The organism is Streptomyces sp. NPDC006711, from assembly GCF_042869775.1.
Classification (GTDB): Bacteria; Actinomycetota; Actinomycetes; order Streptomycetales; family Streptomycetaceae; genus Streptomyces.
This window is the reverse complement of record NZ_JBIAGO010000010.1, coordinates 112555-163461: the sequence shown is the minus strand read 5'-3', so window position 1 is coordinate 163461 and position 50907 is coordinate 112555. Positions and strand designations below refer to the sequence as shown.

At 69.2% G+C, this 50907-nt stretch carries 90 protein-coding genes (1 of these 90 only partly in view); 82 read left to right on the top strand and 8 right to left on the bottom strand.

All coding sequences use genetic code 11. The annotated features are described in order from the left end of the window. Positions 1-21: 21 nt before the first annotated feature. The 3 genes from ACFYM2_RS21490 to ACFYM2_RS21480 form a co-directional block, all read right to left on the bottom strand. Positions 22-198, bottom strand: a complete 177-nt coding sequence (locus ACFYM2_RS21490) for an HGGxSTG domain-containing protein (protein ID WP_388838275.1) — start codon at positions 196-198, stop codon at positions 22-24. 218 nt (positions 199-416) lie between these two features. Next, on the bottom strand, positions 417-1259 hold the full coding sequence (locus ACFYM2_RS21485; RefSeq protein ID WP_388838273.1) for a DUF5753 domain-containing protein: 843 nt from the start codon (positions 1257-1259) through the stop codon (positions 417-419). A 13-nt stretch (positions 1260-1272) separates the two neighbouring features. Continuing rightward, positions 1273-2025 carry a DUF6879 family protein gene (locus ACFYM2_RS21480; protein ID WP_388838380.1) on the bottom strand — a complete coding sequence of 251 codons (753 nt, stop codon included), beginning with the start codon at positions 2023-2025 and terminating at the stop codon, positions 1273-1275. A 172-nt stretch (positions 2026-2197) separates the two neighbouring features. Between ACFYM2_RS21480 and ACFYM2_RS21475 the strand changes: the two genes are divergently transcribed. The 3 genes from ACFYM2_RS21475 to ACFYM2_RS21465 are packed head-to-tail and all read left to right on the top strand — an operon-like array spanning position 2198 to position 3191. After that, positions 2198-2419 carry a hypothetical protein gene (locus ACFYM2_RS21475; RefSeq protein ID WP_388838270.1) on the top strand — a complete coding sequence of 74 codons (222 nt, stop codon included), beginning with the start codon at positions 2198-2200 and terminating at the stop codon, positions 2417-2419. Between the two features lie 41 nt (positions 2420-2460). After that, on the top strand, positions 2461-2955 hold the full coding sequence (locus ACFYM2_RS21470; protein ID WP_388838267.1) for a hypothetical protein: 495 nt from the start codon (positions 2461-2463) through the stop codon (positions 2953-2955). Further along, a complete protein-coding gene (locus ACFYM2_RS21465) occupies positions 2952-3191 on the top strand; it encodes a hypothetical protein (RefSeq protein WP_388838264.1) in 240 nt (79 codons plus the stop codon). The genes ACFYM2_RS21470 and ACFYM2_RS21465 overlap by 4 nt, the downstream gene beginning before the upstream one ends. 322 nt (positions 3192-3513) lie before the next feature. On the opposite strand, the gene ACFYM2_RS21460 is transcribed toward ACFYM2_RS21465, so the two are convergent. Further along, positions 3514-4734, bottom strand: coding sequence for a tyrosine-type recombinase/integrase (locus ACFYM2_RS21460; protein ID WP_388838261.1), 1221 nt, complete (start codon positions 4732-4734; stop codon positions 3514-3516). A gap of 490 nt (positions 4735-5224) precedes the next feature. Continuing rightward, positions 5225-5587 carry a helix-turn-helix domain-containing protein gene (locus tag ACFYM2_RS21455; protein WP_388838258.1) on the bottom strand — a complete coding sequence of 121 codons (363 nt, stop codon included), beginning with the start codon at positions 5585-5587 and terminating at the stop codon, positions 5225-5227. 270 nt (positions 5588-5857) lie between these two features. Here ACFYM2_RS21455 and ACFYM2_RS21450 point away from each other — a divergent pair, with 270 nt between their 5' ends. From ACFYM2_RS21450 to ACFYM2_RS21240, 43 genes are all read left to right on the top strand, one after another. Next, positions 5858-6157: an XRE family transcriptional regulator gene (locus ACFYM2_RS21450; RefSeq protein WP_388838255.1), complete on the top strand. Its 300-nt coding sequence runs from the start codon at positions 5858-5860 to the stop codon at positions 6155-6157. Next, entirely contained in the window at positions 6141-6368 is a 228-nt protein-coding gene (locus ACFYM2_RS21445; RefSeq protein WP_388838253.1) for a hypothetical protein, read from the top strand. Before ACFYM2_RS21450 ends, ACFYM2_RS21445 begins: the two co-directional genes overlap by 17 nt. A gap of 82 nt (positions 6369-6450) precedes the next feature. Continuing rightward, a complete protein-coding gene (locus ACFYM2_RS21440) occupies positions 6451-6900 on the top strand; it encodes a hypothetical protein (RefSeq protein WP_388838250.1) in 450 nt (149 codons plus the stop codon). Next, a complete protein-coding gene (locus ACFYM2_RS21435) occupies positions 6897-7232 on the top strand; it encodes a hypothetical protein (RefSeq protein WP_388838247.1) in 336 nt (111 codons plus the stop codon). Before ACFYM2_RS21440 ends, ACFYM2_RS21435 begins: the two co-directional genes overlap by 4 nt. Then, positions 7229-7603, top strand: a complete 375-nt coding sequence (locus tag ACFYM2_RS21430; protein WP_388838244.1) for a hypothetical protein — start codon at positions 7229-7231, stop codon at positions 7601-7603. Before ACFYM2_RS21435 ends, ACFYM2_RS21430 begins: the two co-directional genes overlap by 4 nt. Before the next feature lie 4 nt (positions 7604-7607). Next, positions 7608-7877 carry a hypothetical protein gene (locus ACFYM2_RS21425; protein WP_388838241.1) on the top strand — a complete coding sequence of 90 codons (270 nt, stop codon included), beginning with the start codon at positions 7608-7610 and terminating at the stop codon, positions 7875-7877. Then, the gene (locus ACFYM2_RS21420) at positions 7874-8272 is read left to right on the top strand and encodes a hypothetical protein (RefSeq protein WP_388838238.1); all 399 of its coding nucleotides are present in this window, start codon (positions 7874-7876) and stop codon (positions 8270-8272) included. The genes ACFYM2_RS21425 and ACFYM2_RS21420 overlap by 4 nt, the downstream gene beginning before the upstream one ends. Further along, on the top strand, positions 8269-8451 hold the full coding sequence (locus tag ACFYM2_RS21415) for a hypothetical protein (RefSeq protein ID WP_388838235.1): 183 nt from the start codon (positions 8269-8271) through the stop codon (positions 8449-8451). The genes ACFYM2_RS21420 and ACFYM2_RS21415 overlap by 4 nt, the downstream gene beginning before the upstream one ends. Further along, entirely contained in the window at positions 8448-8690 is a 243-nt protein-coding gene (locus ACFYM2_RS21410) for a hypothetical protein (RefSeq protein WP_388838232.1), read from the top strand. The genes ACFYM2_RS21415 and ACFYM2_RS21410 overlap by 4 nt, the downstream gene beginning before the upstream one ends. Further along, positions 8687-8920 carry a hypothetical protein gene (locus tag ACFYM2_RS21405; protein ID WP_388838230.1) on the top strand — a complete coding sequence of 78 codons (234 nt, stop codon included), beginning with the start codon at positions 8687-8689 and terminating at the stop codon, positions 8918-8920. The genes ACFYM2_RS21410 and ACFYM2_RS21405 overlap by 4 nt, the downstream gene beginning before the upstream one ends. 91 nt (positions 8921-9011) lie before the next feature. Then, on the top strand, positions 9012-9257 hold the full coding sequence (locus tag ACFYM2_RS21400; protein ID WP_388838227.1) for a hypothetical protein: 246 nt from the start codon (positions 9012-9014) through the stop codon (positions 9255-9257). Next, complete coding sequence (locus ACFYM2_RS21395; RefSeq protein ID WP_388838225.1) at positions 9247-9759, top strand: hypothetical protein; 513 nt, start codon at positions 9247-9249, stop codon at positions 9757-9759. The genes ACFYM2_RS21400 and ACFYM2_RS21395 overlap by 11 nt, the downstream gene beginning before the upstream one ends. Beyond that, entirely contained in the window at positions 9756-9917 is a 162-nt protein-coding gene (locus tag ACFYM2_RS21390; RefSeq protein ID WP_388838222.1) for a hypothetical protein, read from the top strand. Before ACFYM2_RS21395 ends, ACFYM2_RS21390 begins: the two co-directional genes overlap by 4 nt. Then, complete coding sequence (locus ACFYM2_RS21385; RefSeq protein ID WP_388838219.1) at positions 9914-10156, top strand: hypothetical protein; 243 nt, start codon at positions 9914-9916, stop codon at positions 10154-10156. Before ACFYM2_RS21390 ends, ACFYM2_RS21385 begins: the two co-directional genes overlap by 4 nt. After that, positions 10153-10608 carry a hypothetical protein gene (locus tag ACFYM2_RS21380; RefSeq protein WP_388838216.1) on the top strand — a complete coding sequence of 152 codons (456 nt, stop codon included), beginning with the start codon at positions 10153-10155 and terminating at the stop codon, positions 10606-10608. The genes ACFYM2_RS21385 and ACFYM2_RS21380 overlap by 4 nt, the downstream gene beginning before the upstream one ends. 151 nt (positions 10609-10759) lie before the next feature. Beyond that, the gene (locus tag ACFYM2_RS21375) at positions 10760-10999 is read left to right on the top strand and encodes a hypothetical protein (RefSeq protein ID WP_388838213.1); all 240 of its coding nucleotides are present in this window, start codon (positions 10760-10762) and stop codon (positions 10997-10999) included. Next, entirely contained in the window at positions 10999-11841 is an 843-nt protein-coding gene (locus tag ACFYM2_RS21370; RefSeq protein ID WP_388838210.1) for a hypothetical protein, read from the top strand. Before ACFYM2_RS21375 ends, ACFYM2_RS21370 begins: the two co-directional genes overlap by 1 nt. After that, positions 11841-12797, top strand: coding sequence for a hypothetical protein (locus ACFYM2_RS21365; RefSeq protein WP_388838208.1), 957 nt, complete (start codon positions 11841-11843; stop codon positions 12795-12797). The genes ACFYM2_RS21370 and ACFYM2_RS21365 overlap by 1 nt, the downstream gene beginning before the upstream one ends. 67 nt (positions 12798-12864) lie before the next feature. Then, positions 12865-13317 carry a hypothetical protein gene (locus tag ACFYM2_RS21360; protein WP_388838205.1) on the top strand — a complete coding sequence of 151 codons (453 nt, stop codon included), beginning with the start codon at positions 12865-12867 and terminating at the stop codon, positions 13315-13317. Then, positions 13314-13871: an HNH endonuclease gene (locus ACFYM2_RS21355; protein ID WP_388838202.1), complete on the top strand. Its 558-nt coding sequence runs from the start codon at positions 13314-13316 to the stop codon at positions 13869-13871. Before ACFYM2_RS21360 ends, ACFYM2_RS21355 begins: the two co-directional genes overlap by 4 nt. Beyond that, the gene (locus ACFYM2_RS21350) at positions 13871-14224 is read left to right on the top strand and encodes a hypothetical protein (RefSeq protein WP_388838199.1); all 354 of its coding nucleotides are present in this window, start codon (positions 13871-13873) and stop codon (positions 14222-14224) included. Before ACFYM2_RS21355 ends, ACFYM2_RS21350 begins: the two co-directional genes overlap by 1 nt. Next, positions 14221-15300: a hypothetical protein gene (locus ACFYM2_RS21345; RefSeq protein WP_388838196.1), complete on the top strand. Its 1080-nt coding sequence runs from the start codon at positions 14221-14223 to the stop codon at positions 15298-15300. Before ACFYM2_RS21350 ends, ACFYM2_RS21345 begins: the two co-directional genes overlap by 4 nt. Then, a complete protein-coding gene (locus ACFYM2_RS21340; protein WP_388838193.1) occupies positions 15297-15551 on the top strand; it encodes a hypothetical protein in 255 nt (84 codons plus the stop codon). Before ACFYM2_RS21345 ends, ACFYM2_RS21340 begins: the two co-directional genes overlap by 4 nt. Next, positions 15548-16369: a hypothetical protein gene (locus ACFYM2_RS21335; protein ID WP_388838190.1), complete on the top strand. Its 822-nt coding sequence runs from the start codon at positions 15548-15550 to the stop codon at positions 16367-16369. The genes ACFYM2_RS21340 and ACFYM2_RS21335 overlap by 4 nt, the downstream gene beginning before the upstream one ends. After that, entirely contained in the window at positions 16366-17208 is an 843-nt protein-coding gene (locus ACFYM2_RS21330; protein ID WP_388838188.1) for a hypothetical protein, read from the top strand. Before ACFYM2_RS21335 ends, ACFYM2_RS21330 begins: the two co-directional genes overlap by 4 nt. A gap of 81 nt (positions 17209-17289) precedes the next feature. After that, entirely contained in the window at positions 17290-18270 is a 981-nt protein-coding gene (locus tag ACFYM2_RS21325) for a hypothetical protein (protein ID WP_388838185.1), read from the top strand. Then, the gene (locus ACFYM2_RS21320) at positions 18267-18929 is read left to right on the top strand and encodes a hypothetical protein (RefSeq protein ID WP_388838182.1); all 663 of its coding nucleotides are present in this window, start codon (positions 18267-18269) and stop codon (positions 18927-18929) included. Before ACFYM2_RS21325 ends, ACFYM2_RS21320 begins: the two co-directional genes overlap by 4 nt. Continuing rightward, complete coding sequence (locus ACFYM2_RS21315; RefSeq protein ID WP_388838180.1) at positions 18926-19156, top strand: hypothetical protein; 231 nt, start codon at positions 18926-18928, stop codon at positions 19154-19156. The genes ACFYM2_RS21320 and ACFYM2_RS21315 overlap by 4 nt, the downstream gene beginning before the upstream one ends. Beyond that, positions 19149-19484, top strand: coding sequence for a hypothetical protein (locus tag ACFYM2_RS21310; RefSeq protein WP_388838177.1), 336 nt, complete (start codon positions 19149-19151; stop codon positions 19482-19484). Before ACFYM2_RS21315 ends, ACFYM2_RS21310 begins: the two co-directional genes overlap by 8 nt. After that, positions 19481-19783, top strand: coding sequence for a hypothetical protein (locus ACFYM2_RS21305; protein ID WP_388838174.1), 303 nt, complete (start codon positions 19481-19483; stop codon positions 19781-19783). The genes ACFYM2_RS21310 and ACFYM2_RS21305 overlap by 4 nt, the downstream gene beginning before the upstream one ends. After that, positions 19780-20055: a helix-turn-helix domain-containing protein gene (locus ACFYM2_RS21300; RefSeq protein WP_388838171.1), complete on the top strand. Its 276-nt coding sequence runs from the start codon at positions 19780-19782 to the stop codon at positions 20053-20055. Before ACFYM2_RS21305 ends, ACFYM2_RS21300 begins: the two co-directional genes overlap by 4 nt. A gap of 64 nt (positions 20056-20119) precedes the next feature. Next, the gene (locus ACFYM2_RS21295; protein ID WP_388838168.1) at positions 20120-20620 is read left to right on the top strand and encodes a hypothetical protein; all 501 of its coding nucleotides are present in this window, start codon (positions 20120-20122) and stop codon (positions 20618-20620) included. Between the two features lie 28 nt (positions 20621-20648). Then, positions 20649-20813 carry a hypothetical protein gene (locus ACFYM2_RS21290; protein ID WP_388838165.1) on the top strand — a complete coding sequence of 55 codons (165 nt, stop codon included), beginning with the start codon at positions 20649-20651 and terminating at the stop codon, positions 20811-20813. Between the two features lie 79 nt (positions 20814-20892). Next, a complete protein-coding gene (locus ACFYM2_RS21285; RefSeq protein WP_388838161.1) occupies positions 20893-21255 on the top strand; it encodes a hypothetical protein in 363 nt (120 codons plus the stop codon). Further along, positions 21252-21443 (top strand): hypothetical protein, encoded by a 192-nt coding sequence (locus tag ACFYM2_RS21280; protein ID WP_388838158.1) that lies wholly within the window; start codon positions 21252-21254, stop codon positions 21441-21443. Before ACFYM2_RS21285 ends, ACFYM2_RS21280 begins: the two co-directional genes overlap by 4 nt. 14 nt (positions 21444-21457) lie before the next feature. Then, positions 21458-21622 carry a hypothetical protein gene (locus tag ACFYM2_RS21275; RefSeq protein WP_388838156.1) on the top strand — a complete coding sequence of 55 codons (165 nt, stop codon included), beginning with the start codon at positions 21458-21460 and terminating at the stop codon, positions 21620-21622. Further along, the gene (locus ACFYM2_RS21270; protein WP_388838153.1) at positions 21619-22017 is read left to right on the top strand and encodes a hypothetical protein; all 399 of its coding nucleotides are present in this window, start codon (positions 21619-21621) and stop codon (positions 22015-22017) included. Before ACFYM2_RS21275 ends, ACFYM2_RS21270 begins: the two co-directional genes overlap by 4 nt. Positions 22018-22090: 73 nt before the next feature. Beyond that, positions 22091-22360: a hypothetical protein gene (locus ACFYM2_RS21265; protein WP_388838151.1), complete on the top strand. Its 270-nt coding sequence runs from the start codon at positions 22091-22093 to the stop codon at positions 22358-22360. Then, a complete protein-coding gene (locus tag ACFYM2_RS21260; RefSeq protein WP_388838148.1) occupies positions 22357-22563 on the top strand; it encodes a hypothetical protein in 207 nt (68 codons plus the stop codon). Before ACFYM2_RS21265 ends, ACFYM2_RS21260 begins: the two co-directional genes overlap by 4 nt. After that, complete coding sequence (locus tag ACFYM2_RS21255) at positions 22560-22808, top strand: hypothetical protein (RefSeq protein ID WP_388838145.1); 249 nt, start codon at positions 22560-22562, stop codon at positions 22806-22808. Before ACFYM2_RS21260 ends, ACFYM2_RS21255 begins: the two co-directional genes overlap by 4 nt. Continuing rightward, positions 22805-23020 (top strand): hypothetical protein, encoded by a 216-nt coding sequence (locus ACFYM2_RS21250; protein ID WP_388838142.1) that lies wholly within the window; start codon positions 22805-22807, stop codon positions 23018-23020. Before ACFYM2_RS21255 ends, ACFYM2_RS21250 begins: the two co-directional genes overlap by 4 nt. Before the next feature lie 17 nt (positions 23021-23037). Then, on the top strand, positions 23038-23376 hold the full coding sequence (locus tag ACFYM2_RS21245; RefSeq protein ID WP_388838140.1) for a hypothetical protein: 339 nt from the start codon (positions 23038-23040) through the stop codon (positions 23374-23376). A gap of 33 nt (positions 23377-23409) precedes the next feature. Next, positions 23410-24075 carry a hypothetical protein gene (locus ACFYM2_RS21240; protein WP_388838137.1) on the top strand — a complete coding sequence of 222 codons (666 nt, stop codon included), beginning with the start codon at positions 23410-23412 and terminating at the stop codon, positions 24073-24075. Between the two features lie 38 nt (positions 24076-24113). Here the strand turns inward: ACFYM2_RS21240 and ACFYM2_RS21235 are convergent, their stop codons facing one another. Continuing rightward, a complete protein-coding gene (locus tag ACFYM2_RS21235; protein WP_388838134.1) occupies positions 24114-24380 on the bottom strand; it encodes a hypothetical protein in 267 nt (88 codons plus the stop codon). 209 nt (positions 24381-24589) lie between these two features. Between ACFYM2_RS21235 and ACFYM2_RS21230 the strand changes: the two genes are divergently transcribed. The 13 genes from ACFYM2_RS21230 (at position 24590) to ACFYM2_RS21170 (ending at position 30871) form a co-directional block, all read left to right on the top strand. Then, positions 24590-24940: a hypothetical protein gene (locus ACFYM2_RS21230; RefSeq protein ID WP_388838131.1), complete on the top strand. Its 351-nt coding sequence runs from the start codon at positions 24590-24592 to the stop codon at positions 24938-24940. Continuing rightward, positions 24937-25113: a hypothetical protein gene (locus tag ACFYM2_RS21225; protein ID WP_388838129.1), complete on the top strand. Its 177-nt coding sequence runs from the start codon at positions 24937-24939 to the stop codon at positions 25111-25113. Before ACFYM2_RS21230 ends, ACFYM2_RS21225 begins: the two co-directional genes overlap by 4 nt. 64 nt (positions 25114-25177) lie before the next feature. Beyond that, positions 25178-26197 carry a hypothetical protein gene (locus ACFYM2_RS21220; protein ID WP_388838127.1) on the top strand — a complete coding sequence of 340 codons (1020 nt, stop codon included), beginning with the start codon at positions 25178-25180 and terminating at the stop codon, positions 26195-26197. After that, positions 26197-26379 (top strand): hypothetical protein, encoded by a 183-nt coding sequence (locus tag ACFYM2_RS21215; protein ID WP_388838124.1) that lies wholly within the window; start codon positions 26197-26199, stop codon positions 26377-26379. The genes ACFYM2_RS21220 and ACFYM2_RS21215 overlap by 1 nt, the downstream gene beginning before the upstream one ends. Continuing rightward, complete coding sequence (locus ACFYM2_RS21210) at positions 26373-26588, top strand: hypothetical protein (protein WP_388838121.1); 216 nt, start codon at positions 26373-26375, stop codon at positions 26586-26588. The genes ACFYM2_RS21215 and ACFYM2_RS21210 overlap by 7 nt, the downstream gene beginning before the upstream one ends. 8 nt (positions 26589-26596) lie before the next feature. Continuing rightward, positions 26597-27109, top strand: coding sequence for a hypothetical protein (locus ACFYM2_RS21205; protein WP_388838118.1), 513 nt, complete (start codon positions 26597-26599; stop codon positions 27107-27109). Positions 27110-27132: 23 nt separating this feature from the next. Beyond that, positions 27133-27615 (top strand): hypothetical protein, encoded by a 483-nt coding sequence (locus ACFYM2_RS21200; protein ID WP_388838115.1) that lies wholly within the window; start codon positions 27133-27135, stop codon positions 27613-27615. Further along, a complete protein-coding gene (locus tag ACFYM2_RS21195; RefSeq protein ID WP_388838112.1) occupies positions 27612-28394 on the top strand; it encodes a hypothetical protein in 783 nt (260 codons plus the stop codon). Before ACFYM2_RS21200 ends, ACFYM2_RS21195 begins: the two co-directional genes overlap by 4 nt. A gap of 75 nt (positions 28395-28469) precedes the next feature. Beyond that, positions 28470-28607, top strand: a complete 138-nt coding sequence (locus ACFYM2_RS21190; RefSeq protein WP_388838109.1) for a hypothetical protein — start codon at positions 28470-28472, stop codon at positions 28605-28607. 121 nt (positions 28608-28728) lie between these two features. Next, positions 28729-28959, top strand: a complete 231-nt coding sequence (locus tag ACFYM2_RS21185) for a MerR family transcriptional regulator (protein ID WP_388838106.1) — start codon at positions 28729-28731, stop codon at positions 28957-28959. 141 nt (positions 28960-29100) lie between these two features. Next, positions 29101-30159, top strand: coding sequence for a hypothetical protein (locus ACFYM2_RS21180; protein ID WP_388838103.1), 1059 nt, complete (start codon positions 29101-29103; stop codon positions 30157-30159). 12 nt (positions 30160-30171) lie between these two features. Continuing rightward, positions 30172-30555, top strand: a complete 384-nt coding sequence (locus tag ACFYM2_RS21175; protein WP_388838100.1) for a hypothetical protein — start codon at positions 30172-30174, stop codon at positions 30553-30555. Next, positions 30548-30871: an HNH endonuclease signature motif containing protein gene (locus tag ACFYM2_RS21170; protein ID WP_388838097.1), complete on the top strand. Its 324-nt coding sequence runs from the start codon at positions 30548-30550 to the stop codon at positions 30869-30871. Before ACFYM2_RS21175 ends, ACFYM2_RS21170 begins: the two co-directional genes overlap by 8 nt. A 68-nt stretch (positions 30872-30939) precedes the next feature. Here the strand turns inward: ACFYM2_RS21170 and ACFYM2_RS21165 are convergent, their stop codons facing one another. Beyond that, the gene (locus ACFYM2_RS21165) at positions 30940-31137 is read right to left on the bottom strand and encodes a hypothetical protein (RefSeq protein WP_388838094.1); all 198 of its coding nucleotides are present in this window, start codon (positions 31135-31137) and stop codon (positions 30940-30942) included. A gap of 421 nt (positions 31138-31558) precedes the next feature. On the opposite strand from ACFYM2_RS21165, the gene ACFYM2_RS21160 reads away from it, so the two are divergent. From ACFYM2_RS21160 to ACFYM2_RS21050, 23 genes are all read left to right on the top strand, one after another. Next, a complete protein-coding gene (locus ACFYM2_RS21160) occupies positions 31559-31957 on the top strand; it encodes a phage terminase small subunit P27 family (RefSeq protein WP_388838091.1) in 399 nt (132 codons plus the stop codon). Beyond that, complete coding sequence (locus tag ACFYM2_RS21155) at positions 31905-33467, top strand: terminase large subunit domain-containing protein (RefSeq protein ID WP_388838088.1); 1563 nt, start codon at positions 31905-31907, stop codon at positions 33465-33467. Before ACFYM2_RS21160 ends, ACFYM2_RS21155 begins: the two co-directional genes overlap by 53 nt. 8 nt (positions 33468-33475) lie before the next feature. After that, entirely contained in the window at positions 33476-33661 is a 186-nt protein-coding gene (locus tag ACFYM2_RS21150; protein ID WP_388838085.1) for a hypothetical protein, read from the top strand. Further along, positions 33645-34913 (top strand): phage portal protein, encoded by a 1269-nt coding sequence (locus ACFYM2_RS21145; protein ID WP_388838082.1) that lies wholly within the window; start codon positions 33645-33647, stop codon positions 34911-34913. The genes ACFYM2_RS21150 and ACFYM2_RS21145 overlap by 17 nt, the downstream gene beginning before the upstream one ends. Next, entirely contained in the window at positions 34913-35635 is a 723-nt protein-coding gene (locus ACFYM2_RS21140) for an HK97 family phage prohead protease (protein ID WP_388838079.1), read from the top strand. The genes ACFYM2_RS21145 and ACFYM2_RS21140 overlap by 1 nt, the downstream gene beginning before the upstream one ends. Before the next feature lie 153 nt (positions 35636-35788). Then, on the top strand, positions 35789-37159 hold the full coding sequence (locus ACFYM2_RS21135) for a phage major capsid protein (protein WP_388838076.1): 1371 nt from the start codon (positions 35789-35791) through the stop codon (positions 37157-37159). A 66-nt stretch (positions 37160-37225) separates the two neighbouring features. Then, positions 37226-37528, top strand: coding sequence for a hypothetical protein (locus tag ACFYM2_RS21130; protein ID WP_388838073.1), 303 nt, complete (start codon positions 37226-37228; stop codon positions 37526-37528). Between the two features lie 13 nt (positions 37529-37541). Next, positions 37542-38147 carry a hypothetical protein gene (locus ACFYM2_RS21125; protein ID WP_388838069.1) on the top strand — a complete coding sequence of 202 codons (606 nt, stop codon included), beginning with the start codon at positions 37542-37544 and terminating at the stop codon, positions 38145-38147. Beyond that, positions 38147-38614: a hypothetical protein gene (locus ACFYM2_RS21120; RefSeq protein ID WP_388838066.1), complete on the top strand. Its 468-nt coding sequence runs from the start codon at positions 38147-38149 to the stop codon at positions 38612-38614. Before ACFYM2_RS21125 ends, ACFYM2_RS21120 begins: the two co-directional genes overlap by 1 nt. A gap of 9 nt (positions 38615-38623) precedes the next feature. Further along, positions 38624-38791, top strand: coding sequence for a hypothetical protein (locus ACFYM2_RS21115; protein WP_388838063.1), 168 nt, complete (start codon positions 38624-38626; stop codon positions 38789-38791). Beyond that, positions 38791-39756 carry a phage tail tube protein gene (locus ACFYM2_RS21110; protein ID WP_388838060.1) on the top strand — a complete coding sequence of 322 codons (966 nt, stop codon included), beginning with the start codon at positions 38791-38793 and terminating at the stop codon, positions 39754-39756. Before ACFYM2_RS21115 ends, ACFYM2_RS21110 begins: the two co-directional genes overlap by 1 nt. Then, on the top strand, positions 39753-40211 hold the full coding sequence (locus tag ACFYM2_RS21105; RefSeq protein ID WP_388838057.1) for a hypothetical protein: 459 nt from the start codon (positions 39753-39755) through the stop codon (positions 40209-40211). Before ACFYM2_RS21110 ends, ACFYM2_RS21105 begins: the two co-directional genes overlap by 4 nt. Further along, entirely contained in the window at positions 40208-40417 is a 210-nt protein-coding gene (locus ACFYM2_RS21100) for a hypothetical protein (protein ID WP_388838054.1), read from the top strand. Before ACFYM2_RS21105 ends, ACFYM2_RS21100 begins: the two co-directional genes overlap by 4 nt. 58 nt (positions 40418-40475) lie before the next feature. Continuing rightward, positions 40476-40889: a hypothetical protein gene (locus ACFYM2_RS21095; protein WP_388838051.1), complete on the top strand. Its 414-nt coding sequence runs from the start codon at positions 40476-40478 to the stop codon at positions 40887-40889. 37 nt (positions 40890-40926) lie between these two features. After that, positions 40927-43518 carry a phage tail tape measure protein gene (locus ACFYM2_RS21090; protein WP_388838048.1) on the top strand — a complete coding sequence of 864 codons (2592 nt, stop codon included), beginning with the start codon at positions 40927-40929 and terminating at the stop codon, positions 43516-43518. Positions 43519-43520: 2 nt separating this feature from the next. Further along, positions 43521-46367, top strand: coding sequence for a hypothetical protein (locus ACFYM2_RS21085; protein ID WP_388838045.1), 2847 nt, complete (start codon positions 43521-43523; stop codon positions 46365-46367). 12 nt (positions 46368-46379) lie between these two features. Further along, positions 46380-46916, top strand: coding sequence for a hypothetical protein (locus ACFYM2_RS21080; RefSeq protein ID WP_388838042.1), 537 nt, complete (start codon positions 46380-46382; stop codon positions 46914-46916). A 13-nt stretch (positions 46917-46929) separates the two neighbouring features. Beyond that, positions 46930-47184, top strand: a complete 255-nt coding sequence (locus tag ACFYM2_RS21075; protein ID WP_388838039.1) for a hypothetical protein — start codon at positions 46930-46932, stop codon at positions 47182-47184. 65 nt (positions 47185-47249) lie between these two features. Further along, on the top strand, positions 47250-48023 hold the full coding sequence (locus ACFYM2_RS21070) for a C1 family peptidase (protein WP_388838036.1): 774 nt from the start codon (positions 47250-47252) through the stop codon (positions 48021-48023). Next, positions 48023-48904: a glycoside hydrolase family 25 protein gene (locus ACFYM2_RS21065; RefSeq protein WP_388838033.1), complete on the top strand. Its 882-nt coding sequence runs from the start codon at positions 48023-48025 to the stop codon at positions 48902-48904. Before ACFYM2_RS21070 ends, ACFYM2_RS21065 begins: the two co-directional genes overlap by 1 nt. A 10-nt stretch (positions 48905-48914) precedes the next feature. Further along, positions 48915-49271, top strand: a complete 357-nt coding sequence (locus ACFYM2_RS21060) for a hypothetical protein (RefSeq protein ID WP_388838030.1) — start codon at positions 48915-48917, stop codon at positions 49269-49271. Between the two features lie 12 nt (positions 49272-49283). Further along, positions 49284-49598: a hypothetical protein gene (locus ACFYM2_RS21055; RefSeq protein ID WP_388838027.1), complete on the top strand. Its 315-nt coding sequence runs from the start codon at positions 49284-49286 to the stop codon at positions 49596-49598. Positions 49599-50276: 678 nt separating this feature from the next. Continuing rightward, positions 50277-50453: a hypothetical protein gene (locus ACFYM2_RS21050; RefSeq protein ID WP_388838024.1), complete on the top strand. Its 177-nt coding sequence runs from the start codon at positions 50277-50279 to the stop codon at positions 50451-50453. A gap of 430 nt (positions 50454-50883) precedes the next feature. Here ACFYM2_RS21050 and ACFYM2_RS21045 read toward each other — a convergent pair whose 3' ends face one another. Further along, positions 50884-50907, bottom strand: the final stretch of a protein-coding gene (locus tag ACFYM2_RS21045) for a hypothetical protein (protein WP_388838021.1). Its footprint extends 330 nt past the window's final position; 24 of the gene's 354 nt are visible here — the last part of the coding sequence; the start codon falls outside the window, past its right edge; the stop codon is at positions 50884-50886.

Genomic DNA, 50907 nt, shown 5'->3' with positions numbered 1-50907 from the left:
CCCGGCGCCCCGCGCCCCGCCTCACCGCTTCTTGCGGATCTTCTTCATCTTCGCCTCGGCTTCCTTCTTCTTCCGCTGCTCGACCGCGTATGGGGACCACGACCCCTGATGCCTGGAGCACCGGGAAGTGCCGATGACCGCCTTGTTCTGACACCGCTTCCCACTCTTGGTGGGCGCTCCACACAACGGTTGCGTCACGTGCCCCTCCTGCGTACGAATCGCCATGGACGGAACACCACATCGTCCCAGGGGCGACCGCCGCCCAGGCAGGCGCGAACGGAGAGCATCGGTGCACGGACGGGGGCGATCTGGCGAGTGGAGGGGCGGGCGAGGTGGTCCCCACCCCCCGACCCTGGTCGGGCGGGGAGCGTCACCTCGCGAGTACGCCCCCGCCTGGCCCCCGGCGTTTCGCGTGCTCACGGGCGGTGCAGCGCGCTTCGGGCGCGAGCGATCACCCGGTGTGCGTCCGCATCGTAGACCGCGGACTCGCGCAAGGCATTCCACACGGTTGCGTACAGACTGACCGATTCTTCGTCGTCCAGCCACAGCTCGGCGTGCCAGTCCTCGGTGATGGTGAGGCGGTCGTCCAGGATCCAGAACCCGTTGGCCGTGGGTACCTTCAGGGAGGAGGAGAGGGGCACGATGCCGAGTTCGATCGTGTCCATGCCGATGAGTCCGGCGAGCCGGTCCAGCTGGGCGGCCAGCACTGACGGGGGGCACATCAGGGCGTGAAGCGCCGGCTCCCACATGATGGCGTGCAGTCTGCGCCCCGGCTCGTACAGCCATTCCTGGCGACGCATGCGGGCCCGCACCGCTTCGTCGATATCGCGTGCGGAGCCGTGCAACCGCGTGTAGCTCAGGAACATGTGGCGGGCGTAATCGGGCGTCTGAAGCATGCCGACGATGACCGCCTCTTCCCATACCCGGATGGTGGCGGTCCTGCGGATCTCCGCGTTCCAGGTCTCTTGGACGGGTCCGTGGCCGTTGGCGAGCTGTCGGCGCCATGACCGGATGTGCGATTCGAATCCCTGCAACCGCGACGTGAGTTCGTTGAGAGCCTGCGGCGTCCCTGTTGCCGTGGTCCATCGCTTCAGGTCGTCGACCGTCGCCGTCTGCCGACCGTGTTCCAGCTTGCTGACCTTGGATGGCGGCCAGCCGAGAGCTGAGGCCAACTGGGCTCCGGTGAGCAGGGCTCGCAGTCTCAGTTCACGTAATCGCGCCCCAAGTGCGCTACGTGCCTGCTGGTAGTCCGTGCCCACCGGATCACTCCCGCTACTGCCTCGCGGTCAGCTGGGCCGCGAACTCCTCGAAGGGGGCGGCGTGATGCGTGGCCGCATCGCGCAGCATGGAGTATCGCACCACCTCGGCCGGCTCCGTGGTCAGCTCGATGTTCAGGAGCACGTCGTTGTCGTCGAAGCGGAGCACGGCCACGAGCCGGGAATCGAAGATCCAGAAGTCTTCGTCCCCGAGGTGCAGGCGTTCCGCGTCGCCGCGCCACAGGCTGCGGATGTCCTCGCCGGTCGCCGCGTTGCACTTCGCGTAGTCGAGGAGGAACAACTGGCCCGTGGTCGGGGGGTCGTCCACGACGCGGACCCTTCCTACGCGCTTACCCGCTGCGGTCTGGGCGCGCATGTTCATGGCCCAGGGGCTGTCGAGGTCCCACGTGGCGGAACCGGTCTCCTTGAACGCGATGAAGGAGTCGTCGTCCAGGTCGGATGCGTAGCCCCGGCGAGTCTCCAGCCTCCAGGCCGTGTGCTTGAAGCTGCGAAACAGCGCGCCGAGCTCGGCCGGTTCGATGATGTGCGGCACGTGCTCGGTCTCCTTCGGTCCCCAGTTGACGAGCAGGTCGCGCGGCACGATCACCGCCACGTCCCCGTCGCTGAAGTGCTGGAGCTGATGCAGGTCGGTGGGGTCGGTGAGCGGCCTGCCCTGAACGATCACCTCGCCCGTCTCGGTGTCGGTGTGCAGGGCGGGGCAGCCGCCTTCTTTGCTGTCCGTGCCGTTGAAGCGCAGCCACCGGGTCATGGTCACTGCCCTTTCGTGGACGTTGGTCCGCCCATCATTCCGGGCGCCCCCAAATCGGTACCACAGCGTGTGCGGACCCTCAGAAGAAATCCTGGGAAAGCCGGGTGCTCGCGTGGGAAATACCGAGAAATCGGGATAGCTGGGAGAACGCGTCATCCCTACCGTCCCGTTCATGGCAACGCAGAGCGACACGATCGATCCGAGCGCGGCAACCGAACAGCTGCGCGCCGCGCTGACCCGCGCGGGGATCGTCCTCCCGTCACTCGGACTTGACGACGGCGGACCGTACGGCCTCATCAATCTCGGACGCGTCCGTTCCGACGTCGCGATCCGTCTGGCCGCCCGTCTCGACAAGACGCATGAGGCCGCGCCCTCGCCGGACACAACCCTGTAGCCACCGCCTCACACACCCGATCCCAGGGACAGAGAGACTCCGTGAGCACCGCACCCGAAAAGGCACAAAACCAGGCGGTCAGCGCGTGGCTGGCAGCCAGCCTCAACCGTCCCGCCGACGCCTACACCCAGTGGGCCGACCGCCACCTCGCCGTCCTCGCGCTGGGCCGCCGGTTCTGCGCGTTCCGCCTGGCCGACGAACTCGTGCACGCCGTCGACGCCGCCACCGAGTTCTCGACCGCCTCGACCATCCTGCGCACCCTCGCCGGCCCGGTCATCCACGACCCGCGCGGCTGCCGCTTCTACGCCCTCGTGCCACCCGCGCCGCCGGGCCCGGACCACGGCCCCCACGCGACGTACCTCGGCCTCGGCCACTACATCGGCGTACCGCGCATCGAAGACGACCAGCACACCGACATATGGTCCAGCTACTGGGCCATCCCCATGCCCGCACCGGGCGCCCTCTGCGACCCGGCCCGCGTCCTGAGACTCATCCGCGCCGGCACGGCCGCGCTCGACGAGGAGGCCGACGCGTGAAGCAGTGGGACTACGTCGGCTACGAACGCGAGGGCCGGACCGGGCGCATCACCCTCGGCCTCGGGCCCGACATGAAGCGGATCGCCTTCCTGCGGCCGTCTTCGCCGGGCCAACTGAGCGGGGCAACCATCCGGACCGGCGAGTTGCGTCCAGCTTCGGCGGTGGAGACGGAGACTGCGCGGGCGGCGGGGTTGACCCGGGAGTCCCAGCCAAGTTTCCTGCCGCACCGGCGCTGAACGTCGACCGGCGTAGACCTGACACGCGTTACGGGAGACGGGCCGGCCTCGGTCACGAGAAGGCCCCCCAGCCGATTACGACTGGGGGGGCGACACAGGCTTTCGCCTGGACACATCCCGACGGTGGGCGTGGACGGTTTCGAACCGCCGACATCTGCTTTGTAAGAGCTTCCTTCACCGCCATGAGACTCAGTGAGCCTCAGTGAGTGACGGTGAGCCTCACGCCCTCTATGGATGTCTTCTAACTGTGAGCCTCAGTGAGGATCGATGCGGATCAGTGAGTGGGGTTTGTGGACTCTTTGTGGACCCGAACCCGAATGGATCACTTCACGGCCCGGAGTCCACTACCGCCGCCGAGGGCCGCCCGAACCTGCTCGCGCGCCCCCTCGCTCTCGTGAGTGTAGATCCACGTCACGCGGCCGCCTCGTTCCTGCCCCAGGGCCCGCTGCGCGTCGACCTCGGACACGCCGCCATGGTGCATGCGGCTGGTGGCGTCGTGCCGGTAGTCGTAGACCCGCGGCCACCACTCGTGTCGCTTCGTGTCCGGGTTATAGACCTTCCGGGCCACGCCCGCCTGCAACGTGGCCTTGTGCCACGGGCGCGACAAATTGTTGACGTTCAACGCCGCGCCTCGCGGGCCGCGAAACACCAGCTCGTCCAAGTGCATGTCGAAGCCGTCGCCGATCGCCGACCGAGTCCGCTTCGGCCGCCACTTGTCCCGCATGAACTGGACGGCGCCCCAGGCCCGGTCCGTGAGCGGCACGGTGCGGAAACCGGCGTCCGTCTTCGGGGCGGCCTGACGGCGCAGCCGGCCGCCGTCGCTGATAAGGATCTCCTTGATGTGTACCAGGCGCTCCTCGTCGTCGATGCAGTGATTTCGCAGGCCTGCGTACTCGCCGGGCCGCAGGCCTGTCTCGTATGCGAAGTCCCGCAGGAGCACCTGGTAGTACTCAGGCAGCGCGGCGTGAATGAGCGCGTACTGCTCCGTGGTGGGGGGCTTCAAGTCGTCCGGATGTCGCTGCGGCCGCGCCGCCGTCACTTCGAGGTGCGTTGCCGGGTTGATACTGATGCGTTCGCCGTCTCGGATGGCGGCGTCCAGCATGCTCCGCAGCATCGCACGGGCCCGGCCCTGCGTCTCGTGGCTGCGGATCCCGGAGAGCCACTTCTGGAGTTCCATGAACTCCAAGTCCACGAGCCTGTACCCACCCCACCGGGGTTGTACGTGCTTCGTCCAGACGCAGCGTTTCCGGTTGACGGTGGTGGTCCGTCCCTTCTTCTCCTGGATCTCCCACCACGTCTCGTGCCACGTCTCCAGCGTGATTTTCCCGCGGGCGGGATCGCGGTACGTCCGCTCACGGACTGAGGTGTGCACCTTGTCGAGGAAGGCCTCGGCGGCTGTCTTGCCGCCGTCCTTCTTCGTGAAGTTCTTGGCGGTCTGCCGGCCCGTGGGATCCCGGTATCGGGCCTGCCACGAGCCGATGCAGTCGCGCCGGCGCTTCCGGTCCCCGTGTTGGCCGGGGGGATATTCCTCGATGCAGAGCACGCAGCCGCATGTCTTGCTGCGGATCTGCCGGGGATTGTTCAGTGGCCTACGGGGCATGAGTGATCACCTGCTCACTCCTTCGCTGCTCGGGTACGCGGGGGAGCAGCCGAACGGGCTCCCCACAGAAACAGCGTGCACCGAACGCGGGCTGCGGGATGTCGAGTTGCGTGAGAACCGCGCGCACGGCGCCGACAGTGACGAGCCAGGGGCGCCCGGCGGGGACAGTGATGATGACGCGCTGTGCGTCCCATGGTGCGAATGTTTCGGCGGAGCTGTAGTGGACGCGGATGCACATGCGGAACCCCCCGTGGTGCGGGCGACGGAACGTCAGCCGCGGGGGAGGACGCGAGCCGAGAAACAGACCGTACTCCCGGATAGTGGAATATGCGACCACTCCAGAAACACAAGATGTGGAGGGTTCTACCGGCCAGTCAAGTACTCATCCGTGTGGGACTCGTGAGGGCCACAGATGGTTGCGCAATCCCTGCGGCTAGGAGCGGTTGGCCTCGTTCAGGGCCCGCAACTCGATCTCCTTGATGGCCTGCTGTTCGGGCGTGAGGCCACGGAACAGTTCCAAGAGGCGCGCCTCAGCCTCGGGGGCGAGCGGGCCCGGGACCCTGCGGCCGGCCGCGGCGAAGATCTCCGCAACGGTGAATTTCGGGAAGGCGTCCGACAGGGCTCGCAGCTTCTCCGGGTTCGGACCGCGTCCGGTGCCGCGCTTGCGGAGCACCCAGGAGTTCACGGTGGCAGGGGCCACGTTGATGGCACGCGCGATCTCGGACTCGGTCACCTTGTAGGTGTCCTTGAGTCGCTTGATCAGCGCGGAGAGATCTTCTTGCTGCCCGTGGTCCACACCATCAGAGTGCCCGGCGGCCTTCTACTTTCGCAAGTAAAAGTAGAAGCGTGGCGCGTAATGGTGGCAGCGCGCAGCCTCCCCGCCGCGCGCCGTAGTCACTGGCATATGCACTCAGGGTAGAACGCCCATTCGACCCATGTCAGCGACTTGCCCACCCTCACCGAAACTGGGCCTGCCACCCTTGACCTCATTGACACTCACACTGTAGAAATGTGTCAACGGCGGCGATGAAGCCGAAGTTCACTCTCCATCAGCACGAGGTCCCTCATGAGCACGGTGCTTCGCAAGGACGACGGCAAGCCACTCAGAGCCGCAATGCAGGCGGCCGACCTCTCCGGGCCCGGACTCGCGGCGGCCACCAAGGCGTCCGACCCGCGCGGGATCGGGATCAGCCCGGCGATCATCGGGCGGCTCACCACCACGGGCAAGACGGCCCGGGAGCGGTGCCGCCGCAGGACGGCGGACCTCATCGCGGGGGCGCTCGCCGTGCCCCTGGAGCAGCTTTTCACGCCATCAGTTTCAACTGACACAGTAGAAAGGTCCAGCCCTGATGCCGACTCTCGCTGAACGCGCCGAGACGCTGCGCACCACCGGGCTCGCCCCCCTGCTCACCACGGCTCAGTTGATGGCGCGCTACGGCGTCAGCAACTGGACGGTCAACGAGTGGGTGAAGAACGGCTGCCCCGTCGAGCCGACCGCGTTCCGCGGGCGCCGCTTCGACCTGGAGGCCGTTCGCACGTGGATGGCCGAGCGGGCGCAGCTCGCGGCCACCACCTGATCAAAAAGGACGGGGCCGCCCGGACCGGGCCTGGTCCGTATGCGACCCCTCGGCACCTCAACCACACGAAATCGAGGACACCGTGAACATCAAGATTACCGCCCCGCCTAAGCCGGGCTCCGACAGGGAAACCACACCCGTTGACCGGCCGCGCATCATGACCGCCGCCGTGTTCGCCGCGACCGCCGAACGGTTCGTGGTCCACGACGGCGTTGACCTGGCGGCGGTGGCCGACCTCGGCCGCGTCCGTGTCGCCCTGGTGATGGCCGCCCACCGCCTGCACCGTGTCAGCGACCTGCGGACGGCCGCACGTGACGCGTCGACCACGCACACGAAGTACCTGCTGTTCGCGACCCCGGCCATGGCGGCCCGCCACTGGCCCGCCGCCCGTGACGCCGACGCTGCCCTCGACGCCGCCGAGGACGCGTTCGAGCAGGACAAGGCCACGGCGCTCGCCCTGCTGGCCACGCTGCCGGCGGGCGCGACCTGGGGCGACGTGCTCCAGGCCCTGAACGGCGGTGTGCAGCGATGAACGACCGCACCCGCTATATCTGCGGCCTTCGCGCTCTGGCCACCTGGCTGGAGGAGAACCCGGATGCCGCCATCCCGTCCGACGAGCGATTCCTGCTACCGCTGTCGACGAACGACGCGGTCGAGGAGTTCGCCGCGAAGCTCGGTCAGGACGTCGTCTACGACGACGAGGGCAACGCGTCCACGACCCGCGAGTTCGGTCCGATCAAGCTCCACGCCTACGGATACGTCGACTTCGCAGCGCACTCCGACTTCCTCGCCGAGCGTAACGCACGACGCTGGGCAGCGAAGAAGGGCCTGGAGATCCGTGGCGCCGAGGACGGTGCGGCATGAGCGCCCGCGAGGAGCTGTTCCGCCGTGTGGCTGGCGCGTTCGTCGACGAGGGCCGCGCGAACACGCTGCTAGACGCCTACCGTGCCGAGGTTCGCGCCGAGGCTGCCGCTGACGTCCGCCGCGCCGAACTGCCGTCCTTCCCGGCCGGGGAGCGCGCGGAGCTGGTCGCGCAGACGATGCGGGCCATCGACGCCCGCATCGCCGAGCACGGGGCGGAAGCCCCCTACGGAGTCGCAGTCGAGCGCCTGGTCGTGCTGGAGCCCTGCCCCCGGAACGTGGTCGGTGACGACGCGGGCCCGCACTTCTTCAAGAACGGCGCATTCCTCGCGGACGGCAGGCGCTGTGTCTACTGCGGCGCCAAGGAGCGGTGACGTCATGACTGACATCGGTATCCCGCCGCGCAGCCCGCAGGACTGGGACGTGCCGCTGCCCCGTCTCGCGGCGGACGTGAAGGCACTGGCCCTCCGGCAGCAGGCCGTGGCGCTGGAGCAACTGGCCGCCGAAACCTCAGCGAATGCCCACGCCGCCGTGCCCGTGCCTGACGGCCGGCTCATCGAGTGCCTGCACCAGTTCCTCGACATCGACCCCGACCTGCGGGTTCGGGACTACAGCAACAGCTTCCGCACCCGTGGAGGGGCGTCATGACTGACCCGCAGCTCGCAGCCGTATACCGCAAGGCCGCCAACATCATCCGAGAGAACGGCCACCACCAGGGCGCCTACCTCGACGGGACGCTCCTTCTCACCCGGACTCGCCAGACGGTTCCCGTGGACGCCACCGGCGCCCTGTCCCTGGTCATCACCGGTGCCCCGGTCCCGCCGGCCGACCTCATCGACTGCCCGCAGCTGTACCAGGACGCGGTCGCCTTCCTGTCGAGGCGCATCCGGTCGGCCATCGTCGACACGGACCCGGAGGAGCGCATCGCGGACTGGAACGACGAGCCGGAGCGCACCGCCGACGAGGTCATCGCAGCTCTCGAATCGGTGGCCCGCGACATCGACTTCATGTTCTCGGCTCCCCGACTGGCGGTGGCGGCGTGAACGACACCGAGCGCGAGCTGCGCGAGTGCAGGGAGCTCGTAGCCCTGCTGACGGAGCGCCTGGAGCGGTTGCAGCGGGACAACGAGGGGGCGTACATCGAAGCGTTCGAGGCTCGCGGCTCCGGCCCGCACCTCTGCCCCGGCCTGCCGTTCGGTGACCCGAGGCGGGTGGCGGCGTGAGCGCCTTCACCATCGCCGAGGCCCGGGCCCGCAAGTCGAAGAGCCCGCCGGCGTTCATGGCGGCCTACGCGTTGGGCCGCTCGTGCGGGGAGGCCGGTATCGAGCCGCCTCGCACGGCCGGCAAGTCCGCGCCGCAGATCGCCGGGTACATCGAGGGACTGGCCTCGTGGCGGGCGCAGACCGCGAAGCCGCGCGACTACGTGCAGGGCAGCTCCGCGTACTGGGCGGTGGCCCGGTGAGCGCCCGGGACCGGCTGGCGATCCTGCGCCGCGCGGTGATCGAGCGCCCGGGGCCGTGGACGACGAGCACCGTGCAGGCGCTGTACAAGGCGGCCGGACACGCGGCGCCGTGCCGGAAGACCGCCCGCGACGACCTCGCCTTCCTCGCCCGCCAGGGACTGCTGCTGTGCCGCGACGAACGGGACTGCCGGACCTACTGGCTCAACACCTGGCAGGGGGCGGGCCGATGAGCCTCCGCACGATCGCGGCCCTGACGGCCGTCGACCTCGCCACATCCATCGCCGCCCTGATCTGGGCAGGCCGCCGCACCTGGGGGAACCAGTGACCGGACCCGAGCACTACCGCGAGGCCGAACGCCTCCTCGCCGAGTCGCAGTCCATCGCGCGACCGCACGACGAAAGGCCGTGCGAGGCGGACCGCACGATCGCTGAGGCACAGGTGCACGCGACGCTCGCCCTCGCCTCCGCGACCGCGCTTCAGCCCAGCCAGTACGGCATGAACCGCGCTGAGCCGAAGGCTTGGATTGCTGCGTGCCGAACAAAGGCCGGTGAGCGCGATGACGACTGACTTCCCGCCGATCGCCCTGACCGTCGAAGAGTGGGACGAGCTCGTCTTCACCGCCGACATCGCGGAACGCTCAGGCCCGTTCTCGGCGTCCGTCTACGACTCGATCAAGCACTGGGTCTCAGCCGTCCTCCCGCTGCACGAGCGCATGATCCGCGAGCGTCTGGGTGCCGATCTCGAATATGTCCAGGTCGAGCTGACGGAAGCTCGGCAGAAGGTCCGGATCTGCGAAGAAAAGCTCGCAACGGCCGACCGCGACATTGGGCAGTTGATCGACGAACGCGATCACAGGGGAGACGTCGCCGACAAGCTCGCCTACGCCGTCGCCCCCGAGGAAGTCATCGGAGAGCACTCCTCGATGAACTGCCCGTGGGAGAACGCCTACGAGCTCATCACACCGATGGCCGAGGTAGACGCGCTCCGACAGGAAGTTGCCCGGCTCCGGCAGGAGAACGAAGACCTGCTGGTCGGACTCGGCCTCGGCGCACCGGCGGTGATCGCGTGACCTCCAACCCGTGGCCGTCCATCGCCTGGACAGCCGGACTGATCGCCCTGTTCGGCTTCCTGATGGTCCTCGGCCAGCACGTCAGCGACCAGCTCCGCACCCGCCGCGAAGCCGCCCGCACCGCCATCCCGCACCAGCGCCAGGGGGAACAGCCGTGAACGACTACGAGCAGCACGCCGACGAGGAACGCGAGTACCCGACGGCCGCCGAAGAGAAGGCCGCCGAGATCGCCCTCGACATGGCCGACGAGGCACGGTTCGCGGCCGAGGAAGCCAAGCGGCTTCAGGTCACGCCCGACGACCACGAATGCCAGGCCGAGTTCATCGACGGCACCTTGGACTACTGCGGCTGCGACGACTGCAACGACCGCGAAGCAGCAGAGGAGTGGGAACTGTGACGCTCACCCTCCCGTGGCAGGGCACGACCAGCCGCGCCAAGCATGCCGGCCAGACCCCGACCCAGCTGAAGAACACGATCGCGCAGCTCCTCGCCGACAACCGGACGCTCATCGGTGAGACCTCGGACCTGAACTGTGCTGTCCACAAGGCGCTGATGAACTCCCTGCGCGACGAAATGCGCATCGCCCAGGCCGAGCGGGAACGGGACGCCGCAGTCGCTGAAGTCCGGCGGCTCCAGGGCAAGGTGATCCGCGCCGGCGCCGAGCACGAACGCCTCCGGCAGGCCGTCATCGCAGCCCGGCCGCGCATCACCGCAGTGCCGTCGGAGATGGTCCGGCCGTACTCGCCCGAGGTCGTACTGCCCTACGTCTCCCCGGTGCCGTACCGCGACACCAGCAACGAGACCACGCAGACGCTGCCCCTCATCGACGTGCCACAGCGCGCCGCCTAGACCCGCCGGCGGGCGTCGACTCCGAGTCCGCCCGCCGGCGACGACCACCCATACCGGCCGCGTCCGAGCTCCCCCCGGCTCCGCGGCCAGCCAGGCCGCCTCGCCCCCTGACCGGGGCGGCCTGGCCCCTCACTCCCGAAAGGCCCGCACCATGAGCCCCACCATTCGCATCGGACGCTGGACAGCCGAGCTGCACCAGCGGGCCGTGCACGTCACCCGAGAACCCGACCCGAACTGCCGAAACTGCTCCGGCTCCGGCGGCGGCTGGATCACCTACACCGGTGGCGCCGACTGGGACGAATGCGGCTGCCTCGACCAGCTCCACACCTGGCGCCTGCCTCTGTGGCCCCGCTCCCGCAGCCAGCGAGCCGAAACCGTGGAGCCGTTCTGATGACCGCCCCCAAGTACGCCCACGACACGGAGAACGGCCGCTACTACAGCGACCCGGCCGGCGGCCCCGACCTCGTCTCGGTCACCAACGTCCTCGACACCTCGGTCAACAAGCGGGCCCTCATGCCCTGGGCCGTCAAGGTCACCGTCGAGTGGATCCTCGATAACCGCATGCAAGTCGCCCGGCGCGCCATCACCGACCGGACCCAGCTCACCAAAGAGATCAAGCAACTCCACCGGGACGCCCGCGACACCGCGGCGAACCTCGGCGACCGCATCCACAAGGCCGCCGAACAGCGCGTCCTCGGCGCCCCCATCCCCGACGACCCGCAAGTCGCCCCGTACCTGGCCCAGTTCGACCGCTGGATCTCCCTGTGGGGCGTCGACTTCGCAGGCGACGTGTTCGCCACCGAAATCACCGTCATGCACCGGCGGCTCGGCTACGCAGGCACCGCCGACCTCATGATCTGGCTGCCCACCGGACCCAACCGGCGCCGCGAACTCTGGCTGATCGACTACAAGACCAGCGCCACCCGCTCCGCCAAGTCCGTCTACCCCGAGAACACCCAGCAACTGGCCGCACTCCGCTACGCCGAGACGGTCCTGCTGCCCGACGGCACCGACGCACCCATGCCGAAGATCCAGCGGGCCGGAGTCCTCAACCTGCGCGCCAAATCCCACGCCCTCGTCGAAATGCCTGCCAACCGCGACGCCCACCGCGCATTCCGCGGGGCCCTTGCCAACGCGCAGTGGCACCACGCCGCGCCGTCCACCTATCCCGCGCTGCTCGCCCCCGGCGAGCCGGCCGCCAAGCCGCGGCGCACTATCCGAAAGGCCGCCTGATGGGCTCCCGACTCCTCAACATCCAGCGACGCGCCGCGGAACACGGACGCCTGCGCACCGGCTACACCCAGGGCAACCGGCCCGTGAAGTCCGCCACCTGGGTCGTCACCTCCCACTCCGAGGAACACGTCCGCAAGGCAGCCGAACTCTGGGGCGGCACCCCGGAAACGTGGAAGCCGCTCAACTCCACGACCGCCCAGTGGCGCGTCATCACAAAGGCGTCCTCCATCGAGGCGCTGATCACCCCCGGTGACCCGCTCAACCAGTACAACGAGTTGTGGTCCGCAGGCGGATGCCAGCGCCGCTGCGACGGGCAGACCGAGCTCCTGTCCCGCCAGCCGTGCCTGTGCCTGGCCCGATTCGGCGAGGACTGGCACCAGCAGAAGAAGGGCACCGTCTGCTCCGCCACCTCCCGCTTCAACGTCATGCTGCCGGACCTGTCCGGGATGGGCATGTGGCGGGCCGAGACCCACTCGTTCTATGCCGCATCCGAGTGGGGCGGGATGGTCGACATGGTCCTCGCCGGCACCGACGGTAAGGGCTTCGTCCCGGTGACGCTTCGGATCGAGCCTCGCCAGGTCGTGCGCGACGGGCAGACGAAGAAGTTCCCGGTCGTCGTCGTCGAGCTGCGCGGCGTAACTCCGCGGCAGGCGCTGGCCGGGCCGATGTCCACGGCGATGGCGCTGGACCCGTCCGGGTCGCGTGCGGTTGCCGCGCTTGAAGCGCCCCGCCCCGACTATCTCGCCCTCGCCGAGGGCGCCCTCACCTCCGACGACGTCCGCGATGTGTGGCGTCAGGCGAGGAAGGCCGGACACGTCGACCCCAAGGGCAGCGATCCGCTCTCCAAGGAGTTGATGGCCATCGCCGAGCGCATGGACGCCGAAGCGGAGCCCGTCGAGGCCGAGCTGGAGCCCGAGGGCGGCTGGCCCGCCGTCGCCGAAGTCCCCACCGCCTAACCCGCCTTCGGGGCTCCTGCCCGCCGCAAACAGGCAGGGGCCCCGGTACCCCCAAGGAGACCACGCCATGAAGGCACTCACGATCAAACAGCCGTGGGCTGGGGCGATCGTCCACCAGACGAAGCGCGTCGAGAACCGCACCTGGAAGCTCCCCGCGCGCATGCACGGCGCCCGCATCCTCATCCACGCCGGCGCCCAACGCAACCGCTGGGCCACCGTCTACGGACCCCACCTGGATGTGTACGGCGCGATCGTCGGCGCCGCCACGCTGACCGGCTGCCACTTCGCCAGTGACGCAGACATCTGCTGTAGCGAATGGGCATTCCCCAGCACGTACCACTGGACGCTCGACGACGTCGTGGCCCTCCCCGAGCCGGTCCCCGCCAAAGGCGCCCTCGGGTTCTGGACGCCGACCGAGGACGTACTGGCCGCCGCCCAGCAGCAGACCCAGGAAGCCGACAAGGCCGAGCTCGACGACATCGCCGCAGCCACCGAGCAGGCCGAGGGGGGCACGTCATGACCCTCGTCCAGCCTGCCCTCGACGGCAGTGGATCGCGATCAAAGCGCCCGGTCGCCAGCCTGACCGGGACCACGGCTCACGACGAGAGCTACCGCGAACGCACCAGGGACCGAATCCAGGCGCACAGCATCCCCGACATCGCGAGCGACTGCTGGATCTGGCAAAAGGCGCTCGACCGCGACGGGTACGGCGTAATACAGGCAACCAAGCGGGACAGCGCCCACCGTGTCGCGTACCTCGCCTTCATCGGCCCCATTCCCGAAGGCCTCGTCCTCGACCACACCTGCCACTCCATGGACACCACATGCCCTGGCGGGTCGGACTGCCTCCACCGTCGCTGCGTAAACCCGGCTCATCTGGAGCCCGTACCGCCCGGCGAGAACACCCAGCGCGGCGTCAGCCCTAGCGCCCTAAATGCCCGCAAAACCCACTGTCATCGCGGCCACAAGTTCACCCCGGAGAACACCTACGCCCGCCCCGACGGAAGGGCCTGCCGTGCCTGCCAGAACGCAGCTTGCGCCGAGTACAAGAGGCGCAAGAAGGGGGCGCACTGATGACCGCGCTCGTACAGCCGGCACTCGATGGCTCCGTGCCGGAGCCGAAAACGACTGCGACACGACGCCAAGTTGAGGCCTTCGACGACTGGCTCGACCAGATCCGCCCCGCGTTCGAGCATGCAGCCGCATCAGGGCGCGAGTTCACCGCCTTCTCGGTGGCAGACGCCAATGACCTCCCCGACCCACGCCACCCGCAGTCGCAATGGGGAAGAGCCATGACGCTCTTCCGCGACGAAGGCCTCATTGAGACCGCCGGCTGGGCCTGCTCCGACCGGCCCACCGCCCACCACAGCGGCGTAAGGACTTGGCGCGGCACCGCAGCAGCACGAGCCGGGAGGGCAGCCGCGTGAGCGCCCGCAGCAAGCGCAACCAGCCCGTCGGCGACATGTTCCCCGGCATGCCCGACCTGCTGGGCAAGCAGCCGCCGAAAGCCGTCGAGGGCGAGCACGTCGCCCGCACCCTCGACGAGGCGATCGCCCGTTCCTCCGAAATCCTCGATGATGCCCTGTCCGTCTACCCGGTCGTCGGCACGTACTGGCTGTCCTCCGGGGGCAACGATTCCGCGATCGTCGGCCACCTGCTGCGCGACCGGTATGACGCCGTCCTCCACGTGAACACCGGCACCGGCATCCCCGAGACCACGCAGTACGTCCGCGACCTCGCCGCAGCGTGGGGGGACACCCTGCACGAGCTGCACCCGAAGAACTCCTACCGGGATCTCGTCCTCGGCAAGGTCATCGCGTCCACCGGCCCGAATGCCGGGAAGCGCGCTGTGTGGAAGGGCTTCCCGGGGCCGGCCGGCCACAAGGTGATGTACCGGCACCTCAAGGACGAGCCGCTGATGCGGTTCCGTAAGAGCGTCGTCGGCGACCAGGGCCGTACCCGGAAGATCGCCTACCTGGGCGGGATGCGCTGGGGCGAGACCGAACGCCGCTTCCGCAACGCCGAAGCGATCGACCAGGACGGCGCGATCGTTTGGGTATCACCGCTCGTGCACTGGACCGACGCCCACATGCGCGAGTACCGGGCCCGCCACCGCTGCCAGCAAGACCACGAACACGCTCAGCACCGCCTGTGCTTCGACGGGGCGCTGCCGCTGAACGAGGTCACCGAGCACATCCACATGTCCGGTGAATGCCTGTGCCTGGCCTATGGCAAGCCCGGCGAGCCCGACGAGATCGAGTTCTTCTACCCGCACGCCGCCGCCCCCATGAGGGAGCTGGAGCGGGAGGCCGAGGCTGCCGGGATCAAGGCGTGCCGGTGGGGTCAGAAGCCGCCCAGTGAAGACAACGACGCCGCCCCGGCCGGACGCCTCTGCTCCTCCTGCGTAGCCATCCCCGGCCAAGACGACCTCATTGACCAGTGGCGTAACAGCGGCCTCATCACCCCCGAACAGCACGCCGCCTTCACCCGGGAGGCGTCATGACCACCTTCGCGATCTACGCGGCCCGGGCCCTCGCCGTGTATCTGGCGGTCGGCTACCTGCTCCTCCTCGCCGTCCTCGTCCGGCTGGCCTGGAGCGCCCTGCGCCGGATCACCACCCGGCAGCAGGAACAGCCCGAGGCTGCCCCCAGCCCGGCGGTGCTCGACGCGCAGGCCCTCGCCGAGCTCGACGCCGAACTCGACCGGCGCATCGCCCAAATCGACCTGCACAAGCGAGAGGAGGGACGGCAGTGACCACCGCGACCAAGCCGCTCCCGCCCCACGGGACCTACGCCCGATCCGTTGGCCGCCCCGCACAAGGCGTCCGCGGATGCAGCTGCCCCCGGTGCTGCGACGCCCGCAACAGCTACGACAAGCGCCGCCGAGTCATGAACGCCACCGGCCGCAGCCTGCGAGTCCCCGCACCGCCCGTCGCCGCCCACGCACAGAAGATCCTCGACAACTGCGGATGGAACTACCTCCTCACCGAATCCGGATGTTCCAGCTGCACCATCCACCGCCTGCTCCACGGGCAAGCCGCCATCAAGCGCACCGTCGCGAACCGCATCCTTGCCGTCCCGGTCGATCCCCAGCCCGGACGCCTCGTGCCGGCCCTCGCCTCAGCGCGGCGGCTGCGCGCCCTCCTCGCCATCGGGCATCACGTCAACGGAGCGAGCGGGATCTGCGCTGCGGCACGCGTCGACCAGTCCGTCATCTCCGCCCTCATCTCCGGCCGCCGACAGACTCTGCGCGCCGACACCGAAGCCCGCATCACCGGCGCCTACCTGCGGCTCGCCGATACCCCCGGCACCCACGAGCGCAACCGGCAGCGCGCTGAAGCCAACCGCTGGGCGCCGCCGGCCTATTGGGATCCCGACACCCTCGAAGACCCCGACTTCACCCCGGCGACCGGCCACTCACCGCGCGCCGTGATCCTCGGAGAGAACGCCCACGAACTGGTTCTCGAACAAGGCCACAGCTGGGAGCACGCCGCCAACCGGCTCGGCGTGACCAAAGACAGCCTCCAGACCGCCTACTACCGCTGGCGCCGCACCCTGACGGAGGTGGCGTGATGGCGACCCGCGCCCACGGAACCCGCGCCAAGTACGTCGTGGAACGCTGCCGGTGCGAGCCCTGCAAGACCGCCAATCGCCAAGCGGAAAACGACCGGTACCGGCAGCAGGCATACGGCCGGTGGCAGCCCTACATCGACGCACGACCCGTGCGCGCCCACGTCCAGATGCTCATGGACTACGGCATGGGCTGGAAACGCATCGCCGCCATGGCCGGTGTCGGTCGAGGAACGGTGGAGAAGCTGCTCTACGGGGCCGCGCACCGCGGCATGGAACCCTCCAAGCGGGTACGTCCCGAAACCGCTGCGAAGCTTCTCGCCATCCGTCCAGAAGGCGACCGGCTGGGCGGAGCGGTCCCCGTGGACAGCACCGGAACCCACCGCCGTCTCCAAGCGCTCGTCGCCGCCGGCTGGCCCCAAGCGCAGCTAGCGGCCCGGCTCGGCATGGAGCGCGCCAACTTCGGGGCGAGTATGCGGTCGGCGAAGGTGCTTGCCGCAACCGAACGAGCCGTGCGACGGCTGTACGACGAGCTGTGGCGAGCAGACCCCCGCGACCACGGCGTCGGCAACCAGGCCTACAGCAGGGCCCGCAACCACGCCGTCGGCCGCAGCTGGGCGCCGGTCGGCGCCTGGGACGACGACACCATCGACGACCCTGCGGCAAAGCCTCAAACGGGTACTGAGCGGCCCCTGAACCGCGACGAGCTGGCAGCCCTCCGCCGCGAAGAGGCCAAGCATCTGCACGACTGCGGCCTCTCCAGCCACGAGATCGCGGTCCGGCTCGGTATTTCCACCGACACGGTCCGCGCGGCGCTCGTCTCGGACCAGGCCGCCGCGTGACCGCCTCCCGCCCGGCCCGCGCCGGCCCCCACTAGCCCGGCACCCGCACCCCTTACCCGTACCGCCAGGAAGAAGCCGCTCATGCCGTGGGTCCGCTTGGACGACAGGTTTCCATCGCACCGGAAGGTTGCGCTGCTGTCTGACCGCGCCTTCCGGCTGTACATCTCAGCCCTGTGCTGGTCCTCCGAGAATCTGACCGAGGGCAAGATCCTGGATCGCGAACTCTCGGTCGTCTCTCGGGTTCGTGGACTTAAGGCCAGCGCGCGGGAGCTTGAGGAAGCTCAGCTCTGGGATCGGGTCGATGGTGGATGGCAGATCCACGACTTCCTCGAATACAACCCCGACCGGGCCAAGATCAAGGCCGACCGGCAGGCGAACGCGGCCCGGCAGCAGGCATTCCGTGACCGGAAGAAGGCTGAGCGGGAGGCGAAGAAGGCTGCCTCACAGGGGCCTGCGCGTAACGCCTCTCGTAACGGCGTTACGAGTGCTGTCGAAAACCAGGAAAACGACACGACGGCGACAGCATCGCGACACGACGACGACACGAAGACGAGAGAAAGCCGCGCGCAGAATCAACGATCCTCGCAGTTCAGCGCGTTTCGTAACGGCGTTAGTAACGGCGCCCCCGCCCCCGCCCCGTCCCCCACCAGTACTTCCTACGGAAGTACTGGTGCTGCAAGCAGCGACCGAGCGGGCGGTCTGCCGGATCAGCTCGCCCCTCTCAAGCGCGCCATCGCCACGGCCGGACTCTCCGGCATCGCCTGGGACCTCCGCGAGTCCGGCTGGGAGTACACGCGGCAAGCGATGGACCGGGTGGGGATCCCGGCGATGGTCGCCTACGCCGTCAACTCGGCCCGCCTCAAAGGCCAACCCGCCGGCGCGTCCGCCTGGGTCCAGGGCTGGCGCTCCCTCGAAGCGCCCGAGCAGCAGGACGGCGTCGCCTACCTGCCAGCCGCCGTCGGCAGCGGAATCGCCCCGGCCAACCGTCAGCAGCAGGAGACCAACGACCTGTTCGACCGGGCCATGGCCCGAGCCAAGTCCCGCATGCAGGAGGAGAAGTGACCCCCGAAGAGACCGTCGTTCTGACCCGCTACGTCAAAGCCCTGTGCCCGCAGCAGAAGTTCGACGAGTTCACCCCCGACGCCTGGCACGACGTCCTCACCGCGTGGCCGATGGCCGAGGCCCGCGCCGCTGCCGCAGCGGTTGCCGGACGTCAGCCGTTCGTCAGCCCGGCCGAGATCATCGGCGAGATCTGGCGTCAACGAGGCAACCGGGCCGCCGACTTCCAGGGGCCCGGCCTGCCCGCCGAGGTCCCGGACGCCGACCCCGACAACGTCCACGCCTACCTCGCCGCGTTGCGAGCGCAGCGGACGAAGGCCGCGGACGGCATCCCGCTGCGGCGCCGCCCGATTGCCCAGTTCATCGCCGGCCTCACCGACGCCCTGCCCGACATGCCTGGCGAGGAGGTCGCTGAGGTCAAGCGCCCCGGCCCGCTCGGTGTCGCCTGCCCTGTCTGCCGGGCCGCGATCGGACGGCCGTGCGCCGTCGACGTGCCGGGCAGCCGCGGCAGCCGCAAGGAGCTCCACACTCCGCACGCCGCCCGCACCCGGGTCGCGAACGGTGGGCCCGCGCAGTTGGAGTCGCCCGAGGTGATCGAGCAGCGCCGGGCCGCATCCCTCGCCAAGCTCGCCGAGCTCAACGGACGGGAGGGGGTCAAGTGACCGCGCACCGCTGTCCGCCCAACTGCCATCAGTGCCCGGACCTGGACGACGACGTCATGCCCCGCTGCATGGGCACCGCCGCCAACCAGGGCTCGCCCAGCACGGCACGGCTCCTCACGTGGTGCACCTGCGCCGCAAACCGCTCATTGCCCACCGAAGACAGCGCGATGGCCCGCATCGCCGCTCTCGAAGCGCGCATCGAGCAGTTGGAGGCCGAGCGTGAATGAGCCCGACCGCGATGACGTGAAGGCGATGCGGCAGCAGGGCGACCTCGGCCGGTACCTCCGCGACCAGATAGCCGCCGGCCGCGCCCGCCGCGACAAGCCGAGCACCGCGCCGCCGCCGCCGAAGCCGCCCGGCTACCAGCCCGGCGCCTGGCCGACCGGTACGCGTCCGCCAGACCCGCCGCCCCCGCAGCCGCCCGGCGCCTGGAGCCGAGCCCTGGAGGCGTACCGCGAGTACGTCGTCGCCACCGAGCACCGCGACCGGCTCGACGACGGATCCCGCCAGACCTGCCCCTGCAAGCCGTGCACCGACCTGAGGAGGAAGCCGTGAAGTCCCAAGCCCCGATGCCCGAGTCGATCCGCCACAACCTGCGCGCCGGCCAGCACCCGGCCCGGTCCGTCGCCTGCCCCTGGTGCGGGGTCGCCGCACACAAGCCCTGCCGGGCAGGCAAGACCCGGTTGCTCACCGGCGGTTCGCTACACCCGCAACGGATCTCCGCTTGGGCGGAGTTGACCGCGTGCTGCCCGACCTGCCAGGTCGAGCCGACCGTCCCGTGCCACGAAGACGGGCGGGCGAGGGCCACCGTCCACGCCCGCCGGTACGAAGAAGCCGAGCAGGTGGCGGCATGAAGGTCCGTGCCGACATCGCCGCCCTGATCCGCGCAGGGCACACGGACTCGTCCGTCGCCTTCCGGGTGGGCTGCCACCGCAACACGGTCGCCGAGGCCCGCAGGGCTCTGCGGATGCCGCCCGCAGACCTTCTGGGACGCCTGTACGCCGAGGCAGTCCCAACGGGCCGCGCGATGGCGCCTGCTGGCCGTGTGCCGCTCAGCCCCGCGCAGCAGCAGGCCAACCGTGAACGGCTCCTTGCTGGACTCCGCGAGTCGGCCGACGCCGCCTGACCTGCCGTGCCACGACAACCGCCGTGGCCGCCCCCTGACCCGCCCCCCACCGAGGAGAAACCCCATGACCGACCTGCCTGACCGCCTCCGCACCGTCCTCACCGAACGGTTCACCGAACTCGGCAACCCGTTCTCGGCGATGCGTCGCCACGAGCAGGGGCCCGACGGTTGGCCTGCCTCGCATCCCGTGGGACCGCATCAGGTGCCCGAGGTGCTGCGGGAGCTGCTCGCCACCGACCAGGCCGCCTTGCCCGCGCCCGCCGACCGGGCGGCCGAGGCCGACACGATCGGCCTGTGCGGACACTGCGGCGTGCCCCGGGAATCCCATCACCATGGGTACGTCAGCACCGTCGCGGCCCTCGCCGCCGCTCCGGGCCGCATCACTGTCACCGACTGGGCGCCCCTGCTGACCGACAACGAGCGCCAGTTCCTCACCTTCGCCCTCGACCAGGCGGCCGAAGAGATGTCGCTCGCCGACGGCTTCACCGACGAGGACGAGGCCGCACTGGCGAAGTTCCGCCGCATGGCCGACGCGGCGCAGCAGCCCGAGGAGGCCGGACGGTGAGCGTCTACGTCGACGAGGTCCGTGGTTGATGATTCGCCGTCAGGAGCAGCGGGACGCCATCGAGCCCGCCGCCACGGTCGGCCCGCGCTGCGGCAACAACCCGAACTTCCGCCTCAGCCCCGGCGACCAGCAGGCGGTCGACGAGTTCAAGGCCTATCTCCGGCAGCGGGCCCAAGACCACCCCACCCCGTGACACCCACCGTGCGGCCCCGGGGCCTATCCGGGGCCGCACCCGCCCAGTCCAGCACAACCACCACCCCTGGAGGAACCCGATGAACGACATGATCGACGACCTTCGGACTGCCGCGCAGATCCTGCTGGACCTGGCGGACGAGACCGACGACGAGATCAAGACCAATCCCTGCTGGCACAGCCGGATCGCGCCCGAGTCCCTGTGGTTCGCCCACGGCATCGACGACGCGGTCGGCGGCCCCGGGGGCCTGCTCGCCGGACTCCTGTCGCCGGAAGCCGCCCGGGGGCTCGCCAAATGGATGCGGGACCAGGCCGACTTCGCCGACGGAGTGATCGAGGCCCACGGATACCTGACGGAACCGGCGCTCCGGGCGAGCGGCCCCGCGTACACCTTCGCCACCCAGATCACCCTCACCCGCAAGATCCTCGGAGGAACCCGATGACCCACCGTGAACCCACGATCCACAACCGGGCGCTCATGGTCGAGTGTCCGCGCTGCGGCTGCGTGTCCGGCGCCCGCTGCATGGACACCCGCGGCCGCTGGCTGAAGGACGGCAAAGCCCACCGGGACCGCACCGAGCTGTACCTGGAGCGTGAGGCCAAGCGGCAGGCGCGGGAGGCGCGACGATGAGCGCCCCGCGCCCCATGTCACCAACGCTCAGGGCGCGGACGGCGGAGATCCTGCGCCGCTGTTACCGCTACGAGTCCCCAGCCGTCGTGCTGGCCCGCGCGGTGCGGCTCCTCGCCGCTGCGGACGGGCACCTCGACGCCGCGGGGCGGATCGTCACCGGGAACGGGAGGCGGACGTGAGCCGGCCACCGACGGTCGAGCAGCTGCTCGTCCTCGCCGATCGTGCCGAGCGAGGCCGGTTGACGGCGGCGGAGGCGGACCGGCTACGTGTGGGGATCTGCCGGCTGTCGCGTGCCCGGTCGGCAGCCGACGGGCGGTTGAGCGCCCAGGTACGCCGAGGCCGTGCGGCGGAGGCGCGGCTGAGAGCCGTTGCGGCCCTGGCGGCGTCGGTCGGCCAACAGGGCTCCCGGGCCGTCTCGTTGTTCACGCTCAACGTGTCGCTGCACGCGTCCATCACGCCGCCGGCATCGGCGACCGGTTGCGAGCTGGTCGACACGGCGGGCCGCAACATGCCCCCAGGAAAGCCCCTGAAGGCCTCTCTCGCGCCCGAACGTACCGAGCAGGTAATCCGCTAAGTCGGGCGCTCTGCGCGGCTCTCAGGGCCGCACAGGCGCCCCGCCACCCCAACCCCACCCGAAAGGAACCGAAATGCCCATAGAACCCGGCCAGATTTACCGCTCTCTCAGCAACCGCCACCACGCTGTCGACGACCCGACCCGGATCAAGGTCGTCGGCGAGGTGCAGTCGATCCCCGGTATCTGGGGGCACGGCAAGGTCACCGTCGTCACCCTCACCAAGACCGGGCGCGAGGTCCGACGGCGCGCCATCGAGGCCAGTCAGCTCCACCCGACCGCCACCACCCGCGAAGGCAAGCCCCGCCGCAACGGCTACATCCTCGAAACCGACGGCCAGCCGTGACCGCCCCCGACCCCGACCCCGACCCCGACGAGCAGGCCTGGCTCGACCTCCACGCCCCCGACGAGCCGCGGCATTTCGACTGGCCCGGCTACCACTCCGGGCTCGCCGCCGACGGGGGCTGCTGGCCCGCCACCCGCCCGCCCGCCTACCGCCACTGGCCCGAGACGATCACCGACCTGCTGCTGCCCGAGGAGAGCCCGTGAACGACCAGCCCGAGTCCTGCCCCTGTAGCGCCCTTCAGGCGCTGCGCGCCCGCCTTGTCGACGAACGCCACGGCCACCACGCCTATCTGTCCACTGGCTGCCTGCACGGTGACCACAGCTACTGCCAGACCCAGGCCAAGCGGTACGACGGCAGCACCAAGACCGCGGCAACGTGCAAGTTCTGCGAGAGCGCCGACGACCGGGGCGGGCACTGCGTCTGCCGCTGCCACCGAGAGGGATCATGACCGACCGCGTCATCCTCGCGACGTTCCTGCCGCTGTCCACCGCCCAGGACGGCCAGCCGTACATCAGCTGCGCGGCCGTTGTCGCCCTCCTCGAACACTGCGCCGTGACGATCGCCGCCGCCGGGCTTGATGCCGACGCGGCGGCCTGCCTCCTCGACGACGAAGCCGAGGTCCTGAACCTCCGGGCCATCGGCCAGACCGCCACCCCCTGACCCACCCGGGAGCAACCGTGAGTTACGACATCAGCCTGTACATGACCGTCGACACCGGCGGCCCCGAGCCCGCCGAGTTCCGGCCCGCCGACATCGGCAACTACACCAGCAACGTCTCCCCGATGTGGACCAAGGCCCTGGGGCACCGGCTTGCCGACCTCGCGGACGCATACGCCGGCGACAGCTTCCCCGCTCTCCAGCGAGCCGTCGCCGCAATGGAAGCCGAGCCTGACGAGTACCGGGCCATGAACCCCAAGAACGGCTGGGGCGACTACGACGGCGCCCTCAACTACCTGCGTGCACTCCGCGACGCCTGCGCCGCCTACCCCAAGGCCCGCATCTACATCAGCTGCTGATCACCCCTGACCCACCGCACCATGGAGCCCGCCGTGAACGACACCGCCCGTCCGTGCGCCGCCGCCACCTGCACCCGCGAACTCCGAGCCCACGAACTCGCCACCCGTCAACTGCTCTGCGACCCCTGCGTGCGGCAGATGTCCGGCTGGCTCGCCGAGCTCCCGCAGCAGCTCATCGTCCTGCGCCGTGGCAGCATGCTGCGCGAGGTCACGGGCGACCAGGGGCGTGCCGGCACGCGCACCCCGCCCCTGCCTGGCCGACTCGACACGCTGAACCTCGTCGGCCCGGCAGCCCTCGAAGCGGTCTGCGACGCCGACGGCGACCAGCACGGTGACATCCCCGTTAGCGGGACTCTCGGCGGCTGGGTGCAGCTCATCACCGAGGAGCGGCATCTTCATGGTCCCCGGAGCCGCACGGAGGAAGCGCTCGCGGCCTGGCTCATCCCTCACCTCGGTTGGGCGGCCATGCAGCCCTGGGCGGGTGAGATGCGCGACGAGCTCTATTCGATGATGCGCGCCGTGCGGGGCATCACTCAGCTGCGCCCCAGGGTGCGGCCAGTCGATCAGCCGTGTCCACGCTGCGACTCGCTGGCTCTGCGCAAGCGGGACTGGGAGGCGTACACGGAGTGCGGGGCCTGCGGCTCCCTATTCACCGGTGACGATCTAGCGCTCGCCGCCCGGATAGCCATGGCCAGCTGACACGCAAACCGCCCCCGACTACAGCCGGGGGCGGCGGTCTACTCGACGACCTTGTTGGGGCCTCTGCCACGCGTGGTTCGGGAACGGAAGAAAGCCTCGATGGGAGCCCAGGGGACGGCCCAGGCGTTGCCGATCCGCAGCCAGCTCTCGCGGGAAACTGGCCAGAGCGGGTCATGGTCAGCGATGTACCTGACGCCCTGGCGGGTGATGGGCCGTGTCAGGTAGTCGCCGGCGTTGAGCCGTCTGGCGATCTCGGTGAAGGTCACCATCTCGGGGAAGTCCCCCCTTCTGTCAGCGTCCGGCATGGCACCACCCTTCCAGAGTACTTGTCAAAGCGCTAGTACTCGCTCTAGTGTCAACACAGCACAAAGCCCCGGCCGTTGGTGACACAACGAGCCGGGGCTGAACGGCGGCGGGGCCCGGTGGTAGCACACCAGGCCCCGCCTCAACCCCGGCCCGGTGGTAGCACACCGGGCCGGGCCAGCCATCCACCTGCATCACCAGGAGGAAAGCCATGACCGATCGTACTGGCGCTTTGCGCAGTACCGATAGCGCCCCGCAGCACCCCAGCCAGCAGGACGAGGCTCTGAGGCAGGTCACCGGGCCCAGCGCCGACGCCCGTGCCGTCCTCGTCGCCATCGCCGACCGGCTCACCGAGGTCCGCCCCACCGGCGCCATGCGCGAGCCGAGCCGTATGGCGCTTGCCCTGCGCTACGCCACCGAGGCCCACGGCTTCCGGTCGCAGCGCGCCGACGAGGTCGAGCGCGAAGTGCTGCGCCTCATGCCCCGCATCACCGACGACGCGCCGATCACGCGCGGCGAGTACGCGCTGAACCTTCGGCGCGCAGTGGGAGGCATCCGATGACGCCGCAGCCCGCCCCCGCCCTCGCCTTCGAAGAGCAGGCACGCGGCGAAGCGCTCACCCACCGCATCCAGGAACTCCAGACGGAGCCTGACCGCTGGTCCATCGGCCTCTGGCGCGACGCCGCCCACGACGCGTTCACCAACGCCGCCGCATACGCCGAACAGCCCCGCTGACCAACGGCGTCCGGGCCGCCGCGTGCGGCCCGGCCCACCCGCGCACCTTCCTGGACGGGCTCTCATGAACCGCACTGCCTGGCGGGCCGCACTGACCACCGTGTCGCTGGCCGCCGTCGCCACCACCGGCTGGTCGCTGTACGCCGTGGCCCGCCACTACGACGCCCCCACCGGCATCGCAGGCGCAGCCGTCGCTGTCTTCGATGGCGCCGCCTACGCCTGCCTCCACCTCGCCTCTGAAGCCTCCGAGGCCGGACGCTCCGCTATCGGGGCCCGCATGTCCGCGATCGCTGCGGCAGGCACCTCCGTCTACCTCAACAAGTTCCACGCCGACCTCATCCACGGCGGGATCGCCGCAACGCTGCTGTTCTCCGTGCCGACGCTGGCTCTGCTCGCCGTGTCCGAACTCTCCTGGGCCGGACCCCGGGCGGCGGCCCGCACGGCGCGCGGTGAGCACCCCTATCGACTGCCGGCGTTCGGCGGCTGGGCATGGATGCTCGCCCCACTGCGGGCGGGCCGAACCGTGAAGGACCGGGCTGTCCACCACATCGAGCACACGGGCCGGACAGTGTCCGGACAGTCGGACACGGACCGTTCCGCAACCGCCGTCCTCGGCCGCCGGTTCGCCGAGATGGACCCCGCCGAGGTGATCCGGATCGCGCACGAGTCTCAGCCTGAGCTGACGCCGTCCGAACTCGCCTCGCTCCTCGGCGTGTACGGCGTCCATGTCGATGCCGTACAGGTCGCCTTGATCCTTCACGGGCGGCCGACGGAGTACACCGTGGACCGTGTCCGGACAGTCCCGGACGCCGAGCCCGAGGAGCCGTGGGAGTCCGACCCCCAGATCGCGCTGATCAGGGCGGACATGTTGTCCGGACAGCGTCCGGACACAATCGGCGAGACGGTCCGCGCCCTGCTCCAGAAGGGTCTCAAAGACCGCGCCGCAGCCGTTGCGATCACCCGCGAAGTACTGGGCCCGGACACGAGTCCGGACAGTGTCCGGCGCACCTTCGACCGCGAGATCAAAAAGCCCACCAAGCCCGTCACGGGCGAGGTCGGACAGGGCGGGGAGGGCTACAACTAATGCTCCTCGCCCTGATGATCGGCTTCCCGACCGTGGCCATCGTCGCCGCCCTCGGCCTGGCGATCGGCACCTACCGCGACGACGTCACCCATGCGGTGCTTGTGCACGCCGTGCTGTTCGTCGCCGCGTCCTGCGTCGTCACCGGCGCCCTGTGCCTCGCCCTCACCTGGCGGGCGTGGTGACCGTGGCCCACCTCGAACTCCGCGACCTGGCCGACGGCTGGCACCTGTGTGTCGCCCTCGGCCTCACCACCCCTGCCGCCACCCGCCTCACCGACGCAGTTGCCGCGCTCCTCGTCGTCGCCGCCTGGCACGCCGGTCACCACCGGCCCGCCGCCACGCTCGCCGCGACGACCCTGGGCAGCGCCGCCGTGTCGGCCTACCTCCTGTGAGCCCCGCCATGCCTACCCCGATCGAGCCGACGCGGATCATCCCGTCCGGCGTCCACATCCCGATCCCTGTCGCCGACGCACCGCCGCCTCCCCCTCCGCCTCCGCCGCCGCCCTGGTACTCGTTGCCGGATCCGCCGCCGCCCGCGCCGCTCGAAGTGCGGGTCACCGTCGACCTCGTGCAGCCCGTTCCGGAGCCGGAGCCATCGAGGGACTGGTCGTGGCTGTGGGCATGGCTGCGCCCCGTGCAGACCATCGCCACGGCCGGGATCGCCGCGCTGCCTCTGCTGCCCCACGGCTACAGCCTGATCGCCGCGTGGGCCGAGGTGCTGCACAAGTGCCGCACCGAGGAGAGCACCGGCGGCGCCTACACCCTCGCCTGCGTCGCTCTCGGCGTGGCGTTCCTCCTTGACCGGTCCCGACGGTGGTGGGCGCGCACCCTGCTCGTCACCGCGATTGTCGGCGCGACCGGCGCCATGTCCTTGTTCGACCCCGTGACCGCCGTGACGGGGGTGACGCGGTGAACGCCGGGCTCACCGCCGGGGGCTTGGTCATCAACCTTGTGATCGCCTTCGCCAACCTGCGGCCGTGGTGGAAGGGGAGCCGCGACCTGAAGCTCCTGGTGCCCTGGGGGGAGGGGCTGCTCCTCGGCGCGTTCGGCACGATGTGCGTCGGCGGAATCCTCGGCTGGCTCACGGGCTGCGCGCCAACCGTCACCAACGGGGCGGGGGACCACTCCCTCAAGGCCGTCACCGGGCAGGGCAACAGCTCTCCGCTTGCCCATGGCGCGCTCCAGGGGCTCACCCCGAACGGTGCGATCGTGGTGTTCCTGGGGACCGTCGCGTTCTGCCTCATCTGGAAATCGGCAGGCAAGGCTGACAAGAAGCGCATGACCGGAGGCCTCGTCAACGGCTCCTGCCTGTGCGTCACGGCCGGGATCGCCAGCCTCCTCAACTGGCTGCCCGGGCTCGTGAACCAGGGCGGGGACCAGATCGTGAGCGCGTTCAACGGGCTCGGTGGTCTGCTGTGAGCGGCCTCAACCGGGCCGTCACCCGCCTCGCCGACGGCGCGACGCTGCTCGGCCGCCGCCTCGTCGACCGTGCCGGCGCGTGGGTACGGGCCGGACGCCGCGACGACCTCACCGGCTGGCAGGCCTCGCTCGGCTGCTGGATCCGTCTCGCGGTGCTGTGCGCCGGGCTGTGGATCCTGTGGCGCCTCGTGCGGGCCGCCCCGGCGCTGCTGTGGGCCATCGCCCCTGCGGTCGGCTTCGCGGCATGGCGCGCGGGCCGACCACCCCGGCCTGCGGCTCCAGCCGCCGCCCAGGCCCCGGAACCCGTCGAAGAAGAGGCCTCCCCCACCCTCTCGGCCACCGACCTCCTCGACCACGTCCGGAAGGTCGCAGGGGGCGGCCGAGGAGTGCACCTCTCGGTACTTGCCCAGCACCTCACCGAGGCCACTGGCACACCCTGGTCCACAGCCGACACCCGGGCCGCCCTCACTGCCGCTCACGTGCCCGTCCGGCAGGGCGTCCGGATGCCCGGCCGCACCCCCTCGACCGGGGTCCGCGTGGACGACCTCCCGCCCCCCGCTCCCCGCCCCTCTCCGACCCCGGCCGCGGGGCCCGTAGGAGGTGTAGTCGTCGCAGGTCAGGAAGCGCCTACAGGGGCGCCTACACCTACACCTACAGCGCCACCTACGGCCGACCGCAGGCGCGTGGGGGACCTTCTGATCGAGACGGTCGACGACGCCCAGAACCCGGCGCGGACCCACGTGCGGGTGCTCTCCAGGGAGCCCGGAACGACCAACTGACCCCGGGGCGGCCACTGCTGCCAGGCGAGGAAGCCGCCCCGGTTCCCATCCCTACGCGAGACAGGAACCGCCATCATGGCGCTCCGCAAGACCATGCCAATCGCCCCTCAGACGCGGCCCGATCCGAAGCATGAGACGACCTATCAGGCCTCGCGCGGCGGCCACTTCCCCAGGCCCGACCAGCCCACCCCTGGCGCGCCGAAGAAGAACTGATCCGCGCCCGTACTGGACAAGGCGATCATCGCTATGCACAATGCGTAACAGCGCCATCAGTGCGCCCAAAGTCAACCCCCGCCACGTGCGGGGGTTTTCGCATGTCCGGGGAGGTGCCCGCATGGACACCTATCGCGAGGACGCCAACGGCGAGATCTGGTTCACGATCAAGCAGGCCGCCGAGTTCACCGGCCGCACCAAAGAAACGATCTACAGCTGGGAACGGCGCGGCATCCTCACCGACGCGCACCACGACGAGCACGGCCGGCGCATCTACACCCAGACGCAGATCGCCACCGCCGAACGATCCGTCCGGCCCCGCGCCCAGCGCATCCTGCGCCGCGCCGCCTGACCCCCTGTCTCGGGGCGCCCGTTCCCCCCAGGTTCGCGCCCCGACATCCCGCCGCCTTCCCGGGCTCCTGGTGGGACAACCCGCTCCGGCCGACTTCACCCTCGGGCCGGAGCGGGCCCCACTTTCCGTCTGGAGGTGCCCATGACGCTCCCGCCAGGCCTCCAGACGGTGACCGTGTCCGGCACCTACACGCACCCCGACGGCACGCCGATGCGCGGCACCGTCAGCCTCTGCCCTCACCCGGGAAAGATCGTCGCCGCGACCTCTGGGCTCGTCGTGCAAGGACCGGCCGTTCAGAGCCTGGACGCGACCGGGTCGTTCACCATGACGGTCGTCGCCACCGACTCGGCCGGCATCAGCCCAAGCGGGTTCACCTACGACGTGCGGATCGCCTTCACCGACGCGACTGGTGACGCCTTCCCGCTCAGCCTGCCCAAGACCGTCCCGACCGTGTTGCTCCCGGCCGCCACACCGGCCGCCAGCGCGTCCAGCGGGACCTATCTGGTTGTCAACCTCGTGCAGTCCGTTAACACGAAGACTGGCGCGGTCGTCCTTGGAGCGTCCGATGTTGGTGCTGACGCCTCAGGGGCCGCTACCGGAGCGGTGAGCGCGCACACGAGCGCCACCGACCCGCACGGCGACCGAGCCTACGGCGATGCCGCCTACTACCCGATGGCGTATGGCAACAACCTCAACTCCTACGTCTCTGACGCCCAGACGCGCATCGCCAGCCTTGAATTGCGCATGAACGCAGCCGAGGCTGAAACGCAGGCCGCCGCCAAGACCGTCGACGAGGCCGTGATCAGCACTACCGTCCACGACGACGCGCATCTCGCGCTAACCGTCGAAATCGGCGGCTGGTACGCCGTCGAAAGCTATCTGGCCGTGACTGGCGACCCAGCGGCAGATATCAGCCTCGCCTGGTCCGCCCCGGCCGGTTCTGTGTTCCGGTGGACGGAAAACGGCCCTGTCGCCTCGAACAGCGACAACGGAACCTCCGTGCGGCTTGACCTCCTCGACGTTGCGACCGCCGCAACCGTAGGAATCGCCTCCAGCGGCACCAGCATCGCCCCGCGCGGCGTCCTGCAAGTGGGCGGCACCGCAGGCACGTTTCGGCTGCGGTGGGCGCCGACGGCGAGCTGGGCTACGCCGACCACCATCAAAAGCGGCTCCTGGCTCAAGCTGACCCGCATTGCCTGACGAGGAGTGCCCATGAGCGAGCCCACACCCGACATCCAGCCCGCCGGGCCACCGTGCACCCGATGCGGTGCGCCCGCCGTCGTGCACTGGGGCCGACGCCTCACCGACGACGAGTTTGTCGCCTACGTCGCCCTCGAACAGGAACGGCGCGACAGGACTACCCTCCTCGCCGACCCTCAACTCCCCGCGCCCGTTTTCGGTCCCATGCCCACCCCAGCCGACTGCATCCGAACCATCTACGGCTGCGCCGACCACGCCATAGGCCTCGACGCGGCCTCCCTCGTCCACGCGAAAACCTGCACCGCGCCGCCCTGCACCTGCACCCCGGAACCGACCCCCGCACCCGAGCCCGAACCGGCACCGCCCCCGCTCCCCGCTTCCTGGATCAATGCGTAAGCGGCCCTGTCTCGACTGCGGCACCCTCACCCGCAACCCCTCGCGGTGCGACGCCTGCACCACGGCGTTCAACCAGCGGCGCGGCTCAGCCGCCCAGCGCGGATACGGCTCGGCCTGGCGACGCACGCGCGGCCAGGCCGTCACCGCGCACCGCCAGGTCTACGGCGACTGGTGTCCCGGCTGGAACGTCCCGGCCCACCCCGCCACCGACCTCACCGGCGACCACAAGATCCCGAAGAGCCGAGGCGGAACCGACACCCTCGACAACGTGACCGTGCTCTGCCGGGCCTGCAACTCCCGCAAGCACAACGCCTGAGGCCCCCCATCCAAGTTTTCAGGGGTCCACGACAAAGGGGGCATCACACCCCCAGGCCAACCCCCAGGTCAAACCCCCCGGCCCCAGGTCGTGGTGGTCGGCATTGCGGGCGCCGGCATCGCCCCGTGCGCAGATTGCAACGCGACCAGCCGAGCGAGCAGTTCGTTGGTGCGCTGTTGCTCAGCGAGTAGGGCGTCGAGCCTGGTGTTCGTCTCGCCCTGCGCCTTCTTCAGCTGCTGTAGTACGGCCTGGTCCAGCATGCCCACGGTGCACCGCCCCTCACTGCCCACCACCACAGTGGGCCAAGGAGCGCACGGTAGCGCCACACCGCACCACCCCGACAGTCCTGCGCCCCAGCCCACGGCCAGTACTCGGCGTAGCAGCGCAGCACACACACCGAGCGGCGAGGCGCGAGGCAGGCACGGCATTTCACGAAGAGCCACGGTCATCACACTGTGTGACTCACCCTGCTGCTCGCGCACGCACCGGGGGGTGGGTGAATCTTGGAAACGAAGATCGTTAAGGGACCCGGCCCCCAGCCCCCAAACACGGCCGCGATTCTGAGCCGGTTTTTGATCAAGGTCATTTCTCCCGGGGGTGGTCGCCATGCCTGGTGGACGGCCTCCAACCCCTACGGAACGTAAGCGCCGCACCGGGAACCCGGGCAAGCGGGCGCTCCCTGAGCCGGTGGTGCAGCTTGCTGCGGTCGCCTCGATCCCGGTTCCGCCGGACACGCTCGCCGATAAGGGCCGCACGGTTTGGGACCGCCTGTGGACGGCTGGTCAGGCGTGGCTGTCGCCCGCGACGGACCTGGATCTGCTAACGCGGCTATGCGAGGCGCACGACGAGCGTGAGGCGCTGCGGGACGCGATCGCGGATGAGGGCTACATGGTCACGGGGTCGATGGGGCAGCGCCGGGCGAACCCGCTGCTGTCCGAACTGCGCTCGCTGGAGTCGCAGATGACCAAGTACGAGTCGCTGTGCGGCTTCACGCCGACTGACCGGGCCCGCCTGGGTTACGCGGAGGTGAAGCGTGCCTCGAAGCTCGACGACCTCCTCTCCAAGAGGCAGGCGCGCGCCCAGTAGCTGGCCGCCGCGCTATCTGACGCCGGTCCCGGCGGCCGATGTGCGCCGCGGGGACGGGGAGGGCGTCGCCGAGTTCATCGAGACGCTATGCACCGTCACCCGGGACACTTTCGCTGGCCCGTCCGGCTCTCCGCTGACACTGCGGCCATGGCAGCACAAGCTCCTCGGCCATGTCTTCGCCCGGCGGGCGGACGGACGGCGCCGCCACCGGGTCGCGCTGGTCGGCGAACCGCGCAAGAACGGCAAGTCCGGGCTCGCCGCGGGGATCGCGCTGGAGGGCCTGTTCGAGTGCCAGGGTGCCGAGGTCTACTCGTGCGCGGGTGACAAGGAGCAGGCGCGGATCGTCTTCGGGGATGCCCGGCGGATGGTCGAGAACGCCCCCGATCTGGCCTCGGCATGCAAGGTCTACCGGGATGCGATCGAAGTTGTGGGTACGGGGTCGGTGTACCGATGCCTGTCCGCTGAGGCCTTCACCAAGGAAGGTCTCTCCCCCACCCGGGTCGTCTTCGACGAGCTGCACGTGCAGCCGAACGACGAGCTGTTCAACGTCATGGCGCTCGCGGCAGGCGCCCGCATCGACCCGCTGCTGTTCGCGATCACCACGGCCGGGGTGAAGAGCGACAGCACCGGCAAAGACTCGGTCTGCTACCGGCTCTTCCAGTACGGGCAGCGCCTGGTGGCCGGCGAGGAGACCGACCCGAGTCTGTTCCTGGCCTGGTGGGGCGCCCCGGATACGGCGGATCACCGTGATCCTGCGGTGTGGGCCGCCGCGAATCCGGCTTTCGGGGATCTGATCGACCCGGAGGACTTCGAGGCCGCCGTCAAGCGCACCCCCGAGGCCGAGTTCCGCACGAAGCGTTTGAACCAGTGGGTGAACACGGCCGCCGCGTGGTTGCCGGCCGGTGCGTGGGACGCCTGCGCCGGTTCGGGCCCGGTACCGGACGGCGCCGAGGTCTGCCTGGGCTTCGACGGGTCGTTCAACGGCGACAGCACGGCTCTGGTGGTCGTGTCCTGCCCGTCCGGCGGCGGTGAACTGCCGCACGTGGACGTGGTGGAGGCGTGGGAGCGCCCGTCGACCGCCGGAAACGACTGGACCGTGCCGATCGTGGACGTGGAGGCGGCGATCCGGGGCGCCTGCCGTCGCTGGAACGTCCGGGAGATCGTCTGCGACCCGTACCGGTGGGGTCGCACCTACCAGGTGCTCGAAGACGAGGGCCTGCCGGTCGTGGAGTTCCCGCAGTCTCCTGCGCGGATGATCCCGGCGACGACGCGATTCTTCGAGGCGGTCATGAACCGGTCGCTGACGCACTCCGGCGACCCGCGGCTGGCCCGGCATCTCGCGAACTGCGTGGTGCGCACCGACTCCCGCGGCTCCCGCCTGTCGAAAGACGCGAAAGCCTCCCCACGCAAAATCGACCTCGCAGTCTCGGCCGTCATGGCCCTGGAGCGGGCCTGTACCGAGCCGGAACGACCGCCTGAGCCCCAGTTCTTCTCTTGGGCCGACCTGTAGGGGGTGCTGTGCGCCTCTTCAAGTTCGCCTCGTTCCGTGTCCCCCGTAGTTCGGTGTCCGACGTCGTCGATCTGGCTGGTCTGGGCTGTCTGGTGGGTGCGGCGTGGTGGTGGGTGCCGGTGGTTGGGCTGGTCGTGACGGGTCTGGTCCTGCTGCTGGTCGGGTGGGTGGTGGGCAATGAGCCTGATGCGTAGAGCGCTCGCCCGTAATCCCGAACGGCGCTTCAGCGGACCGCAGACGGGCGCAGGCGACCCCTGGTCGGTGCCGTCCAACGCTTCTCTGGCTCCGCTGACTGCGGCCGGGGTGCCGGTGACGGAGGACACGGCGATGCAGTTGCTGGCCGTCGCCGCCTGCGTGCGAATCCTGTCGACGACGGTGGCCGGCTTGCCTTTCGACGCGGTGCGGATGCGCGGGGAGCTGCGGGAGACGATGGAGCCCCCGCCGGGGATCGTCAGTGATCCGTTCGGCGGGGCGAGCGACACGTCGATGCCGACGCGGCGGGCCGGGTTCACGCAGATGATGGTGTCGCTGCTGTTGCGCGGCAACGCCTATGCGGCGATCACCGCGCGGGACGGACTGCTGCGCCCGACTCGCCTGCGGGTTCTGCATCCGGACCGTGTGCAGTGCCGTTTCGACGATGCGGGCCGGCGCACCTACAAGATCTCCCGGAAGCCGGTGGACTCCGCCGACATGGTCCATCTGATGGGCATGGGGATGCCAGAGTCCCCGACGGGGATGAGCGTCATCTCCTACGCCCGTCAGTCGATCGGACTGGGGCTGGCGGCCGAGGAGTTCGGCTCCCGGTTCTACGGACAGGGCGCCCATCTGTCCGGGGTGATCAGCTTGGATGGCGACCTCGACAAGGAGCGCGCCCGTCAGCTGAAGGAGTCCTTCAGCGCCTCCCATTCAGGCTTGCAGAACTCGCACGCGGTCGGGGTGCTGTCCGGCGGCGCCAAGTGGACGCCGATCTCCGTCACCCCGGAGGACGCCCAGTTCCTGGGCACCCGGGCCGCGCAGAACATCGACATCGCGATGCTGTTCGGGCTGCCGCCGCACATGCTCGGCCAGGTCGACCGCACTACGTCGTGGGGTACTGGCATCGAGCAGCAGAGCCTCGGCTTCCTGCGCTACACGCTGGCGAGCTGGATCGGGACGTTCGAGGACGGCTGGTCGGCGATGCTGCCCAAGCCGCAGACTGCTCGCTTCAACGTCGACGCGCTGCTGCGCACGGACACTGCCGGCCGGTACGCGGTCTATTCGATGGCCCGCAACGCGGCACTCATGACCCCGGACGAGATCCGGGCGCTGGAGAACCTAGCCCCTCTGCCGGACGGCAAGGGAGCCGACCCGTTCGCGCCGCTCAACTCGGCGCACACCGACGCCCCGCAGGGTGATGCCGGAGCGCAGACGCCCAAGTCGGCTGCCGAGTCTGGACAGGAGAAGTGATGGACCTCAGCGCACGCGATGTGAAGCCCGCCGCCGTCGAACGCCGCGGCATGCCCTTCAAGGGGGTCGAGCTGCGGTCGGCACCAGATGGGACCGGCGGCGATGTCCTGACGTTCACCGGGTACGCGTGCGTGACCGAGGCGTCTTACGAGATGCAGGACTGGCTCGGCCCCTACACGGAGGTCGTGCGGTCCGGCGCGTTCAAGAAGACCCTCAGCGAGGGTGCCGACGTGCCGTTCCTGGTGAATCACACCGGGATGACGCTGGCCCGCACGAAGTCCGGCACGTTGCGGCTGGCAGAGGATTCCAGCGGCCTGCACACCGAAGCCCGCCTGGACCCGTCGAATCCCGCAGTGCAGTCGCTGCGGTCGGCGATGGAGCGCGGCGACCTCGACGAGATGTCCTTCGCGTTCTGGGTGACCCGACAGCAGTGGTCGCCTGATTTCGAGCAACGCGACATCCTCGAAGTGAATCTGAACAAGGGTGACGTGTCGGTCGTCAACTACGGCGCGAACCCGCACACCGCCGGCGCCCAGCTCAACGCCCGTGACCTCGCCGGGTATTTGCAGCGTCTCGGCCTGGACGAACGCCGCGAGGTCTTCGACCGGCTCGCCGGCGAGTTCACCGAGCGCGAGGCCCCGACTGTCGTGGACGAGCCGCCGCTGCCGCATCCGGCGGACCTGGATCTGTACCGGCGGCGCGCCCGCGCTCTGTCTCTCTGACACCCCACAGACCACCCCGGAGCCGACCGGCCGCCGGGGCTTTTCGCCTGCCCGGCCACGCGCCGGAGTCCGCGCCGGACCCCGTCAGGGGCACCACCCGGACCACCACCCGTTTCGACGGCAGGCACGCCCAACTCGACCCGAGGAGCCCCCGTGAACAAGCGGGACATGATCAAGGCTCTCCAGGAGAAGCGTGCCGAGCAGCGTGCTGCCCTCGACACGATCCTGGAGACCGTTCAGACCGAGGAGCGCACCGCGCTCACTGACGACGAGAAGTCCACCTTCGACACCGGCGAGTCCGAGATTCGCGCCATCGACGCCCGGATCAGCGAGCTCGACGAGCAGATCCGCGCCGACGAAGCCGCGGCAGAGGTCGCCAAGCGGTATGCGGCGCCCCAGCCGGAGACCCGGCGCAGCCCCGCCGACCTGCACGTCACCGAGCCGCAGGTCTACCGCTCCGGCACCGGCGGCCAGAGCTACTTCAGGGACCTGTACCAGGCGCGGCGCACCGGCGACAGTGCGGCGATCGAACGGCTGCGCCGCAACGACCGCATGGTCGCCGAGGCCCGTGCGATCTCCACCACCGCAGGCGCGGGCGGTGAGTTCGTGCCACCGCTGTGGCTGGAGGACCAGTTCGTTGCCCTGGCCAGAGCCGGCCGCGTCACCGCGGACCTGTGCGTGCACGGCGACGTGCCGCCGGGGACGAACAGCATCAATATCCCCAAGGTTCTGTCGGGTACGGCCACGGCCGTGCAGTCGACGCAGAACTCGGCAGTCCAGAACACGGACATGACGACCACGTCGGTCTCCTCGCCGGTCATCACGATCGCCGGTGGCCAGACGATGTCGATGCAACTGGTGGAGCAGTCGCCGCTGAACGTCGACGACCTGGTCCTCGGTGACCTGGCGGCCGACTACGCCAAGAAGGCCGACCTCCAGGTCCTGGCCGGGTCTGGTTCGAGCGGCCAGGTCACCGGCATCACGACCCTCGCCGGCACGAACTCGGTGGCCTGGACGCAGGCGACTCCGGCTCTCGGTGGTGCGGGCGGCATGTACTCCTCGATCGGCGCGGCCGTCTCGGCCATTCACGGGGCACGGTTCCTGCCACCGACGCACATCGTCATGCACCCGCGCCGCTGGGCGTGGGCGATGGCCCAGTCCGACTCCTCGAACCGCCCGCTGGTCGTGCCGAGTGCCCAGGGGCCGATGAACGCCACAGGCGTTCCCGGGTCGCTGGCCGCGCAAGGGCACGTCGGCGAGATGCTGGGCCTGCCCGTCTACACGGACGCGAACCTGGCGACGAACCTCGGCGCCGGCACCAACCAGGACGTGATCCTGGTGGCGCGGATGCCTGACATCTACCTGTGGGAGGGCTCGGTTCGCGCCGAGGCGTTCGAGCAGACCTACGCGAACCAGCTCAGCCTGTTCGTCCGTCTGTACAACTACGTCAGCTTCCAGGCAGGCCGCTACCCGGCGTCGATCGCGACGATCACCGGCACCGGCTCGATCACCCCGACGTTCTGATCCCAACCGACCCCGGCGGCGGCCAGTGAGGGCTGCCCGCCGCCGGTTCAGGCCCTGGAGGGCACCATGAATCCGATCAACATCGCCAAGGGTCTCCTCGACAAGTGGGACCAGGTCAAGGACATCGACCACGAACTCGCCGGCAGCATCAAGGCCGATCTGATCGCCATGAAGGATGACGTCCTACAGGCCGTCGCGGAGATGCGCGGCCTGGTCGACCCGGCCACCGTCGAGATCGACGGCCAGCACGTCCCGACTCCGATCGCGGTGGAGATCCGCGAGACCGGTCGCCGCCTCGAAGAGGTCACCGGATCCGGCGGCCTCAAGCGCAACACCGCTGCCGCCAAGGCCCCCAACAAGGCTGACTAGGCAGGGGGTTTCGGTGTCGATCGTCGATCTCTCAGCGGTGAAACTCCACCTCAACATGCCGGTCAGCGACACCAGCCAGGATGCCGAGTTGCAGGGGTTCATCGACGCGGCCGGCGATCTGGCCCGCAACGTGATCGGCCCAGTCTTCCCTGAGTCGCACACGCAGGCCTTCGACGGCGGGACGACGACGATCACCGTGGACTGGCTGCCACTCGCCTCCATCGTATCGGTCACCGAGTACTACGGCCTGTCCTCCTATGCCCTGGCCGAGCAGCCGCTGGGCGGCCAGTCCAACGCGTTCGGGTACACCGTCGACTACAACACGGGGCAGCTCACCCGCCGGGCCCTGGGCGGCGACGCGACAAAATTCGCGTCCGGGTCGAAGAACATCGTCATCCAGTACACGGCCGGCAGGCTCGGCATGGTTTCGCCGTCGGTCCGACTCGGTGCCCTGGAGCTCATCCGGCACCTGTGGCAGCTCACCCAACAGGGCGGACGACCCCAGTTCGGCGGTGCGGGCCTGGACGGCGAGGTATCCGTCGTGCCGACCGGGTTCGCACTGCCGGCCCGGGTGCTGGAGCTGTGGCAGCCCTTCCGACGGCCACCAGGGATCGTGTAATGACCATTCCCGCCTCGTCGGCGCCCGCAGTGCGCCAGTACCTCTTCGATCAGCTCTCCGCCACACTCACCTCCGATCCGGACTTCCCCAACGAGCAGCTTCTGGTCTGCTTCGACGAGCCGGGCACCTTCCAGCCTGCCGACATCGTCTCCATCGGCAAGGTCAGCAGGCAGGACAACGTGTCCAGCATGGTCGGCTCCGGCGGGCCGGGCTGGCTGGAGGAGACCTACGACGTCGACGTCACGATCGACGTCTACCGCGGCGGCGACTATCCACAGCACGTCTTCGCGCGCAGCGTGGCTCTGTTCGACGCCGTCTGTGTGGTCGTTCGGTCCGATCCGACGCTTGGCGGCGCTGTGCTGTCGGCCCGGCCCACGGCCAGCTCCCACGAAGTGGCGTGGGACGACGAGCACAAGGGCCGTCACTGCATCACCCCTATGCAGATCTCCTGCTATCAGCGCATCTAGGAGGGCGGCGTGGCCGCGTACACCTACCGGGGCACGGAGCCTCGCTACTACCCGGGGCTCGGCATTGAGGCCGTTCCTGGTCTGTCGGCCGAACTTGACGAAGACCCCGGGGACGGCCGCTGGGAGCCGACCCGCTCGAAGGCTGCGGCGAAGACCGCACCGAAGGATGGTGAGTGATGCCTCAGCCCACGTTCCGCTCCTTCCTCGGCATCGGCAAGGAAGCGACGTTCGGCACTGCCGTGCCCGCGACGACCTTCATCCCCGTGAAGTCGATGAAGCCCAAGGACAAGCAGGAATTCCTCGACGACGCCGGCAGGCGCGGGGCGATGGTCGACTCCTACGGCAAGATCGCCGGAGTTCTCTCGTCGGAGTACGACTTCGACGGCGACGTGTTCCCCGACACGATCGGCTTCCCGCTGGCCGGAGTCCTCGGCGACGTCGCGACCACGGGCGCGTCCGCCCCGTATACGCACACCATGGCCGTGCTGAACACCGGCACCGGCCAGCCGCCGTCCTACACGCTGTCGGACTACTACACGATCACCACCCGGCAGTACGCGGGCGTCAAGTTCTCCGAGGTCGGCCTGAAGTTCTCCGGCGACGGCCTGCTGACGTACTCCGCCAAGGCGGTGGCGCTCGGCTCGGCCACGGCATCCGCCCCGACCCCGTCGTACACCGCGGTGACGCCCCTGGCGGGCTGGGTCGGCGCGGTCTCCATCGGCGGCTCGTCGAACCTGACGCTCATCGACGGCGAGTGCACGATCAAGCGGAGCGTGGACGTGATCAGCACTGTGGACGGTACGCAGGCGCCCTACGCCCTGTGGTCCGGCCCGGTGTCGGTCAGCGGCAAGCTCACGATGGTCATGGAGGACGACACCCAGCTCCTCAACTACCTCAACAACAGCCAGCCGTCCCTCGACATCAACTACTCCCAGGGCGCGGGCGCCGCCGCCGTGCAGGTCAAGCTCCACATGACGAAGGCCGCGTTCACCACCGCCGACATCGACCGCGGCAAGGACTACATCGCGCTGTCGGTGGACTACGAGGCGGTCGCGAACACGACCGACGTCGGCGCTTCAAGCGGCTACTCGCCGCTCAAGGTCACCCTCCAGAACGCCCTCGCGACAGGAACGTACAAGTGACGGACACCCTCGACATCACGCAGCCCAACCGCGTTCCGTTGCCCGGCGGTTGGGCGGATTTGCGGCCGGTTTGCGACATCACCGAGCGGCTGCGGCGCCCGGTCAAGCGGCTCTCGGCGAAGCTGGGCTCATACCCGGAGTTCATGGCCGCCGTGTCCGAGGCCAGGTCGAGCCAGACGGACGGCCAAGACCTGACCCCCGGCGAAGAGCTGCGGATCGCTGCGGCCATGGGCGCGGCGTTCGACGTCCTTGAGCAGCTGCAAGACGAGCTGGTGGTGTGCGCGGTGCGCGGTTGGTCGTGGGAGTTTCCTGTCACGGCGGATGCCGTGCTGGACCTGCCGGCGCCTGCGCTCGATGCGCTCCGCAAGGCCGTCGCGCCCTACCAGCGCGCCCTGTCGCCGGACTTCGAGCCGAGCCCGGATCCGGCATCCCCTACCGAGCCCTCCAGCGCTTGAGAGGCGTGCTGGAGGGGGCCTTCGAGTACGGGCCGTCCGAGGTGCCGGACGAGGAGTACCGGACGTGGCGGCTCTGCACGATGCTGCACTGCCGCCCGTCCGACCTCGACGACGAGTCGGCCGTAGACCTCGACTGGCTGCTGGCGATCGACAACACCGTGGCCAAGGTGCGCGAAGCGCAGGAGCGGAGGGCGTCCCATGCCTAGCGGAGGAATTGGGGTCGTCGTGCGGGGCGCGAAGGAAGGCGTGGCCGCCGTGTCCGCTATGGACAAGCGCATCGAACTTGCCTCCCTGAAAGCCCTCAAGGCAAGCCAGAGCGCAGCAAAGTCGTCGATCAAGGCGAAGATGCGGGGGCGCCCGCGCTGGGACCACCGTGGTAAATCGTCCCGCACCGGCGACTCGATCAAGTTGCACCTCACGCCGCACCACGTCGCGAAGTCGGGTGGTCCTGGGCGGCTGACTGGGCGGCTCGCCGGAGGCGTCGGCGGCGTGCGCCGCCCCAAGCCCCTGCCAGGCGGAGGCTTTCAAGGTGGCGTGGGTGCCGGCGGCAAGCTCCAGAACCTGTACAAGCGGCAAGTCGAGGACAAGTACCCGTACATCAGGCCCGGAGTGAAGGCGGCCGAGCCGAAGATGGCCGCCGCCTGGCAAACCGCGTGGGCCCGGGCAATGCGGAGCTGACAAGTCGATAGCACCAGCCGGATGGAGGTGATCCGGCATGGGCGCTCTGCCCCCGGTGTTCATCGAGTTTCTTGGCAGCTTCGCGGGGGTCAAGGCGGCCGCGACTGGCGTCAAAACACAGTTGGCCGAGGTCGATGCAGCCGGGGCCGGCGCCTTCGCCAAGACCGGCATGATCGGCAAGGCGGCCTTGCTCGGACTGGGCGTCGCCGCTGGCGCTGCGGCGGTCGCCACCGTCAAGATGGCGGGCGACTTCCAGCTTCAGATGACCCGTGTCCGGACGGGCGCGGGCGAGGCCGCGTCGAACATGAAGATGGTCGGCGACGGCGTCCTCGCGATGGCGGGCGAGGTCGGGCAGTCGACTTCGCAGCTGACGGCCGGTCTGTACATGGTCGAGTCGGCGGGCTACCACGGCGCGGACGCTCTGAAGGTGCTCCAGGTCAGCGCCGAGGGCGCCAAGGTGGGCGCGGCCGACCTGCACACGACCACTGACGCGGTCACGACCGCGATGAACGCGTACAAGATGACTTCCGGGCAGACGACCGAGGCCATGAACGCGCTGATCGCGACTGAGGCTGAGGGCAAGACCAACCTCGAAGCGCTCGCGGGGTCGATGTCGTCGATCCTGCCGGTGGCGGCGGCGGCGCATGTCCGGCTGAACGAGGTCATGGGCGCCATGGCCACGATGACCGCTCAGGGCACGCCGGCCGCCGTCGCCGCGACCTATCTGCGGCAGACGATCGGGCAGCTGTCGAATCCGTCCGGCAAGGCCGCGAAGGAGATGGAGTCGCTTGGTCTGTCGGCCGTGCAGGTCGGCCAGAAGCTCGGCAAGGACGGGCTTGCCTCGACGCTGACCTTGCTGACCGATGCCATCCAGAAGCACATGGGTCCGGCTGGCACCGTGCTGATCAGCCACCTTCAGAAGGCTGCGGCCAACACGACCGAGTACCAGAAGGTGCTCGCGAACCTGTCCCCCGCGCAGCAGACCTACGTGGGTGCGCTGGCGACGATGGTCGGCGGCACCAAGTCCATGCAGGCCGCGTTGCAGCTGACCGGCCCGCACTTGCAGGACTTCATCGACAAGACGAAGGGCATCGACGAGCACGTCCGGGCGGGCGGCAAGAGCGTCGAGGGCTGGGCGGACGTTCAGAAGAACTTCAACCAGAAGGTGGCCGAGGCCAAGGCGTCTCTGGAGGCACTGGGCATCCAGATCGGGCAGATCCTCATGCCCTACGTCCAGGCCATCATCGGTGTCCTCGCGACGGCCGCGTCCTGGCTGGCGAAGCACACTCTCGCCGCGAAGATCGCGGCGGGCGTGATTGGTGGCGTGCTGCTGTTCTCGATCGTCGCTCTGACGACGGCGCTGTACAGCATGGCCGAGGCGGCCGCCCTGAATCCGATGACGTGGATCATCCTCGGCGTGGTGGCCCTCATCGCGGCGGTCATCGCTCTCGCCACGCACTGGTCGGCCGTGTGGGGCGCGATCAAGAGCGTCGCGGAATCTGTCGGCCACGAGCTGGCGTCGGTGTGGCATTCGGTGGCTGCGGTCGCGGTGTCGGTGTGGAACAGCATCAGCGGCACCGTGATTGCCGTGTGGGGCGCGATCGCCGGGTTCTTCGTCTCGGCATGGCATCGGGTCGTGGATCCGCTGGTGACGGGATGGAATTTCCTCTGGTCCGTCACCACAACAATCTGGGATGCGATCGCCGGGTTCTTCCGCAAGTGGTGGCCCTTGCTCTTGGTCATATTCCTGCCGTTCGTGGCCCTGCTTATCGCGATCTGGAACCACTTTCACACACAGATCATCGGTGCCGTGATGACGGTATGGAACGGGATCACCGCATTTTTGAGCACGGTATGGAACGGAATCAAAGCCGTTGCGTCGGCGGTGTGGTCGCTCATCCGCGCCGTGATCATCAATCCGGTGTTGGCGCTCTGGAGCGATATACGGGCCATCGGGACGGCGTTGGGGAACTTCCTCAGCGCCAAGTGGTCCGCCATCAGGTCGGTTGCCTCGGCGGTGTGGAACAGCATCAAGACCAGCATGATCAACCCTATCTCCAACGCTGTATCCACGATCACCACCTTGATCGGCCGCGTCGCGAAAACTATCGGCGACGGCCTCAATAAGGCCTGGACGGCGGTTAAAAACATCGGGTCGAAATTCTGGAGCATCGGATCATCGATCGTTCACGGCATCATTCAGGGCGTCGAGAACGCAGGCGGCGCACTGCTCGACAAACTGGAGAACTTGGCGAGTAGCGCACTTTCGGGCGCGAAGAAATTCCTGGGCATCAACTCGCCATCGCGGGTGTTCGCCGACAACGTCGGCGTAGCGATCCCCGAGGGCATCGCCAAGGGCATCGACGACCACGCCCACCTCGCGGTGCAGTCGGTGACCTCGATGTCCGGGCTCCTCGCCGGCCAGCGGGTGGGCGTGCCTTCGCTGGCGATGGCCGGAGCCGGAGTCGGCGGCGGCATCGGTCCCGGCGCGGCCGGGGGCACGGTGACTGTCCATCTGCACGTTCAGGGGTCGATCCTCACCGACAAGGACCTCCAGGACGTCATCCAGTCCCAGTTCCTTCAGCGCGGCTCCATCCAGGCGCAGACCTACCAGTCCTTCCGGAGGTGATCGTGGCGCTCAACCCGAACTGGCCCGTGCTCGAAGAGGCCTGGGGGCCGTACTGGAACGCGACGACCGCTCTGACTCCGGTGGACCGGTTCGTGGAGGTCACGCCCACCACCACGAGCAAGTCGGACAGCAAGCGGGGGCGTCAGTACGAGCTCGACCAGATCCAGCCCGGCACCGCGTCCACTGTGCTGTCCAACCCGGCCGGCGCCCTCGACCCGGCGAACACGGCCAGCCCGTTCTACGGGCGGATCCAGCCGTTCCAGCCGGTGCGGCGCCGCGCGATGTGGCCGCCGAGCATCAACCTCCTGTCGCAGGTCATGGCGACGGGCGGGGACCTCGGCGGTTATGCCGTCGGCACCAAGGTCACGGACGCGAACATCCTCTCGGACACAGACTCGTCCGCCGTCGTCGCCGCGTCCGCCACGGCCTACCAGGGCGCCAACGTGTTGCAGTTCTCCGTGCCGAGCGGAACGGCCGTGGGAGCCCGGATCTGCCTCACCGCAGAGCCTGCGGCCCTCCCGGGCCAGACGTACACAATGCAAATGCGCATCCGGAACATCACGCCGGGGACCTCGCTCCAGGTCAAGGCTGGGCAGGGCTGGTACCTGACACCGCTGACGCCTGGCACGGCGTACACCTACGGCTCCACGGTCACGCTCACCGGCTCGGCCACGGCAGCATGGACGCAGATCACGGTGACGGCCACCGCCCCGGCGGGCGTGCTGGGGCTGGTCGTTGGCGCCATGGTCGCGGCGACCGCCGCCGCGACCTGCACGATCCAGGTCGATGCCTGGCAGCTGGAGAAGGGGAGTTCGGCGTCCGCTTGGGCCCAGCCGGGTGTCTGGTACCCGATGTACCTGGGCTACGCGAACCAGTGGAAGCCCGCGTTCAACGGCAACCAGTACACCACGGTCACGCCCAGCAGCGTCGACGCACTCTCCCTGTTGGCGCAGTACATTCTCGACGACCCCCTGACCGAAGCCCTGGCTGCGGCCGGCGCGCGCTTCGTGTACCGGCTCGACGAGGGCTCGGGCGCAACGCAGTTCGCTGACACCACCGGCAACTGTGGCGTCGCAGGGATCATCAACTCGAAAAATGGAGCGGGTTCAGTAACTCCCGGCACACAGATCACGGCAACCGACCCGATCAACGGCGTGTTCACCGGCAGCACGGGCACCGTCACCACGGTCACGAACCCGTCCCCGGGCGTCGGCGGATTGTTCGCGAGCTCCGTGATCGACCTGACGACAGCGGGCATCAAAGGGCCGGCGGACCCCACGGTGTGGACCCGCGCGATCGCGTTCCGATACACAGGGCCCACACCGACGGATGGGGCATGCATTTGGACATCGATGGATACGCAGCACGCGCCAACGGAAGCCCTAGCCACTGGGAGCAGGATATTTCTGGCGATCGGCATAGACAATTTGCTCTACTTGACCATCGGCGGTCCCACAGGCGCCATCTTGAGCGCGCCATTCCCACGCAATGACGGCACGTTCCCCACCGTCGCGGACGGGAATTGGCACTTGGCTGTTTTCGGGTGGAATCAGTCTTTCGGTGAGGCTCGGGTGAGCATCGACGGAAACAACTGGTTTCGCACGGCCGGATCCACCGTCACCCCAACGGGTCTCATCAGCGATAGCCTCGGCGCCTGGTACAACTTGGGCCTGGGCGGTGCGGCAGGAGACAACTTTCAAGGGGACATCGCGTTCGCCTGCGAATTTCCGACTTATCTGTTGAACACCGACACCGATGCGATCTACGCCGCATGGAAGAATAGTTTCACCGGTGATTCGAGCAACCGGCGCTACGCCCGAATTCTGAAGTACGCGGGAAACAACATCGGCTGGGACATTCAGCCCGGCCTAACCACGAGCATGGGCCCGGCCGACTTCACCGGCCAGGACGCGTTCACAGCGCTTCAGGCTGTGGTGGACACCGAGAACGGTGCGCATTTCGTTGGGGCGGACGGATGGATAAATTTCCGATCCCGGGGCGCACGGTACAACGCGACGGCCCCCCTCTGCGTCTTCGGCGAGAACGTCGCGGGCGGGGAGTTTCCCTACGAGACCATCGACCTGGATTACGATACGACGCACCTCGGGAACGTGGCGGTCGTCAGCCAGGTCTCGCCCGCCTCCAAGTTCACCGCACGAGACGCGACGTCCGTCGCAGCTTACGGGCCGCGAAACATCACCCGCACGATCAACTCCACGTCGTCGCAGGAATGCCAGGACGCCGCCTCGTATCTGGTGTCCCGGTACAAGCAGCCCGCGTACCGGGTGGCCAGCCTCAAGCTTCACCCGAGCGCCTACCCGGCCCTGTGGCCAGTGCTGCTCGGCCTGGAACTCGGCACCCGAGTACGGGTGATCAAGCGCCCGTTCGGCGCTCCCCCCATCACCATCGACTGCTTCGTCGAGTCGATTCAGTGGGACCTGAGCGACAAGAAGGACGCGTGGTGCACGCTCCAGTGCTCGCCCGCCGACCTCACGCCGTATGGCCTGTTCGCCGCCTGGCACACCACCCTCAAGACGACCGTGGCCAGCGGCGTCAGCTCGATCACGGTCAACAACTCGCAGGACAACACCAACCCCTTGGCCGCGCAGCTGCCCGCCGGCACGCAGATCGTCCTCGGCCAGAACACCGCCAACCAGGAGACGGTGACCATCTCTGCGGTCGGGGCGACGTCGGCGGGCTGGACCAGCGCCGTCCTCACCCTCACCGCGCCAACCACCAAAGCGCACACGGCCGGTGACCTGATCAACGAAACACTCCCGGCCGGGACAACCGACCCCACCACCTGGGACGCCGTGTCGGCGTTCGACGCGACCGCGTTCGCCTACTGATCGGAGGGACCCGTGGGCCGCACCGTCCCCGTAGCCGTCACCGAATCGCCCGGGAACTACGACACCGCCGCCCTGTTCAACGCCCAGGTCAGGGACCTGAACAACTTCGCCTTGGCGCCGCCCGTGTTCTTCGGGTACGCAACGACCTCGCAGTCCATCCCTGGCAGCAACGTGATGGTCGGGCTGAACCTGGACACCGAGGTGCTGGACGCCGACGGCGGACACTCCACCGTCACCAACACATCCAGGTACACGCCGACCGTGCCCGGCCTGTACCTGGTCCTCGGGTCCGTGGGCTGGCCGAACACCACCGCAGGCGACCGGCGCCTGCAAATCGGCCTCAACGGCGGCGGCGTCATCGGCTCGGGAACCAGTTTCGACCCGGTCAACGCGGTGACGTCTGGGCAGCAGGCCCTGGCGTTCGTCACTGCGAACGGGAGCACGGACTACATCGAAGTGATGGCAGCTCAGGCATCCGGCGGTTCCCTCAATACGAGCGCCGGCGCTGCCTTCATCGCCTCGATGCGCGTCCTCTGGATCAGCCGATAGCCAAGGAGAACCAGTGAGCTCGATCGACACACTCACCGAATACCAGTTCAACTTCACGATCAACAGCGCCACCGGCGAGAACGACGGAGGCTTCCTGCTGACCTCCCTGGCCGGCGTCACCGACGAGATCGCCCTCGGCATCGTCGCCGCGTTCAACGCGCAGCCCTGGCCACACGGCATCGTCAACCCCATGTCCGTCACCAAGCAGGACCTCGAAAACCGCGTCTACTCGACAAACATGAGCGCGGTGCCGCCCAGCTTCAGCTGACTCGTCTCCACCACCCTCACGCCCCGAGCCGACGGCCGGGGCGTTCGTCATGCCCTGGAGGCACCATGAGCACCCCTCACGTTGAACTGCTGCCCGCACGCCGGGGGCGCCCGATGGGCCGCCACGTCGAGCACGACCCGCGCTCCCGGGCGTTCGCGCACGAGACGCTGCCCGCCGACGCGATCCGCTCCGTCGCCTGGACCCGCCGCACGCCAGTCCTGGACCAGGGGCAGCTCGGGTCGTGCACCGGCAATGCGGGGACTGGTCTCCTCGGCACCGACTCGGCGGCCCGGCCGGGCCTGACCTCCGTGACGATCTCGGCTGCCGCCGCCAAGGCGTCGCACGGCTTTTTCGGTGCGGGCGTGTACGTCCCCGATGAGGACTTCGCGGTCCGCCTGTACTCGCTGGCCACCCGTCTCGACTCGATCTCCGGGTACTACCCGCCGACCGACACGGGCTCCTCCGGCCTCGGCGTCGCCAAGGCGTTGCATGCGCTCGGCCTGGCCACCTCGTACAGCCACGCCTTCTCACTGGCCGCCCTGACCAGCGCACTCCAGCACGGCCCCGTGATGATCGGCATTCCATGGCTGAACTCGATGTTCGATACGGACCGGGACGGCCGCATCCCCGTCGTCCGGTCCTCCGGAATCGCCGGTGGCCACGAGATCGAGCTGAACCGGTTCGACGCCACCACCGGCGACTACTGGATCACCAACTCGTGGGGAACCGGCTGGGGCGCCTCCGGGTCCGGTTACTTCACCACGCCCGACCTGCGCTGGCTCCTTGCCCAGCAGGGCGATGTCACCATCCCCACCTGGTCCGTGGTCGGGACCGAGTGATGGGCACCTACGGGCAGGACTGGGCTTCGTACCAGTCCGCGCAGCCCAGTACGAGCGGCCTCGGGTTCGCGTTCGTCAAGATCACCGAAGGCCTGTCGTACATCAACCCGCTGTGGGTCTCCCAGCGTGACCACGCAAAGGCCAATGGCCTGGTGTGGGGCGCCTACCACTACCCCCACATGGCCAACGACCCGCGCGCCGAGGCCGATTACTTCCTCAAGCAGGTCGCGTGGGCGCCGGGTGACCTGGTGGTCCTCGACTGGGAGGGCTACGACCCGGCCAACGCGAGCGTACCCAAGGCGACGCAGGCCGCGTACAAGGACGCCTGGCTGCGGTACGTGAAGGCGAAGCTCCCCAACAACAGGGTCGGCATGTACGCCAACACCGACTACTGGCGCAACGTCGACAAGACCGGGTACTTCGGGGACTTCCTGTGGATCGCCACCGCCAACCGCAGCGCCGGCGACCCGGGCATCGCGGCGCCGTGGGTCTTCCATCAGTACAGCGAGGCCGGCGGCCTCGACCGCGACTTCTGCCACCTCGACGCCGCAGCCCTCCGCGCGTGGGCGCTCGGCACACAACCCCAACAGGAGGACGACATGACCCCTGGCGATGTTTGGTCCTACACGCACGGCGACCAGCCCGACGTACACCAGACCCTCGCGAACGCCGCCTCGCAGGCCGCCGCCGCATCGGCAGGCGTCTCGGCACTCGGCAAAAAGCTCGACGCCCTGGCCGCGACGGTCAGCTCACTGGCCACGACCGGCGCGAGCGACGCGCAGATGCAGGCGCTCGCCACCGCGATCGCCGCAAACCAGGCGCTCGCCGACGCCATCGCCGCCAAGGTCGCCGCCAACATCGCCAGCCGCCTCGCCAACTAGGAGCACCGTCATGAAGATCTTCGGCAGGGAGCCTGCACTCGTCCTCGGCCTCGTCGCCGCAACCGTCAAGCTCGTAAGCGCCTTCTGGCTCCACACCACCGCCGACCAGCAGGCCACGGTGAACACCGTCGCCGCCGCTGCCGTGGCCGTCATCATCGCCTTCCAGGTCCACGACGGGATCGGCGCGGCCCTGCTCGGCCTCACCCAGGCGGGCATCGCCGCCGCGGTCGGCTTCGGCCTGCACTGGGCCCCGGACACCCAAGCCGTCGTGTTCGCGTTCGTCTCGGCCGCCGTCGCCGCGTACACCCGCACTCAGGTCACCGCACCGGTCCCGGCGCCGGCCATCAGCCGTCCGACCGCCGTCTGATCGGAGCGCCACGTGCCGGACGATCCGACCCTCGGCGAGCTGGCCCGGCGCCTGGAGGACCGGCTCGGCGACGTCCGTGACGACATCCGGCAGCTGGGTATCCGGATCGACGGGCGCGTCTCTCTGGAGCGCTACCAGATCGAGCAAGCGCAGCGCGATGACGCACTCAAGCAACTGCTGGAGCGCGTCAAGGGCATCGAGGACGCCCGCAAGGAGCAGGACAAGCAGCGGGCGGCCGACCGGCGCCTGATCTTCTCGGCGCTGATCGTGCCGGTCCTCCTTGTCCTGCTCCAGGTGTATCTGACGACGAGGGGAGCCGGGGCGTGAGTGACCACGCATCGCCGGCCCCCGCCCGCCGACGGGCGGACGCCTGGTTCGCGCTGGGAGTCCTCGTCGCCGTCAGTGCCCTGTGCTGGATCGTTCTCACGATGCAGCAGCTGGGCGACGATCTGCGGACCGCGAACGACGCCCGGGACCTCCTCGCCCGCCAGGTTCAGGGGCTCGGCCACACGCCCGTCGCCGGCCCGCCCGGAAGCCGTGGCGATCCGGGGCAGTCTGTCACCGGGCCGCGCGGTCCCCAGGGCCAACCCGGCCCGGTGGGACCCACAGGGCCAGCCGGTCCGGCCGGACCCACCGGGCAGACAGGACATACCGGCGCCCCCGGTATATCCGCAACCGGCTCCCCTGGCGCCGCAGGGCAAGCCGGGCCCGTCGGCGCCAAGGGTGACCCGGGACCTACGGGCGCTCCAGGCCCGGCAGGGAAGGACGGCGCCGATGGCGCTCCCGGCAAGGACGGCGCCGATGGCCACCCACCTGCGGGCTGGTCCTACACCGACCCGCAGGGCATCGAGTACCAGTGCGTCCCCGCCGACGGCTTCGACCCGACCGCGCCCCGCTACAAGTGCACCGCCGTAAACAGTCCGGCACCGGGCCCGTCCCCAGCGGCCCGCCGCAGTCTCGTCGGCATCGGCGCGCTGGCAATGACTTCTATGTACAGGAGGCTTGATGCCTGACCGCCCTCCCCGCCAGCTCCCCCCGCCGCCCGACACGGGCGCGGCCGGCGCCGGCACGCTCGTCGACATCGGCGTCCTCGACCCCCAGTCCGAACCCCCACCGCCCGAGTACCAGGGCCTGTTCCTGGAGCCCGCCATCGAGGACGACGAAGTCCCCGAGATCGCGTGAAAGTTCCCCGCCGCTCATTGAGTGGCGGGGGCTTCCTTCTGTCACACTGGCGATACGGCAGGGCGCGCACGCCTACCCGTTTCGCGGGGAAGGTCTCTCGGGGCCGCGCACAACTTGCCCGTTCGGCAGGGGCGTTCGGCGGTTCAGGCTCTCCAGTACGTGCACCCCTGCTCGGCCCCTGGATGCGACATCCGTAAGGATCGTGGCGGCGCCCCGCCCTAGGCCCCGTGGGCGCCGATCAGCATCGAACGACCCCGCCACTCAAAGGGTGGCGGGGTCTTTTGCTGCCATACTGGCAAGGTCTGGGGCTGCAACTCGCTGGCGTGAGTGCACCTTTGACTGTCCACCGCTGCAACGGTGGGCCAAGGCTCTTGGTCGCGACAGCGGCCCCGTCCTCTTCGGAGGGTGGGGCCGCTTCGCTGTGCTGTCGCTATGCCAGCACGTGCCGCTGGTC

Bases quoted from the DNA above. Each gene is read 5' to 3' on its own strand.
- ACFYM2_RS21095 (WP_388838051.1), top strand. From the start codon at position 40,476: ATGGACAAGCGCATCGAACTTGCCTCCCTGAAAGCCCTCAAGGCAAGC.
- ACFYM2_RS21285 (WP_388838161.1), top strand. From the start codon at position 20,893: ATGAACGACATGATCGACGACCTTCGGACTGCCGCGCAGATCCTGCTG.
- ACFYM2_RS21130 (WP_388838073.1), top strand. From the start codon at position 37,226: ATGAATCCGATCAACATCGCCAAGGGTCTCCTCGACAAGTGGGACCAG.
- ACFYM2_RS21250 (WP_388838142.1), top strand. From the start codon at position 22,805: ATGACCGACCGCGTCATCCTCGCGACGTTCCTGCCGCTGTCCACCGCC.
- ACFYM2_RS21070 (WP_388838036.1), top strand. From the start codon at position 47,250: ATGAGCACCCCTCACGTTGAACTGCTGCCCGCACGCCGGGGGCGCCCG.
- ACFYM2_RS21145 (WP_388838082.1), top strand. From the start codon at position 33,645: ATGAGCCTGATGCGTAGAGCGCTCGCCCGTAATCCCGAACGGCGCTTC.
- ACFYM2_RS21065 (WP_388838033.1), top strand. From the start codon at position 48,023: ATGGGCACCTACGGGCAGGACTGGGCTTCGTACCAGTCCGCGCAGCCC.
- ACFYM2_RS21300 (WP_388838171.1), top strand. From the start codon at position 19,780: ATGAAGGTCCGTGCCGACATCGCCGCCCTGATCCGCGCAGGGCACACG.
- ACFYM2_RS21480 (WP_388838380.1), bottom strand. From the start codon at position 2,025: ATGACCCGGTGGCTGCGCTTCAACGGCACGGACAGCAAAGAAGGCGGC.
- ACFYM2_RS21375 (WP_388838213.1), top strand. From the start codon at position 10,760: ATGAGCCCCACCATTCGCATCGGACGCTGGACAGCCGAGCTGCACCAG.
- ACFYM2_RS21180 (WP_388838103.1), top strand. From the start codon at position 29,101: ATGACGCTCCCGCCAGGCCTCCAGACGGTGACCGTGTCCGGCACCTAC.
- ACFYM2_RS21235 (WP_388838134.1), bottom strand. From the start codon at position 24,380: ATGCCGGACGCTGACAGAAGGGGGGACTTCCCCGAGATGGTGACCTTC.
- ACFYM2_RS21420 (WP_388838238.1), top strand. From the start codon at position 7,874: ATGACTGACCCGCAGCTCGCAGCCGTATACCGCAAGGCCGCCAACATC.
- ACFYM2_RS21050 (WP_388838024.1), top strand. From the start codon at position 50,277: ATGCCTGACCGCCCTCCCCGCCAGCTCCCCCCGCCGCCCGACACGGGC.
- ACFYM2_RS21190 (WP_388838109.1), top strand. From the start codon at position 28,470: ATGGCGCTCCGCAAGACCATGCCAATCGCCCCTCAGACGCGGCCCGAT.
- ACFYM2_RS21395 (WP_388838225.1), top strand. From the start codon at position 9,247: ATGACGACTGACTTCCCGCCGATCGCCCTGACCGTCGAAGAGTGGGAC.
- ACFYM2_RS21185 (WP_388838106.1), top strand. From the start codon at position 28,729: ATGGACACCTATCGCGAGGACGCCAACGGCGAGATCTGGTTCACGATC.
- ACFYM2_RS21295 (WP_388838168.1), top strand. From the start codon at position 20,120: ATGACCGACCTGCCTGACCGCCTCCGCACCGTCCTCACCGAACGGTTC.
- ACFYM2_RS21445 (WP_388838253.1), top strand. From the start codon at position 6,141: ATGCCGACTCTCGCTGAACGCGCCGAGACGCTGCGCACCACCGGGCTC.
- ACFYM2_RS21060 (WP_388838030.1), top strand. From the start codon at position 48,915: ATGAAGATCTTCGGCAGGGAGCCTGCACTCGTCCTCGGCCTCGTCGCC.
- ACFYM2_RS21450 (WP_388838255.1), top strand. From the start codon at position 5,858: ATGAGCACGGTGCTTCGCAAGGACGACGGCAAGCCACTCAGAGCCGCA.
- ACFYM2_RS21225 (WP_388838129.1), top strand. From the start codon at position 24,937: ATGACGCCGCAGCCCGCCCCCGCCCTCGCCTTCGAAGAGCAGGCACGC.
- ACFYM2_RS21265 (WP_388838151.1), top strand. From the start codon at position 22,091: ATGCCCATAGAACCCGGCCAGATTTACCGCTCTCTCAGCAACCGCCAC.
- ACFYM2_RS21175 (WP_388838100.1), top strand. From the start codon at position 30,172: ATGAGCGAGCCCACACCCGACATCCAGCCCGCCGGGCCACCGTGCACC.
- ACFYM2_RS21110 (WP_388838060.1), top strand. From the start codon at position 38,791: ATGCCTCAGCCCACGTTCCGCTCCTTCCTCGGCATCGGCAAGGAAGCG.
- ACFYM2_RS21370 (WP_388838210.1), top strand. From the start codon at position 10,999: ATGACCGCCCCCAAGTACGCCCACGACACGGAGAACGGCCGCTACTAC.
- ACFYM2_RS21140 (WP_388838079.1), top strand. From the start codon at position 34,913: ATGGACCTCAGCGCACGCGATGTGAAGCCCGCCGCCGTCGAACGCCGC.
- ACFYM2_RS21275 (WP_388838156.1), top strand. From the start codon at position 21,458: ATGTCACCAACGCTCAGGGCGCGGACGGCGGAGATCCTGCGCCGCTGT.
- ACFYM2_RS21365 (WP_388838208.1), top strand. From the start codon at position 11,841: ATGGGCTCCCGACTCCTCAACATCCAGCGACGCGCCGCGGAACACGGA.
- ACFYM2_RS21120 (WP_388838066.1), top strand. From the start codon at position 38,147: ATGACCATTCCCGCCTCGTCGGCGCCCGCAGTGCGCCAGTACCTCTTC.
- ACFYM2_RS21425 (WP_388838241.1), top strand. From the start codon at position 7,608: ATGACTGACATCGGTATCCCGCCGCGCAGCCCGCAGGACTGGGACGTG.
- ACFYM2_RS21170 (WP_388838097.1), top strand. From the start codon at position 30,548: ATGCGTAAGCGGCCCTGTCTCGACTGCGGCACCCTCACCCGCAACCCC.
- ACFYM2_RS21220 (WP_388838127.1), top strand. From the start codon at position 25,178: ATGAACCGCACTGCCTGGCGGGCCGCACTGACCACCGTGTCGCTGGCC.
- ACFYM2_RS21090 (WP_388838048.1), top strand. From the start codon at position 40,927: ATGGGCGCTCTGCCCCCGGTGTTCATCGAGTTTCTTGGCAGCTTCGCG.
- ACFYM2_RS21355 (WP_388838202.1), top strand. From the start codon at position 13,314: ATGACCCTCGTCCAGCCTGCCCTCGACGGCAGTGGATCGCGATCAAAG.
- ACFYM2_RS21360 (WP_388838205.1), top strand. From the start codon at position 12,865: ATGAAGGCACTCACGATCAAACAGCCGTGGGCTGGGGCGATCGTCCAC.
- ACFYM2_RS21215 (WP_388838124.1), top strand. From the start codon at position 26,197: ATGCTCCTCGCCCTGATGATCGGCTTCCCGACCGTGGCCATCGTCGCC.
- ACFYM2_RS21475 (WP_388838270.1), top strand. From the start codon at position 2,198: ATGGCAACGCAGAGCGACACGATCGATCCGAGCGCGGCAACCGAACAG.
- ACFYM2_RS21290 (WP_388838165.1), top strand. From the start codon at position 20,649: ATGATTCGCCGTCAGGAGCAGCGGGACGCCATCGAGCCCGCCGCCACG.
- ACFYM2_RS21350 (WP_388838199.1), top strand. From the start codon at position 13,871: ATGACCGCGCTCGTACAGCCGGCACTCGATGGCTCCGTGCCGGAGCCG.
- ACFYM2_RS21230 (WP_388838131.1), top strand. From the start codon at position 24,590: ATGACCGATCGTACTGGCGCTTTGCGCAGTACCGATAGCGCCCCGCAG.
- ACFYM2_RS21435 (WP_388838247.1), top strand. From the start codon at position 6,897: ATGAACGACCGCACCCGCTATATCTGCGGCCTTCGCGCTCTGGCCACC.
- ACFYM2_RS21340 (WP_388838193.1), top strand. From the start codon at position 15,297: ATGACCACCTTCGCGATCTACGCGGCCCGGGCCCTCGCCGTGTATCTG.
- ACFYM2_RS21430 (WP_388838244.1), top strand. From the start codon at position 7,229: ATGAGCGCCCGCGAGGAGCTGTTCCGCCGTGTGGCTGGCGCGTTCGTC.
- ACFYM2_RS21325 (WP_388838185.1), top strand. From the start codon at position 17,290: ATGCCGTGGGTCCGCTTGGACGACAGGTTTCCATCGCACCGGAAGGTT.
- ACFYM2_RS21280 (WP_388838158.1), top strand. From the start codon at position 21,252: ATGACCCACCGTGAACCCACGATCCACAACCGGGCGCTCATGGTCGAG.
- ACFYM2_RS21205 (WP_388838118.1), top strand. From the start codon at position 26,597: ATGCCTACCCCGATCGAGCCGACGCGGATCATCCCGTCCGGCGTCCAC.